This window comes from Enterococcus sp. JM9B (assembly GCF_009933265.1).
In the GTDB taxonomy this organism is placed as follows: domain Bacteria; phylum Bacillota; class Bacilli; order Lactobacillales; family Enterococcaceae; genus Enterococcus_C; species Enterococcus_C songbeiensis.
In genome coordinates, this window is the sequence record NZ_MAEK01000010.1 from 1 (window position 1) to 57,671 (window position 57,671).

The window sequence follows — 57,671 nt, forward strand, 5'->3', positions numbered from 1 at the left end:
AACACTAAATATTATAGAACCGCAAAAAACGGCTCGTTTTAGCCGTTTTTTTGTTTTGAAAAACAATGGGCTGTACCTCTTTTTGATTTGTGGTAAAATATGATGGTGTTTAAAGGAAGGGTGCAAAAATGAAAATTTTAGCCATTGATACATCGAATCAATCCTTAGCAATCGGATTGATGGAAGAAGATCAGGTTGTTGGGCAGTTGCAGACAACTGTAAATAAAAATCATAGTGTTACCTTGATGCCGGCAATTGCTGGACTTGTGGAAATGGTGCATTGGAAACCAAAAGAGATTACGCGAATCGTGGTTGCACAAGGTCCGGGTTCCTACACCGGTTTGAGGATAGGTGTTACGACCGGGAAAACCTTGGCAGATACGTTGTCTGCGGAGCTTGTGGGCGTATCAAGTTTAGCCGTGATTGCTGCAAATTGTCGCAATATCGATGGGTGGATTTTACCAATTTTTGATGCACGGCGGGGAAATGTCTACGCAGGTGCCTACCAATGGCAAAAAGAGCAATTGATAAATGTGTGGCCGGATCAGCATATCTCCTTTGAAGAACTGAGTGAAAAAGTTCGTGAGCAAAAAGTTTTTTTTGTCGGAGCAGATGTGTCAAAATTTACGGAACAGATTCAGCAGAATTTACCTGATGCTACAATCAATCAAATTCCTGAATGGAACTATCCATCAGGTGTTGTCCTTGCTGAATTGGGGGCAAAAAAACCGGTGACAGCTGTAGATACTTTTTTACCGAATTATTTAAAACGTGTGGAGGCAGAAGAAAAATGGCTGGCGTCTCACGAACCCGGAGATGAAGCGTATGTTGAAAAAATTTAGTCTGTTTATCCAACAATGGACCTTCAAAAAAAGGACAAACTATCCGACGCGGGTGAAATCAATTCAGGGAACAGACTATCTGGTTCGAGCAATGAAGCGGGAAGATATTAAAGCTCTTTTGCAGGTAGAACGGCACGTTTATGCAGGGGAGGTACCGTGGACACGAGCCGCTTTTCTTTCTGAGTTGTTATCGTCTGTGCCTCATCTGTATCTTTGTCTTGAGTATGGCGGCGAATTAGTCGGATTTATTGGCTGCCGAGTCACTGGAAACGATGGACATATTACCAATATTGCTATTTTGCCTACTTATCAAGGAAGAGGACTGGGTACTTTTTTACTGGAGGAAATCGAGAGCTATGCGCGGAAACAGCGGTGTGAGATTTTATCTTTAGAGGTCCGTCTTGGGAATCGCGATGCCCAACGTTTGTACCGAAAATTTGGCTTTGTGTCACGAACGATTAAAAATGGCTATTATGATGAAACAAATGAGGATGCATTAGATATGGTGAAATACATAAATGAATAAGTTGCAAATTATAAAAGCACAAAAAGAAGAAAGTGAAAAATGGGCAGCATCTGTTTATCATTTGGCAAATGAAGCCTACACCTATCATTCCCCTTGGACACAAGAACAGTTTCTTGAAGATATGAAGACACCGTATAACAATTACTTACTTCTGAAACAAGAAGAAAGACTGATTGGATTTCTTGGGTATCAACACTTGTTATCAGAAGTGGAAATTTCAAATCTTGTAGTTTCGGTGAGGGAGCAAGGAAAGGGACACGGTAAAAAATTATTGCAGCATTTGATTCAACAGCTGGGAATGACTCCAGCAACTATTTTTTTAGAAGTGCGAGTCTCTAACCATGCAGCACAAAATTTGTATCTGACTTGTGGGTTTGAAATTATCAGTCGGCGAAAAGAGTATTATTCGGCACCTGTGGAAGATGCGTTAGTGATGCGTAAGAAAGTAAGGGAAAATGAATGAATGAATTGATTTTAGCAATTGAGAGCAGTTGCGATGAAACAAGTGTGGCGGTCGTAAAAGATGGGGCGATAATTTGTAGCAATATCGTGGCTTCTCAGATTAAAAGTCACCAACGTTTTGGTGGTGTTGTGCCGGAAGTTGCCAGCCGACACCATGTTGAACAAATTACCAGATGTATCGATGATGCGTTGCAAGAAGCCAAAGTAACTCCTGAAGATTTGACGGCAGTGGCAGTAACCTATGGACCGGGTTTAGTCGGTGCGTTGCTGATTGGTATTTCTGCAGCAAAAGCTTTTGCCTGGGCAAATAGTCTGCCGTTGATTCCTGTTAGTCATATGGCAGGTCATATTTATGCGGCCCGTTTTGTCAAACCGTTGGAATTTCCATTAATGGCGCTGTTGGTCAGTGGCGGGCATACGGAGCTTGTTTATATGGCAGAAGATGGTTCTTATGAAATTATTGGAGAAACGCGGGATGACGCGGCTGGTGAAGCATATGATAAGGTTGGTCGGGTCTTGGGGTTGCCTTATCCCAGCGGCAAAGAAATTGACCGCATGGCTCATGAGGGACAAGATACCTATCATTTTCCAAGGGCAATGATTCATGAAGACAATTTTGATTTTAGTTTCAGTGGTTTAAAAAGTGCCTTTATCAATCTGGTTCATAATGCAGAACAACGGGGAGAAAAACTGGTGCCCAATGATTTAGCTGCAAGTTTTCAGGCAAGTGTGGTTGATGTCTTAACGACAAAGACGATTAAAGCCTGCCAAAAATATCCGGTCAAACAAGTAGTTGTCGCTGGTGGAGTAGCAGCGAATCAAGGGTTGCGAGAAAGTTTGCAGCAGCAGGTGGCATCAACACTGCCTAATGTCGAATTGATTATTCCGCCGTTGAAATTATGTGGCGACAATGCCGCAATGATCGGTGCAGCAGCTCATATTGAATTAAAAAAACGACATTTTGCTGATTGGCAGTTAAATGCTGTCCCAAGTTTATCCTTTTAATAAAATACAAAAAAATCCGGAAAATAGGAACCTGACACGTCACAGTCTTCTGACAAAGACCACTGGACAATAGGCATTTCCTATTCTTCGGATTTTTTGCATAGAATCGAAGCTTTTCTCAATCATAAAAGGTAAACATTTTTTTGTCGTAATCCAACAAGCCTTTTTTCTTCATTTTTTTAATGACCTGACCAGCCGTTTCGCGAGTCGTTCCACTGTTGACAGCTAATTCTTTCAGGGTAATAGGAAAAGGAATCACCGTTTTGGTTGCTTCTTTTTTTCCTAATTCTTTTTTTAAAATGTAAAGATTTTGTGTCACACGATCATGGGCATTTGAGGTCAATCCAGTTTGCAATCGTAATTGGTGGGAGGCAATAATGCCGTTTAATTTTTTTATTAAGTAAATCAGCTGCTTTGGATTATTCTGACAGATCTGTTCAAAAATCTGTGCCGGAAAATAAAAAGTATCAATATCGGTCAACGCTTGAGCACTGTGGGAATATAACTCTTCACGGAAAATGCCCCCCATTGGAAAAACACTGCAATTTGATACATAGTCATAGTAATAGTAAGTGGCGCTTTCATCGTAGCGTTCTAAACGGACAAGCCCTTCAGTGACGAAGTACAGACGATCACGAGGATCGCCCTCATCAAAAAGAATCTGTCCTTTTTTGTACGAGCGTAGCAGGACATTGGCCTTTAAAAGATTAAATTCTTCTTCTGTCAAATGTTCGAAGTCATCCTGATAGCGTAAACGAGAAAATTGAAAATCGGTTTTATCGGTATACATTCATAGCCCTCATCTCTTGGTTATTTCTCTCATATCAATTGTTGCTTTTTTTTTAATGTTTGTAAAGATAAAAATGCAAAGAATATGGCAAAAATTCCCTTTGAAAGGAGCATTAAATAATCAATTCATTCATAATAAATAAAAGATACATAATAGTTGTAAAAATGAATAAAATCTGTTTATGTATAAAAAAATATACATAAAAAAGGAAACGCCGACATCGGAAAGCGATAACAATATTATTTAAAAAGAAAAATAAAAATATACAATAAATTTTTCTGAATGAATAAATATTTTTTTGTTTCTTATTTTGCATAAAAACAACGGATTTTTTTGACAATAAAGAATAAATGCGGTTAAATATAAATAACAGAACTATTAACGTGAAATATTTGGCATTTCCAATGACGAATATTTTTGAAAGGGCTTTCTGTAACGCGTTAAGCTATTCATGTAATCAAGAAAGAGGAGGCAGCAAAATGGATAAACCGATTCACGTATTTTCTGAAATAGGAAAATTGAAAACCGTCTTATTGAAAAGACCGGGACAAGAGGTAGAAAATTTAACCCCAGATATTATGGAACGTCTATTGTTTGATGATATTCCGTATCTTCCAGTCGCTCAGGACGAACATGATGAGTTCGCCAAAGTATTGCAAGACAACGGAACTGAAACCTTGTACTTAGAAAAGCTAGTTGCTGAAGCAATTGATGCGGGCAATGTCAAAGAAGAATTCTTAAATCGAATGTTGGATGAATCCTTTATTGACTCTGCCACGGTTCGTCAAGGATTGTTTGAATACTTATTGTCAATGGAAACCCAAGACATGGTTAATAAAATCATGGCGGGTGTTCGGACGAAAGAAATCGATGTCAAACCACACTCTTTATTTGATCTTTCAAAAGATGATGACTACCCATTCTTTATGGACCCAATGCCAAATCTATATTTCACACGAGATCCGTCCGCCTCAATCGGAAACGGAATGACAGTTAACAAGATGGCATTTGAAGCACGACGTCGGGAATCCATGTTTACAACCTATATCCTAAATCATCACCCACGCTTCGCAAATAAAGGTGTTGAAGTTTGGTTGGATCGTGATGTCGATGGGCATATTGAAGGTGGCGACGAACTAGTTCTTAGCGATGAAGTAGTAGCTATCGGAATTTCCCAACGGACGCATGCGCGTTCACTAGAAAAATTAGCCCGCAATTTGTTCGCAAAAAATGCTGGCTTTAAAAAAGTCTTGGCAATCAAAATCCCGCATAATCGCGCGATGATGCACTTAGATACTGTTTTTACAATGGTTGATTACGATAAATTTACGATTCATCCAGAAATTCAAGATGCTGACGGAAAAATCGACGTTTACACAATTGAACCAGATGGTGACGACATCAAAATTTCACATAGCCAAGATTTACATGGTACATTAAAAGCAGCATTGCATTTAGACGATTTGGTTTTGATTCCAACTGGAAACGGGGATGCTATTGTTGCACCTCGGGAACAATGGAATGACGGATCAAATACATTGGCAATCGCACCGGGTGTGGTAGTCACTTATAATCGTAACTATGTTTCCAATGAATTGTTGCGCAGCTATGGCATCAAAGTGTTGGAAATCCATTCAGGGGAATTGTCCCGCGGTCGTGGTGGCCCACGTTGCATGAGTCAACCTCTCGTTCGTGAAGATTTGAAAAAATAATTCGTTGACTTTTCCGAGGCGGTGATCTCATTGCCTTCGGATTCATTTAATGACCAAACTAAAGGAGAGTACTAATATGAAAGAATCTGTATTTCAAGGAAGAAGTTTATTAGCTGAGAAAGATTTCACCAAAGAAGAACTACAATACCTAATCGATTTTTCAGAACATTTAAAGGATCTAAAAAAACGCGGCATTCCTCATCACTATTTAGAAGGAAAAAATATCGCACTGCTTTTTGAAAAAACATCGACTCGGACACGGGCAGCCTTTACTACTGCTGCAGTGGATTTAGGTGCACATCCAGAATATTTGGGTGCGAATGATATCCAATTAGGAAAAAAAGAATCGACGGAAGATACAGCCAAAGTTCTTGGTCGGATGTTTGATGGAATTGAATTCCGCGGATTCAGCCAAAAAATGGTCGAAGAACTAGCAGAATTCTCCGGTGTACCTGTTTGGAACGGTTTGACAGATGAATGGCATCCAACGCAAATGATTGCTGACTTCTTAACAATCCAAGAAAACTTTGGAACGGTGGAAGGTATTACAGTTGCTTATTGTGGCGATGGTCGGAACAACATGGCAAATTCTTTATTGGTAACTGGTGCGATTTTAGGAACACATATGCGTATCGTGGCACCGAAAGATTTACAACCGGACGAAGAAGTTGTGAAATTAGCAGAAGGTTTTGCAGCGAAGACAGGTGCGAAATTAATGATCACAGATGACGTAGATAAAGGCGTTGACGGTGCAGATGTTCTTTATTCTGATGTATGGGTTTCAATGGGAGAAGAAGACAAATTTGAAGAACGCATCAAATTACTGAAACCTTATCAAATCAATATGGAAATGATTGAAAAAACCCACAACACAGACAGACTGATTTTCTTGCACTGCTTGCCAGCATTCCATGATACAAAAACGGTTTACGGGGAACAAATGAAAGAAAAATTCGGTATCACGGAAATGGAAGTGACGGACGAAGTTTTCAACAGCAAATATGCCCGTCAATTTGATCAAGCGGAAAATCGGATGCACTCCATTAAAGCCATCATGGCAGCAACTTTGGGTAATCTGTTTATTCCCCGAGTATAAATAAAAACTACTTACTTTAACAAAAGCGGGTCAGAACGTTGTAGGTTTGAAAAAACAGGCGACAGGCGCTGGCCCGCTTTGTCATTCTTAAAAATGTCGAAAAGGAGCGTGCCATTATGGCAAATCGTAAAGTTGTTGTCGCATTAGGGGGAAATGCTATTCTTTCTGATGACGCAACTGCCCAAGCACAACAAAGCGCGTTACGTGAAACTGCAAAATATTTAGTGAAATTTATTGAGCAAGGCGATGAGTTGATTATCTCTCACGGAAACGGTCCACAAGTGGGAAACTTATTGATCCAGCAAGCAGCAGCCGATTCTGAAAAAACACCAGCAATGCCACTTGATACCTGTGTCGCTATGACAGAAGGATCTATTGGGTATTGGCTGCAAAATGAAATGGGCAGTATTCTAAAAGAAAAAGGAATCGATAAAGATGTCGTTTCTTTAGTTACGCAAGTTATCGTCGATGAAAATGATCCTTCTTTCCAAAATCCATCGAAACCAGTTGGTCCATTTTTTACTGAAACAGAAGCACAGCAACAAATGAAAGAGACCGGCGCAACCTTTAAAGAAGATGCTGGTCGTGGCTGGCGAAAAGTAGTTGCTTCACCGAAACCAATTTCAATTAAGGAAGCACGAGTAATTGAAAGTTTGGTCAATCAAGGAGTGATTACTGTCTCAGTTGGAGGCGGTGGGATTCCCGTTGTTGAAACAGCTAACGGTTTAGAAGGTCGCGAAGCAGTGATCGATAAAGATTTTGCTTCAGAAAAATTGGCAGAAATCATTGAAGCAGATTTGCTGATTATTTTGACCGGAGTGGATAATGTTTATGTGAATTATCAAAAACCTGATCAAAAAAAATTAGAGACAGTTACTGTGGCTGAAATGAAGCAATACATCGAAGAGAACCAGTTCGCACCAGGCAGTATGCTGCCAAAAGTTCAAGCAGCAATCGAATTTGCTGAAGCTCGTCCAGAGGGCAAAGCAATCATCACTTCATTGGAAAACATCGAAAACCTATTAGCCAATGAAGAAGGAACGATTGTTGTCGCAAAATAAGTGAATCTATCGCGTAGGCGATTGGTTTATAGAAAACCTTGAAGTGTGTGATTTTCTCCTTTAGTGCATACTTCAAGGCTTTTAAAGAAACGTGAAAAGAAATTTTGATTAAAAATCTTTAAAAATTAATTCGCAAACAGGAAAATACTAGCCATTCACAAAAACCTTTGCTATAATCAATGCAGTTTAATAAACGATTTGATGAACAAGAGAGTATCTTTTGATGAACGTATAGCGAGTTCGGGTAGGTGAGAGCCGAATGGGAAAACAAGAGAGAACCGCACTTGGGAAAATCTGCCTAGCAGACGGCTATCTACCGTTATTAGAGAAGCAGGTTCTTTTTAGAACAATTAGAGTGGTACCGCGGGTAATCTCGTCTCTGGTGAAGGATTCACTGGGGGCTTTTTTTGTTGCTTCAAATCATCTCTCAAAAAATCAAGGAGGAAGTAAAATGAATAATAAAGATGTCGTTGCAAAAGCTATTTATGAGGTAGTCAAGGATGATCTATCCTTAGAACAAGTAGAAAAATTATTGGAAAACCCAAAATCGGCAGATCACGGAGACGTGGCTTTTCCGGCTTTTGCATTAGCAAAAGCCTATCGTAAAGCACCACAACAAATCGCACCGGAATTAGCAGAAAAAATCGATGGAACAGATTTTGAAAAAATCGAAGTAGTTGGACCTTATTTGAACTTTTTTATGAATAAAGCCAGCATCAGCGAAAAAGTATTGGCAACCGTCGTAAAAGAAAAGAATCATTACGGGGATGCTTCCATCGGCGAAAACAAAAATGTACCGATTGACTTGTCTTCACCAAACATTGCCAAACCAATTTCAATGGGACATTTACGTTCTACTGTAATCGGAAATTCCATTGGGTTTATTATGGAAAAAATCGGCTACAATCCGATTCGTATCAATCACTTGGGCGACTGGGGTACTCAATTTGGAAAATTGATTGTAGGTTACAAAAAATGGGGCTCTGAAGAAGCTGTTAAAGCTGAACCAATCAATGAATTATTACGTTTGTATGTTCAATTCCATGAAGTTGTTGAAACAGAACCAGAATTGGATGATGAAGCACGGGCTTGGTTCAAAAAATTAGAAGACGGCGACGAAGAAGCTGTTAGCTTATGGCAATGGTTCCGTGATGAATCCATGAAAGAGTTCAATAAAATCTATGACATGTTGGGTGTCGAGTTTGATTCTTTAAATGGGGAAGCTTTTTACAATGATAAAATGGATGAAGTCATCGAATTACTTGAAGAAAAACATCTGTTGAAAGAAGACAAGGGCGCAGAAATCGTTGACCTTTCTGCCTATGATCTAAACCCTGCTTTGATCCGTAAGTCAGACGGAGCCACTTTATATATCACTCGTGACTTGGCGGCTGCCTTGTATCGTAAACGGACGTATGACTTTGCCCAATCTATTTATGTTGTTGGGAATGAACAAAGCTATCACTTTAAACAATTAAAAGCTGTATTGAAGGAAATGGGCTTTGATTGGTCAGATGACATGCATCATATTGCATTTGGTTTGATTACCCAAGGCGGAAAGAAATTATCCACCCGTAAAGGAAAAATCGTTTTACTTGAAGAAGTTTTGAATCAAGCCATCGATTCTGCCAAGGAGCAAATTACAGAGAAGAATCCTGATTTGGAAAACAAAGATGAAGTAGCAAAACAAGTCGGCGTTGGAGCTGTGATTTTCCATGATTTAAAAAATGATCGTTTGAATACCTTTGACTTTACTTTGGAAGAAGTGGTGCGCTTTGAAGGAGAAACCGGTCCTTACGTACAATATACCCACGCACGAGCAATGAGTATTCTTGCCAAAGCCGGCTTTGTTCCACAAGCCGATCAAAGTTACGCATTAGCTGATGAAGGAAGCTGGGAAGTCATCAAGCTGGTTCAAAAATATCCTGAAACAATCATGCAAGCAGCAGAAAAATTTGAACCATCTGTTATTGCAAAACACGCGATTAAATTGGCACAAGCTTTCAATAAATACTATGCTCAAACTAAAATTTTGGCAGATGACGGACAAAAAGATGCTCGTTTGGCATTAGTTTATGCCGTTACAGTCTTGTTGAAAGAAGATTTACGTCTCTTGGGACTTCATGCGCCAGACAAAATGTAAGAAAATAGCCAAAAAAAGACTGACATCAACCGATGTCAGTCTTTTCACTATGCTAATATGTGGGTTTTGAAATAGCGTTCCATTTTTTTTGCATCTTCTTCTGTTCGGGAGATAATAATGACCGTGTCAAAACCGGCGATAGTCGTTACTTTTTCAGGAATGTGGACTTCATCAATGACCGCTGTAATCAATTGGGCATTGTCCGGCAAAGTATTGACGATGGTCAAAAATTGAACCCGATCGACTTTCGTCACAACATCTTCGATCATGTGGATCAATCGTTGTTCTTCTTCCTGTCCGTCTTGTCCAAAACGTTCTCCTTGGAAAATTTCAAACCGTGCTTGACCGGTTTCGTCAGGGGCTTTGATGATTTTTAAATCGCGAATATCGCGGGAAATCGTTGCTTGCGTCGCAGTGACGCCTTTTTCTTCCAATAATCGAAGCAATTCTTCTTGAGTGCGGACTGTTTGGCTGCTAATGATCTGTTTAATTAGTAAGTGTCGGTCAGCTTTGCGCATAGTAGAATCTCCTTTATTCGTTTTGTTCCTTTCATCATAGCAAATCATTTTCCTTCTGCCCACTTTGATGAGTGAATTTTTATCCGTAAAAGCTGAATTTTCATCTTAATTGGTCAATAAGATTATGATTTTTATATTGAGAGAAGCGTTTAAAGTAACGTATTTTTTTGAATTGGAGTATACTTTACTTAGAAATAACTCGTTGCTTTCTTTTAGCAATGAAATTCTAAAGGAGTGAATCTTAATGGAAACTGGACAAGAAAAATTTTTGCATTTCTTTTTAGATCGCGTAGAAGCGGCCCATGTGGATGAGGCAAAAAAGCTATTAGTAAAGTCATTTGCAGATCAACAAGTAGAAAACTTTACCTATGCAGATTTTGAGAAACTGCAAGCAAAGCTTTTACCATTGGTTAAAGAAGATAAAGTAGATGAAGTCAAACAAGCAATGACTCATTTTTCACAAGGTTTAGCAAAATAAGTACTGAATTTAAAAAACGCGTTCTCGATGAAAATCAGAAGAATGTGTTTTTTTTAACGGGAAAAATCGTTGCATTTTAGTTTTGCCTACTGTATACTGTTCTAGGTGTGAGCGAGTCTTACACAAATCCACATTAAAGGTCTATTTACAGTCAGGGTGCTTTGCTTGCGAAGTCTGCTGTGGAGTTTACGGCTTTTAAGAGGAAAACAAAAACCAATTGGAGGAAACAAATCATGGCAGTAATCAGTATGAAACAATTGCTAGAAGCCGGCGTACACTTTGGACACCAAACACGTCGCTGGAACCCAAAAATGAAGAAATATATCTTCACTGAAAGAAACGGAATCTACATCATCGACTTGCAAAAAACAGTTAAATTAGTCGATGCAGCTTACGACTACATGAGAAACGTTGCAGAAGAAGGCGGCGTTGCATTGTTCGTAGGAACAAAAAAACAAGCACAAGAAGCGATTAAAGAAGAAGCTACCCGCGCAGGTCAATACTTTGTAAACCATCGTTGGTTAGGTGGAACTTTAACTAACTGGGAAACAATCCAAAAACGTGTTGCACGTTTGAAACAAATCAGCAAAATGGAAGAAGACGGCACATTTGATGTCCTTCCTAAAAAAGAAGTTGTTGGTTTGAACAAAGAACGTGAACGTCTCGAAAAATTCTTAGGCGGTATCGCTGATATGCCAAGAATTCCTGATGTAATGTACATCGTTGACCCACGTAAAGAACGCATTGCTGTTCAAGAAGCACACAAACTAAATATCCCAATCGTCGCTATGGTTGACACGAACTGTGATCCAGATGAAATCGACGTAGTTATCCCTTCAAATGATGATGCAATCCGTGCGGTAAAATTGATTACTGCTAAAATGGCTGATGCCTTCATCGAAGGAAATCAAGGGGAAGATCAAGTTGTAGAAGAAGATTTTGCAGCAGAAACTACTGAAAATGCAACTTCAATCGAAGAAATCGTTGATGTAGTAGAAGGCGACAATACTTCTGCTGATTCAGCTGAATAATTTTGAATGACGGAGCTGTTTCAAAGGCCAGGCGGTCAAGCCTCACTCTCCTTTGAAACAGCTTTTTTTAAGAAAATAATTATAAATCAACCAATTCAGGAGGGAATTTTTAAAATGGCAGACGTTACAGCTAAAATGGTAAAAGAACTGCGCGACATGACCGGCGTAGGAATGATGGATGCGAAACGCGCATTAGTAGAAGTAGAAGGCGATATGGAAAAAGCAGTGGATCTTTTACGTGAAAAAGGAATGGCTAAAGCTGCGAAGAAAAGCGATCGTATCGCTGCTGAAGGATTAGCAGCTGTTGCAGTAAAAGGCAACGTAGCTTCTATTGTTGAAATCAACTCAGAAACAGACTTTGTTTCTAAAAATGAAATGTTCCAAGACCTAGTTAAAGAAGTTGCGGAATTGATTGCTGAACATAAACCTGCTGACATGGAAGCTGCAATGAAGCTTGAAACAGCAAAAGGTACGATTGAAGCAACGATGATCGAAGCAACACAAGTAATTGGTGAAAAAATCAGCTTCCGTCGTTTTGAAGTTGTTGAAAAAGAGGATAACGCAGCATTTGGCGGTTACTTGCACATGGGCGGACGTATTGCTGTGTTGACTGTTTTAGAAGGAACAACAGACGATTCAGTAGCAAAAGATGTAGCAATGCACGTCGCAGCTATCAATCCTCGTTATGTAAACGAAAAAGAAATCCCAGCAGCAGAATTAGAACATGAAAAAGCTGTGTTGACAGAACAAGCATTAAATGAAGGCAAACCAGCTAAAATCGTTGAAAAAATGGTTGAAGGTCGTTTGAGCAAATTCAAAGCAGAAATCGCTTTGGTTGACCAACCATTTGTTAAAGATCCAGATATGACGGTTGAAAAATATGTGGCATCAAAAGGTGCAACGGTGAAATCATTCGTCCGCTTTGAAGTTGGCGAAGGAATCGAAAAACGCGAAGATAACTTTGTTGAAGAAGTTATGAGCCAAGTGAAAAAATAATTACTATTCAGTTGAATAGATGGGGACGCATGAATTGTGCGCTCCCTTTTTTTAAGCAAGTCTGTCAAGTTATTACTGGCATAACTTTAGCGATATGCTACAATAACAGTAGAGAAATACGGAGGAATCATAATGGCTAAAACAAAATATCAACGAGTTGTCCTAAAATTAAGTGGTGAAGCATTAGCGGGTGAAGACGGCTTTGGAATCAAACCACCAACCATCAAAGAAATCGTGAAACAAATCAAAGAAGTCCATGAGTTGGGCGTTGAGATGGCGATTGTAGTTGGCGGAGGCAATATCTGGCGAGGACAAATCGGCGCACAAATGGGAATGGAACGTGCCCAAGCAGATTATATGGGCATGTTGGCAACTGTCATGAACGCGTTGGCGTTGCAGGATACTCTTGAAAATGAAGGAGTACCGACACGAGTGCAAACATCTATCGAGATGCGTCAAATCGCTGAACCATACATTCGACGCCGTGCTGAACGACACTTGGAAAAAGGACGAATTGTTATTTTTGCAGGCGGAACCGGCAATCCTTATTTCTCAACCGATACGACCGCAGCGTTGCGTGCGGCTGAAATCAATGCTGACGTTATTTTGATGGCAAAAAACAATGTGGATGGCGTATACTCTGCAGATCCAAAATTAGATGCCAATGCAGTGAAATTTGATGAATTGACTCATTTAGATGTGATTGCAAAAGGATTACAAGTAATGGATTCCACCGCAAGCTCATTAAGTATGGACAACGATATTCCGTTGGTTGTTTTCAATCTGAATGAAGCAGGTAATATCCGCCGTGCGGTTATGGGAGAAAATATCGGAACAACAGTTAGGGGGAAATAGTAATGGCAGATGCAATAATGGCAGAAGCAAAAGAAAAAATGAAAAAAGCTGCAGAAAGTTTGCAGCGTGATCTTGGTCAAATTCGTGCAGGTCGTGCGAATGCCAGCTTGATGGATCGTGTTTCAGTGATCTACTATGGCGCACCAACACCAATCAATCAATTGGCTTCAATCACCATTCCAGAGGCGAGAGTTTTGATGGTAACACCATTTGACAAATCGATCATTCAAGATATTGAAAAAGCGATTTTAACAAGTGATATCGGAATCACACCAGCAAATGACGGCAATGTGATTCGTTTAGTTATTCCACAACTGACGGAAGAACGCCGAAAAGAATTAGCAAAAGAAGTAAAAAAAGAAGCTGAAAATGCAAAAATTGCGATTCGTAACATTCGTCGTGATGCAATGGACAGCTACAAAAAACAACAAAAAGACGGTGATATCACTGAGGACGATTTGCGTGGAATGGAAAAAGATGTGCAAACGTTGACGGATGATAGCATCAAAGCAATCGATAAAATTGCTGCCGATAAAGAAAAAGAACTATTGGAAGTATAATTCGTAAGTACAAAAGAAATCTGGCGTGTTCGCCAGATTTCTTTTTTTTCAGTAAAATCACTGCAACAAAGGTGATTTTTCATAGGAAACTTATGAAATTATTGTTATAATAGGGAAGATGAAATTGTAAATTCGTTAGGAGCCGAGCTTATGTTACGTTTTTTTCCACAAAAAAATAAATATATCCAGGAAACAGGCGACTTTGCGTTTGCACAAGATGGACCGATTCCTAAACATATAGCGATTATTATGGACGGAAATGGTCGCTGGGCACAAAATCGGCGCTTGCCACGGGTCGCGGGTCATAAAGAAGGAATGGAAACAGTCAAAACGGTTACCAAGCATGCGTCAAAACTTGGTGTCAAAGTGTTGACTCTTTATGCGTTTTCTACAGAGAACTGGAAACGACCGACAGATGAAGTCAATTTTTTGATGCAGCTGCCTGTCGATTTTTTTGATACCTTCGTTCCTGAATTGATCAAAGAAAATGTGCGGGTCCATGTGATGGGGTATACGGACTTGTTGCCGGCCCATACCCAAGGGGCGGTTGAAAGAGCCATGGAGCAAACCAAAGAAAATACGGGGATGATTCTAAATTTTGCGTTGAATTATGGCAGTCGTGCAGAAATCGTGACGGCTGTTCAAAATATTACGAAAAAAATAGAAAAAGAGACAATTTCTTCAGATGACATCACAGAAGAAATGATTGCAGATCATCTAATGACCGGTTTTTTACCTGTGGATTTGCGAGATCCGGAGCTGGTGATTCGAACAAGTGGAGAAGAACGAATCAGCAACTTTTTGTTATGGCAGATAGCATATAGTGAATTCTTTTTTACAAAAGCACTTTGGCCAGACTTTAACGGAGAGCTGTTAGAAATGGCAATTGCGTCCTTCCAAAATCGTGATCGACGATTTGGCGGACTGAAAAGCAAAGAGGAGGATAAATAGTGAAGCAACGTGTGATTACAGCGGTTGTTGCCTTGGCATTATTTTTGCCGATTATTTATGTGGGTGGCATCGCTATTGAAATTACGGCGGCCTTGTTGGCAATCGTTGGGGTTTATGAGCTTTTTAGAATGAAAGGATTGAATATTGTTAGTTTTGAAGGAATCATTTCAGCAATCGGTGCCGTTTTTCTGGTGTTGCCGATCAATCGCTGGTTGATTTTGCCGGAACAGACAAATCCTTATTTACTTTTTTATTTGACAGTGATGATTTTGCTGGGAGTCTCCGTTGTTTCTAAAAATACGTATACGATTGATGAAGCGGGTTTTCCAGTAATCGTTAGTTTGTATGTTGGTGTTGGGTTCCAAAACTTCGTCGCAGCGCGAAGTGAAAGTTTGACGGTATTGGTTTTTGGTTTGTTTGTTGTTTGGGCGACGGATATCGGTGCCTATATGGTTGGTCGCAGATACGGCAGAAAAAAATTATGGCCGGAAATTTCACCTAATAAAACGGTAGAAGGCGCTCTGGGCGGAATTTTAAGTGCAGTGATAGTGGCTGCAATTTATTTACTGCTATTTCCAGGGAAACAATTTTTTGGACACAGTACACCGATTATGTTGATTTTGACCATTGTTTTTTCCGTTGTTGGTCAATTTGGTGATTTAGTAGAGTCAGCGATCAAACGGCATTACGGAGTCAAAGATTCAGGAAATATTCTACCGGGACACGGCGGAATTTTAGATCGCTTTGACAGTTTATTATTCGTTTTCCCTATCATGCATTTATTAGGAGTTTTTTAAAAGAAACCGTACTGTAGTTGCTTTGAGCGGCTACAGTTTTTTTCTAATCAATCCAAAAAGGGATGATTGGTTATTCATTTCCGGTATGATAGAATAGAAAAGAGTTTTAATTTGATTTTAATACACTTTGAAAGTGAGGAAACAAGATGAAAACAGCTTTGACATTTATCATTGTCTTTGGTGTTATCGTAATCATACATGAATTTGGTCACTTCTTTTTTGCAAAACGTGCGGGAATCTTAGTGCGGGAATTTGCTATCGGAATGGGACCAAAAATTTATGGTCATCAAGGAAAAGACGGTACAACGTATACATTACGATTATTGCCAATTGGTGGATATGTCCGCATGGCAGGGATGGGGGAAGATGAAACGGAGCTTTCACCGGGCATGCCCATTGCGCTTTTACAAAATGAGCAAGGAGATATCACCAAAATCAATACCAGTAAAAAAATCCAGTTACCAAATGGATTTCCAATGGAGTTGGCAGAAGCTGATTTGGAAGATAAGCTGACGATTTCCGGGTACATCAATGGCGATGAGAGCCAGTTAGTGACCTATTCTGTTTTGCATGATGCGACGATTATTGAGCAGGATGGCACCGAGGTTCGTATTGCACCACGGGATGTCCAATTCCAATCAGCAAAACTATGGCAACGGATGTTGACAAATTTTGCCGGACCTATGAATAATTTTATTTTAGCGATTTTACTTTTTATTTTTATTACCTTCATGCAAGGTGGCGTTACTATCACCAATACAAATGCAATTGGTGAAGTTCTTCCCGATGGGGTGGCGGCACAAGCCGGACTGGAGGAGAAGGATAAAATTGTCAGTATCGACGGAGAAAAGATCAATAATTGGAATGAATTAACAACGATTATTACTGAAAATCCTGATAAGGAACTGACCTTTGAAGTACAAAGAGGATCGGAAAAATTTGAAAAGACAATCACACCTGAAGCTGAGAAAAGCGGCAATCAAACAGTGGGAAAACTAGGTATTCATGTACCGATGGATACTGGATTTTCTGCTAAAATCACTGGCGGATTTCGACAAGCAATCGACAGTTCACTAGCAATTTTTACCGCATTAGGGAGTTTGATTGTGCAACCGGATATTAATAAATTAGGCGGACCAGTAGCAATGTTTCAAATGTCCTCTCAGGCAGCTGAGCAGGGTCCAATGACGGTGTTATTACTGATGGCAGTTTTATCGATGAATCTGGGAATCTTTAATTTATTGCCGATTCCTGCATTGGATGGTGGGAAATTAGTTTTAAATATTTTTGAAGGCGTTAGAGGCAAACCTTTGAGTCAAGAAAAGGAAGGCATACTGACACTTGTCGGCTTTGGGTTGCTGATGGTGTTGATGGTCTTTGTTACGTGGAATGATATCCAACGTTTCTTTTTCTAAAATAGTTGGTAGCTAAGTTCAAAGGTAAAGGAGAAAAAAATGAAGCAATCAAAGATGTTGATTCCAACTTTGCGGGAAGTACCAAACGAAGCAGAAGCATTGAGCCATAAAATACTGATTCGAGCGGGGTATATCCGACAGTTTTCATCCGGCAGTTATTGTTATCTGCCCCTTGCATACCGAGTGTTAGAAAAAATCAAACAAATCATACGCGAAGAGTTGACAGCAATCGATGCGCAGGAAATGCAAATGCCGCTGTTGCTGTCAACTGAATTGTGGGAAGAATCTGGTCGTTTGGAGACGTATGGTTCTAGTCTTTATCGGCTGAATGATCACAGTGAACGCACCTATCTTTTAGCGCCAACTCATGAGGAAGCGTTTACGGCATTGATTCGGGATGAAGTCAGTTCGTATAAACGCTTGCCAATCAATCTTTTTCAGATTCAAACAAAATTTCGTGATGAAAAAAGACCCCGTTTTGGACTGTTACGTAGCAAAGAATTTATAATGAAAGACGGCTATTCTTTTCATGGAACAAAAGAAAGTTTGGAGAAAACCTATCAACAATACGATCAGGCGTATCGTCGAATCTTTTCTCGCTGCGGTTTAGCAGTCCGTGGCATCATCGGAAACGGCGGGGCAATGGGTGGCAAAGATTCAAAAGAATATATGCTAGTTTCTGAAATTGGAGAGGATACGGTTTGCTTTTCAACGGAAAGTGAATATGCGGCCAACCTCGAAATGGCAACAAGTCAATATGTTGCTAAACGATCCCATGAAACTTTGAAGGAACGTCAAAAACTAGCAACACCCGGTGTCAAAACCATTGCAGAAGTTGCAGACTTTTTGAACGTTGAACCACAAAAAATCATTAAATCCGTGCTTTTTTTAGCTGATGACGCGCCAATCATGGTTTTGGTCCGGGGAGATCATGAAGTAAATGAAGTGAAAATTAAAAACTATCTTCAAGTGGAACGATTGATTCCAGCGACTAATGAAGAAGCTGTTGCTCTGCTTGCGGCAGATTTTGGATCGATTGGACCCGTTGAGCTGCCTCAAGGAATTGAAATTTATAGTGATTTTTATGTAAAGGACCTGACGAATGCGGTCACAGGGGCAAATAGCACGGACTATCATTTTGTTAACGTGAATCCTGGCCGTGATTTTCAACCGGCAGCTTACGGTGATTTTCGTTTTGTTAGAGAAGGAGAACCATCACCAGACGGTCACGGCGTGTTGACCTTTGCTAAAGGGATTGAATTGGGTCACATTTTTAAACTAGGTACACGATACAGTCAGGCAATGGGGGCGATGGTCCTTGATGAAAACGGACAGAAAATTCCCGTTGAAATGGGCAGTTATGGGATCGGTGTCAGCCGCTTGTTGGCAGCAATTGTTGAACAACATGCAGATGAAGAAGGAATCAACTGGCCCAAGGGAATCGCGCCTTTTGATTTGCATGTCATCCAAGTAAATATGGAGGATAACTTCCAAACAGAACTTATCGAGGAATTAGCAACGACTTTGACTGCGGCAGATTACGAAGTGTTGGTGGATGATCGCGAGGAACGAGCTGGTGTCAAATTTGCAGATGCGGATTTAATCGGCTGTCCTTTGCGAATCACCGTTGGGAAAAAAGCCAGAGACGGGGTTGTAGAAGTTAAAATCAAGAATACCGGTGCAATGGTTGAGGTTCGTAAAGAAGAACTGGTAGACACAATCGCCATTTTACTTGATACATTGGATGAACCGTACTGAGTGACGAAAAAAATGAGGAGGTCGAAAGCGACTCCTTATTTTTTTTAATGAAAAATCAATCAAAGCACGTTATACTAGAAACTGTTGAATGAAAAAGGGAGGAAAATAAACTTGTCAAAAAATAGAGAAACCTTTGAAATACTTTTGGATCAAATTCAGCTTGAGCCACAAGAACGACAACATCCCTTAATTTCTACCGGTGAAATCAAAGAAGTCATTGTCCATCGGCAATCTAAGGTTTGGTCATTCGTCTTTTCTTTTGATCAAATATTGCCGGTTTTTTTGTATCAATCTTTTCGCCAGCATTTAGAAATGGCGTTTAAGGAAATTGCTCAGGTCGCAGTAACCATCGAAACGAAGGATTCAGGATTTGATGAAGTTCTACTTCAAGAATATTGGGGAGTAGCTATTGCAAACAATGCGTGTGATACGCAACTGGTTCAGCAAACCATCAAGTCTCAACTTCCACTTTTGAAAGAAAAGAAAATTCTTTTGCCTATTTCTAATGAAGCAGTTATTCCGTATATGGTTCAGCAATACTTGCCAATTGTCGAACAAAGTTATCGGCAAATGGGTTTTCCCGCATTTCGCATTGAACCGCAAGTAGATGAACAACAAGCAAAAGCGGCTTTGCAGGAATTGGAAACAAAAAAAGAAGAACAAGCACAGGCCTTTATGCAACAAGCAGCCGAAAATTTGGCAGCCCACGAACAACGGAAAAAAGAAAAGAAAGAGCGGGGACCTGTGCTTGAAGGACCGATTCAGCTGGGAAGAAATATTCCAACGGATGAACCAATTACACCGATGGGAAATATTTTGGAAGAAGAACGGCGAATCACGATTGAAGGGTATGTTTTTGACAAAGAAGTGCGGGAATTGCGTTCTAAACGAAAAATTCTCACGCTGAAAATTACAGATTATACCTCTTCTTTCATTGTTAAGAAATTTTCCAATAATGAAACCGATGAGCAAATTTTTGATGCGATCGCAAAGGGAAGCTGGCTAAAAGTTCGCGGAAGTATTCAAGAAGATACCTTCATGCGGGATTTAGTAATGAATGCGCAGGATTTGATAGAAGTGAAGCATCCTGAACGGAAAGATTATGCACCAGAAGGAGAAAAACGAGTCGAATTGCATCTGCATTCAAATATGAGTACGATGGATGCGACAAATAATGTGGCAGACCTTGTTGCTCAAGCCGGACGCTGGGGTCATAAAGCCATTGCCATCACTGATCACGGTGGGGCTCAATCGTTTCCTGATGCCCATCAAGCAGGTCAAAAAGCTGGCGTGAAGATTTTGTACGGGGTTGAAGCTAATGTCGTCGATGATGGGGTATTGATTGCTTACAATGATCAACATATTTCCTTGACCGATGCGACTTATGTGGTGTTTGACGTGGAAACGACTGGACTTTCTGCAGTATATGACACAATCATCGAACTCGCTGCTGTCAAAATGCATAAGGGGAATGTGATCGATACTTTTGACGAATTCATTGATCCTGGGCATCCATTATCAAATACCACGGTGAATTTAACAGGGATCACGGATGAAATGGTTCGCGGATCTAAGTCAGAAAGAGAAGTACTAGAAGCTTTTCGTGCATTTTCGGAAAATACGATATTAGTGGCTCACAATGCGTCCTTTGATATGGGCTTTCTTAATACAACCTATCGGCGATTGTCCTTGCCAGAAACGCAGGCTCCTGTCATCGATACCTTAGAATTGGCCCGCTATCTTTATCCGGAATTCAAACGATTTGGACTGGGTGTGCTGTCTAAAAAATTCGGTGTTGGTTTGGAACAACATCACCGGGCAATCTATGACTCGGAAGCTACTGGACATTTGGCGTGGATTTTTGTTAAAGAGGCCATGGAAAAGCACGACATGTTTTACCACGATGACTTGAATCGGCATGTCGGCGGAGAAAATTCTTTTAAAGCGGCCCGACCGTTCCATGCAACGATATTAGCGCAGACACAAGATGGACTAAAAAATCTGTTCAAGCTGATTTCTATGTCGAATATTACTTATTTCCACGGAAAAGTTCCACGGATTCCTCGGTCAGAGTTGGTTAAGCTGCGTTCAGGATTACTGGTTGGAACAGCCTGCGACAAAGGTGAAGTTTTCGTAGCGATGATGCAAAAAGGTGTTGAAGCAGCACGAGGATTGGCAAAATTTTATGATTATATTGAAGTTATGCCAAAAGAAGTCTATGCACCCCTGATTGAACAAGAACTGATCAAAAATGAGAAAGATTTGGAAGAAATCATCCGAAATTTAGTTGAGATCGGACATGAATTGAATAAACCGGTCGTAGCTACAGGAAATGTCCATTATCTAAATGAAGAGGATGCAATTTATCGAAAAATTTTGATTAATTCAATGGGAGGCGCCAATCCATTGAATCGTCACAGTTTGCCGGATGTTCATTTTCGAACGACAGATGAAATGCTGACTGCTTTTCAATTTTTAGGTGCGGAAACAGCAAAAGAAATCGTGGTCGAAAATCCCAATAAAATTGTTGATTTGTGTGAAACAATTATTCCTGTGAAGGATAAATTGTACACGCCGAAAATTCCTGGATCAGAACAAGAAATCACGGATCTAAGTTACAAACGAGCAAAAGAATTGTACGGTGATCCATTACCTGAGATTGTAGAAAAACGATTGGAAAAAGAATTGCATTCAATTATCGGAAATGGCTTTTCGGTTATCTACTTGATTGCCCAAAAACTGGTGCATAAAAGTAATGCGGATGGGTATTTGGTTGGTTCCCGAGGATCAGTGGGCTCAAGTTTCGTGGCAACTATGACAGGGATTACAGAGGTAAATCCTTTAGCACCACATTATCATTGTCCAAATTGTCAGTACTCTGAATTTTATGAAGATGGTTCTTACGGTTCGGGATTTGACATGCCGGAGAAAGCCTGTCCTAATTGCGGCACCCGCTTGAAAAAAGATGGACATGATATTCCTTTTGAAACCTTCCTTGGCTTCCATGGCGATAAGGTACCGGATATTGATTTGAATTTCTCAGGGGAATATCAACCAGAAGCCCATAATTACACGAAAGTACTTTTTGGTGAAGACTATGTTTATCGGGCAGGGACGATTGGTACCGTGGCAGATAAAACTGCTTATGGTTTTGTTAAGGGATATGAACGCGACCACAACCTGCATTTCCGCGGGGCAGAAGTAGATCGCTTGGCAAAAGGTGCCACAGGCGTAAAACGAACCACAGGTCAACATCCCGGCGGTATTATTGTTATTCCAGATTATATGGATGTATATGATTTTACACCGATTCAGTATCCAGCAGATGATCTGAATTCAGAATGGCGGACGACTCACTTTGATTTCCACTCGATCCATGACAATATTTTGAAGCTTGATATTTTAGGGCATGATGATCCGACCGTGATTCGGATGCTGCAGGATCTTTCAGGAATCGATCCCAAAACAATTCCCACAGATGATCCAGAGGTAATGCGGATCTTTGATGGTCCAGAGGTATTGAATGTGGAAGAAAATCAAATTTATTCCAAAACGGGTACTTTGGGAATTCCAGAATTTGGGACACGTTTTGTTCGAGGAATGTTGGAAGAAACCCACCCTTCGACCTTTGCTGAATTGCTGCAAATTTCGGGTCTGTCTCATGGGACGGATGTTTGGTTGGGGAATGCCGAAGAACTGATCCGTCGAGGAGAAGCTACATTGGCAAACGTAATCGGTTGTCGGGATGATATCATGGTTTATTTGATGCACGCCGGTTTGGACAGCGGGATGGCCTTTAAAATTATGGAAACAGTTCGTAAAGGACAATGGAATAAAATTCCAGAAGATTTGCGGGAAACGTACCTGAAAGCCATGAGAGAAAATAACGTCCCTGAATGGTACATTGACTCCTGTTCAAAAATAAAATATATGTTTCCAAAAGCCCATGCAGCAGCCTATGTGTTGATGGCGTTACGGGTAGCATACTTTAAAGTGTATTTTCCAATTCTTTATTACTGTGCTTATTTTTCCGTTCGGGCAGATGACTTTGATTTGATATCAATGGCAAAAGGGAAAGATGCCGTTAAAGCAAGCATGAAAGAAATCATGGATAAAGGTATGGATGCTTCTACGAAAGAAAAAAATATGTTGACGGTTTTAGAACTGGCGAATGAAATGATCGAACGAGGATTTGAGTTCGGCATGATTGACTTGTATAAATCGGATGCAGAAAACTTTGTCATTGAAGGAAATAAATTGATTGCACCATTTCGAGCAGTCCCAAGTTTGGGAACCAACGTGGCAAAACAAATCGTTGAAGCACGAAAAGACGGACCATTCTTATCTAAAGAAGATCTTGCCAATCGAGGAAAAGTTTCAAAAACCTTGATTGAATACATGACGGAAAATGGTGTATTGAAGGATCTGCCGGATGAAAATCAATTATCCTTGTTTGATATGTTATAAAAAAAGCCTGAGAAGCGAAAGCTTCTCGGCTTTTTTTTCAAGCATTAGTTGGAAGGTGTTATTAGAATGTGTGGTACACTGGCTTCGAGGTGAAGAAAATGCGTAATACTTGGTTGGCGGAGCAGTTGAACTTGTTGAAGAAGGAAAATCCCCTCGTGATTGAGGAAACGATCCGTTATATTGAGCAGCTAGAAGATGACAATGAAAGTCTGCAGGTCTCTCTTGAAGTAACGATCTGGAGTCCTCGCTTGTGGAACCAACCATCCACAGCACAGCAAAAAAATAAGCCGGAATAGCTCCGACTTATTTTTTTGTTAATTTGACAACGACTTCGCAACGCGCAGTTTGGGGGAACATGTCTACCGATTGTAAGTAATGAATGTCGTAGATTTTTGCTAGTTGAACAAGGTCACGTGCTAAAGTAGAAACATTACAGGAAATATAAACTAATTTTTCAGGTGGATAAGCAACCAGTGTTTTTAGTAATTGATTGTCCAGCCCGGTTCGTGGAGGATCAACAATGATTGCATCCGGCTCAAAGCCCTCGTGAAACCATTTTGGAATCAATTCTTCTGCTGCACCGGTTTCATAGTGGGTATTTGTCATGCCCATTGCTTGCGCATTGTGTTGGGCATCAGTGATTGCTTGCGGAATGATATCCATTCCTCGGACCTCTTTTGCTAAAGAAGCTAAACTTAATCCAATCGTCCCTACACCACAATAAGCATCTACCAGTGTTTCATTTTTTTGCAGTGCCAATGCTTTGCGAGCCTCATCATAGAGAGTAGCGGTTTGTTCAGGATTTAATTGAAAAAAAGCTCGGGCAGATAGATCAAATGTTAAGTCGTTCAGTCGTTCTTGAATGCTTTCTTTTCCCCATAAATGGATGGTTTCATCTCCCATGATGACAGAAGTTTTTTGATTTTGAACATTTTGCATAATGGAAACAACTTCTGGTAGTTGCGCGTTGATTTCCCGAATCAGGGCATTTTTTTTCGGTAATTTAGGTGTACTAGTGACAAAAACAATCTGGAGCTCACCAGTTTCGACACCTTCTCTAACCATTAAGGTTCGCAAAATTCCGGCATTTTTTCGTTCATCATAAATAGGCAGATGGTACTCATTAATCAGTTGCACTAGTAGGTTGATTACTTTTTGTGTTGCGGGATGCTGGACGATGCAGTCGTCAATTGCTACTAATCGATGAGAATTGGTTTCGTATAAGCCGGCTTCTGCAAGCTGGGTCTTTTCATTGAAACGCAACTGGAATTGTGCCTTGTTCCGATAGCGCCAAGGATCATCCATGCCGATGGTTTCCTTTAGTTGATACTTTTTATAGCCTTCTGGTTTGAATTTTTCTAAAGCCTGTTTTAATAAATCTTTTTTGAAATCCAATTGTTTTGGATAGGCAAGGTGCTGCAGCTGACATCCTCCGCAACGATCATAAAAAACACAGGGAGGTGTCATACGGTCTGGACTGCTTTTAATGATCTTAGTCAGTTCAGCTTCTGCAAATCGGGGATTAACCTGAGTAATGGTCGCCAGTATCTCCTCGGTCGGCAGAGCTTTTGGAACAAAAACAATCAGACGTTTATAATAGCCGATTCCTTCGCCATTAATTCCCAGACGTTTGATTTTTAATTTTATTGTTTGCCCATTTTTTACTATTGTTTCAGCCATAATTGCTCCTCATGTAAATAAATTTCTGTTTTTATTTTACCATAGAATTGTCGGAGAAAGTTCTTTTTTGTGGTAAACTAGAATATATGTTCGTAAGGAGGACACTATGATCACGATCGTACGAATCAGTAAAGGTAAAGGAAATTTTTATAAAGTAGAGTTTTCAAACGGAGAAGCATTGCGGGTTTCGGAAGATTTATTGGTTCGCTACCGTTTATTAAAGGGAATGGAGCTTTCAGAAGAAGAATTTCAAAAGGTCAAAAAGAGTACTGGATATGATTTGGGCCTACAATTGGCGATGAACTATATTAGTTATCAGTTACGTTCAGAAAAAGAAGTTCGAAGTTATCTTAAAGAAAAAGAAATTGAAGCGCATGACCGTGATACAATCCTTCAACGATTAAAAGAATTAAAGGTTGTTGATGATCGGGTCTATGGGGAGAGTTATGTTCGTACGCAGATGCGTACTTCGGATAAAGGCCCCACTGTTGTTAAGCAGCAATTACGATTAAAGGGGCTGTCTGAGGATTTGATTGAAGAAGTTCTTCATTTGTACACCTTTGATCAGCAACTAGAGGTAGCTAAGCATGTGGCTGAAAAAAGTTTACGGCGAATTCATGGAAAGAGTCACAAAGAAACGATCCAAAAAATTCGTACTGCATTAATGCAAAAAGGTTTTTCTGGCGACAGTATCTCTCTTACAATGGAGGATTTAGCGTTAGAAAAGGAATCGGATGAAGAATATGATGCCCTTGTAAAAGAAGGAGAACGGCTATGGCGACGGCACCAACGTAAAGCGCAACGTGAGCGGGAAAATAAGGTCAAACAAGGCCTGTTTCAAAAAGGGTTTCAGCTAGATGAAATCCAGCGATTTTTAGAAGAAAAAGGATTAGAAGATGACTAAGAAAACGGAACTATCCGCAGCTGAAATCAGTCAGCTGCGACAAGAATTTTTGACATGGTATCATGATAAAAAACGAAATCTTCCTTGGCGGGCGACAACGGATCCTTATGCTATCTGGATATCGGAGATTATGCTTCAGCAAACCCGTGTGGATACGGTAATCGATTATTATTATCGTTTCATGGAATTATTTCCTACTATTCAGGATTTAGCAGAGGCTGAGGAACAAAAACTTTTAAAAGTCTGGGAAGGACTGGGCTATTATTCACGGGCACGAAATTTAAAAATTGCTGCCCAACAGATTGTTGAATTATATGATGGAAAAATGCCGACGACCATTGATGAGATTCGTACATTGAAGGGAATTGGACCGTACACAGCCGGTGCGATTGCCAGCATTGCCTTTGGGTTACCGGAACCGGCAATCGACGGTAATGTGATGCGGGTGGTCAGTCGTTTATTTGAAATCGATGCGGATATCGCAAAGGCCAGCAGTCGTCATTTCTTTGAGGATGCTATGAGAAAAATCATTGATCCTGATGAACCGGGAGAATTCAATCAAGCCTTGATGGATTTAGGCTCGAGCATCTGTACACCAACGTCTCCTGATTGCGCTGCATGTCCGTTGAAGGATTTTTGTTTGGCTTACCAAGAGAATCGTCAAACTGATTTTCCAGTTAAAACCAAAAAGGCTAAGCCTAAGGATGTTTATTATATTGCGACGGCCCTAGAAAATCCTACTGGAAAATATTTATTGCAACAACGACCAGCAACCGGTCTATTGGCTTCCATGTGGACTTTTCCGATGATGGAAGTGACGGAAAAAGAATACCGGCAGCTTGAAGCTACCTGGTCAAAAAAATCAATGAATCAACTTTCTCTTTTTGTGGCAGAAGATCAATTGTTACCGGATATTTTTGAAGAAGAGGTGGTTTGGCAAAAGCGGCATTTAGGCGAAATTACACATATTTTTAGTCATTTAAAATGGCATGTCTTACTGTTTTATGGGCGAACAGGAAAAAAGGAAGTCAATGAAAATCAGCGTTTTGCTGCAATGAGCGACTTTGAGAAATACGTTTTTCCTAAGCCACAGCAAAAATTAGTAGAACAATTGAAGAAAAATCATTTATCAGATAAAGATTTCTAGGCAAACCATTGATTTATTGCTATAATGTTTACGATGTCGGTGTAATGAACACCCAAACAAATGCAGTGTGTCTGCTGAGGGAAGGGTAGCTATGCGAATTCCTAAAGAAGGAGAGTTTGTTTCCATACAAAGTTACAAACATGATGGCAATTTGCATCGAACGTGGCGCGATACAATGGTATTGAAAACTAGTGAATACTCAATGATTGGTGTGAATGATCACACGTTAGTGACTGAATCCGATGGTCGTCGTTGGGTAACACGCGAACCAGCAATTGTTTATTTTCATAAAAAATACTGGTTTAATGTAATAGCAATGATTAGAGAAAAGGGGGTTTCCTATTATTGCAATCTAGCTTCACCTTATTTGATGGATGAAGAAGCCTTGAAATATATCGATTATGATTTGGATATCAAGGTCTTTCCAGATGGTGAAAAACGTTTATTGGATGTGGATGAGTATGAGCTTCACAGTAAAATCATGCATTATCCGGATGATATTGACTATGTATTAAAAGAAAATGTCAAAATTCTAGTAGACTGGATCAATAATGGCAAAGGACCATTCTCAGAAGGCTATATTGATATTTGGTATAACCGCTACAAGCAATTGTCACGTAAATAAAAAACAGCAGATCTTTAAGGTCTGCTGTTTTTTATTGCTTTTTTCTCATAATTAACTTTGAAAGTGAAATAGTTTGTTTAAGACAAAGTTAAGGTAGTTAAGGTACAATAAATGTATTAAGGAAAAGCAGGTTGGTATATGGAAGAACATAAAAATAATAAGAAAAAATATTATTTATTCATTATTTTTTTACTTTTAGTGGCTGTAGTCTTTAGTTTGGGATGGCAAAAAATAGAAGCACCGACTACTGACTCCAGTGTTTATGAAACGAACACCAGTGAATCTGTTACGGAGATTCCTGAAGAAAAGGTGACTGAAAATTTGGTTCAAGTATATGTTGCGCCAGAATTATACGACACGACGACGGTTACGGAAAATGATTTTGTTCCATTACAGGAGGAACCTAACAGTCAAAGCAACGTCTTGGAAAAAATCCATCGTGGTGAATGGACCAATTATTTAGGAACCGAGGGAGATAGGATCTATATTCAGACGAATAAGGGAAATAAAGGGTATATCCCGAAAGAGAACAGCAAAGAAAAAGAAGTGACTCGTACAGAAAGTAAAGAATTAACAGTAGTACTGGATGCTGGTCATGGTGGTTCCGATACGGGAGCGACTAGCTCAGATGGCGTATTGAATGAAAAAGATTTGACACTTAAAACTGTACAAACAGTGGGAAAAGTTTTAGAAGCTGCCGGAATTAACGTGGTTTATACACGTACAAAAGATACGTACCTTGAATTAACAGATATCACTCAAATCAGTTTGGAAAAAAATGCTGACTTATTTCTGAGTCTTCATTATGATAACTATGATTATGCAAATGTGATGTCTGGTTTTACGACCTACTATTATTATGAAAAAATGAAATCTTTTGCGGAAACAATCAATCAAGAATTGGCAAAACAGATTGATTTGACAAATAATGGGATTCGTCAAGGAAATTATCTGGTGATTCGTGAATCCTATGTTCCCAGTTTGTTGCTGGAACTCGGCTATATGAATTCTGATCAGGATCTGGCTCAAATCAATACCGAGGAATACCGGGAAAAAGTTGCGGCAGCGATTCTTTCTGGTGTTGAAAAATTTGGACAGAACTATTTTCCATTTGGAATGGGAGAATAGAAAAATGAGAAAAACTATTTGCGGTTTTTCTCATTTTTTTATAGGTTTTTTTTCATTGCGATATGCTCCATACCTGCATCAAGAAAAACTTCCCCATATTTGTGATACCCCATTTTTTCATAGAAGGGCTCTGCGGGCAGTTGTGCCCCCAATTGAATCATAGAAAATCCCTGTTGCTTAGCAAATTTTTCTGCTTCTGTGATCACCTGCTTGCCTAAATTTTTTTTACGGGCATCTTTGCGAACGGCCATGCGTTGCAGTTTCAAGGTTGTTTCATTTAGCGGCAATAAACGGACGGTTGCTAACGCCTGACCTTCCTCATAAAGCACGAAATGGATTGCATAGGCTTCATCTTTATCGATTTCTCTTTCTAATGGTACGCCTTGTTCTTTTACAAAGACTTGATGACGAATTTTAACAGCATCAAGATAAATTTGACTCATGGTATCTTTTGTTTGGACAACGGTCACTCCACTCACCTCGATAGTAGTATACCCAAAGTTTAACAATCTGCAAAATAACTTGTCTAAATCGAGAGAAAAAGAAGCTGTTTTTTGCAAGTTAGGTTATAATATGAAAATGAGGGAGGGATGGCCTTGTTTGATAAATTAAAAAATTCAAAATTAATGTTTTGGTCGCTTGAGTTGCTGATTTTAGCGACGTTGGTTTTTGTTTCAACAAAAATAAATTTTTTGTTTCAACCAATTGGTACATTTTTTAGAACCTTGTTTGTACCGATTCTGGTGGGGGGATTTCTCTACTATGTCTTAAATCCGATTGTCAACTTCTTGATAAAGTATACGAAAATAAAGCGGATTTTTGCCATTATCCTCGTTTTTATTTTGTTGGTTGGGGTTATCGTCTGGATGATTTTAAGTGTGATTCCAAATTTGGTAAGTCAAATTTCTTCCTTGGCATCAAATATCCCAAATTTTGTGGAAAACATGCAGACTTGGGGTATGAAGCTCGCAGATAATCCAATTTTCAGTCAGATAAATATCGTAGAACAAATCGAAAAAATGGATATTTCTTATTCATCCATCATTCAAAAATTCTTGAGTGGTCTTTCAACAAGTTTAGGTTCAATCGTAGGAACGATTGCATCTGCGACGGTAACGATTGTGACGGTACCGTTTATTCTTTTCTATATGTTAAAAGATGGAGATCGTTTAGTACCGAATATTCAACGGTTCTTTCCTGAAACACGTCGGGCACAAATCGTTGACTTATTGGGTCAACTGCACCAAACGCTGTCTAATTATATCAGCGGTCAAGCAATTGAATGTGTTTTTGTCGGCACCTTCACGTTTATCGGATATTTGATTGTCGGTGTTGATTATGCCTTTCTGTTCGGTGTGATTGCGGGAATCACGAATCTGATTCCTTATCTTGGTCCTTACTTAGGATTATTGCCTGCGGTACTGGCAACCGTCTTTGATGATCCATTAAGAGCTGTTTTGTGTGCGGTGGTTGTAATCATTGTTCAACAAATCGACGGGAATGTGATATATCCAAATGTTATCGGCAAATCTTTGGCAATTCATCCGTTGACAATCATCTTAGTCTTATTGGTAGCAGGGAATATTGCTGGATTGTTGGGAATATTCTTAGGAATTCCTTTTTATGCGATTTGCCGTACGATTATTATTTTTATCATTCGATTGGTAAAAGCAGACCGTATCAAAGAAAATCATGACAAAATCACTGATAGCAGTGATTTACAGCTATAGGGTTTTTATTGCAAAGAAAATCGCTTTGTGATACGATTTTAGCGTGGCACTTGCCACGCTTTTTTTCTAGAAAATTGTTTAAAAATAAGGAGAGATTGCTATTATGAATGCTGACCCGGAGAGTCAGTCGCTTTTAGCGCAAATTTTACTACTAATTGTTCTTACGTTGATCAATGCCTTTCTTGCAGCATCGGAGATATCACTGATTTCCGTTAACAAAAATCGGGTGGAGCAAAAAGCCGAAGAAGGAAATATCAAGTCACAAAAACTACTGAAGATATTAGAAGATCCAACCAATTTTCTTTCAACTATTCAGGTAGGAATTACATTGGTAACTATTTTGTCAGGGGCTTCATTAGCAGATACATTGGCGACACGCTTGGCGCCGGTATTAGGAGATATCCCTGGGGCAAAAAATATTGCTAGTATCATCGTTCTTGCGATATTGACCTATATTTCAATCGTTTTTGGCGAGCTATATCCGAAACGAATTGCATTGAATAAATCAGAAGAAGTTGCCTCGTTTACTTCAGGCGTCATTCGTTTTCTGGGAAAAGTCACAAAACCGTTCGTTTGGTTGCTTTCAGCTTCAACAAGTTTGTTAGCACGAATCACGCCAATGGAATTTGATGACGAAGATGGAAAAATGACCCGTGACGAGATGCGTTATATGTTGGAAACAGAAGGCGTACTGAAAGATGAAGAACGGGAAATGCTTCAAGGCGTTTTTTCATTAGACACAAAAGTTGCTAGAGAAGTGATGGTTCCGCGAACGGATGCATTTATGGTGGATATTGATGATTCTGTGAACGAAATCGTCTCAGAAATTTTAGCTGAGAGTTATTCACGAATTCCTGTTTATGAAGAAGATAAAGATAAAGTAATCGGGGTGCTGCACACGAAAAACTTGTTAAAGGCAGCCTATGAAGTTGGGTTTGAAGCATTGGATCTGCATAAGATTTTGCAAGAGCCGCTTTTCATGCCGGAAACTGTTTTTATCGATGATTTGCTTTATGAACTGAAGCGTACTCAAAACCAAATGGCGATTTTGCTGGACGAATACGGTGGCGTTGTCGGTGTCGTGACTTTAGAGGACTTGTTGGAAGAAATTGTTGGCGAGATTGATGATGAATCCGATGAAGTTGAAAATCTTTATGAACGAATTGATGAAAATGAATATATGATCCAAGGTCGTATGCTGATTGATGAATTCAATGAACTTTTTGGAACAAATCTGCATATGAGCGATGTGGATACAATGGCAGGATATTTGATCACTGCGTTAGGAACGATTCCTGATGAAGGAGAAAAATTATCCTTCAACGTAGATAATGTCACTTTAATTTCTGAAGAAATGGAAGGTTCACGAGTTCTTAAAATTCGAGCAATCTTTCATCCAGAGGAAACCGACGTAGATCCAGAGGAAGAACGCCGGCATTTTCGTAAAGATTTTGAAGAAGATGAACCCCGCAGATGAAAGAAAGTTTACAGAAGACTAAATAGGTAAAATGGAGGAGCGAGCCACTTGGTCTTGCTCCTTTTATTCGGAAAAAATAGTAGGAGAAAGAAAACAGTTTTGGAAATCCCCTGCTATCCATGCTATACTATCCTAGTTGAAAAAATGCGACGCAGGAATGATAGATAAAGATCAGTGAAAAGGAATGAAAAAAATGGACAATCCTAAATTAAAAGAACAAGTCGATAGTCGCCGCACCTTTGCGATTATTTCCCACCCGGATGCGGGGAAAACGACAATTACGGAACAATTGCTTTTATTTGGCGGAGCGATTCGTCAAGCTGGAACGGTCAAAGGAAAAAAGACCGGGAATTTTGCAAAATCTGACTGGATGGAAATTGAAAAACAACGGGGGATTTCTGTAACCAGCTCGGTGATGCAATTTGATTACAATGGAAAACGCGTCAATATTCTGGATACTCCAGGACATGAGGACTTTTCAGAAGATACCTATCGTACGCTGATGGCTGTGGATAGTGCTGTGATGGTGATTGACAGCGCCAAAGGGATCGAAGCCCAAACAAAAAAATTATTTCAAGTTGTAAAAAAACGCGGAATCCCGATTTTTACTTTTATCAATAAACTGGATCGTGACGGTCGTGAACCTTTAGATTTATTGGAAGAATTAGAAGAATTGCTGAATATCGAATCCTATCCGATGAATTGGCCAATCGGTATGGGAAAAGGATTAGCCGGTCTCTATGATATCCATAATCAGCGGGTAGAATTGTACCGACCAGAAACTCCTGAAAAGCGGTTTGTTCCTCTGGATGAAGCAGGAGCGATTCCTGAAGATCATCCCTTGCAACAAAGTGGCGTTTTCCAACAGGTATTGGAAGAAGTTGAGTTGTTGAAGGAAGCAGGAGATGAATTCAATCCAGAAAAAGTTGCAACAGGAAAACAAACACCGGTTTTCTTTGGCTCTGCATTGACTAATTTTGGTGTACAAACTTTCTTGGAAACCTTCTTGCAATTTGCGCCATCTCCATACGGGCATCAAACGATGGATGGCGAAGAAATCAGTCCTTATGAAGCTGATTTTTCAGGTTTTGTTTTTAAAATCCAAGCCAATATGAATCCAGCTCACCGAGATCGGATCGCTTTTGTTCGTATTTGTTCAGGAACATTTGAACGGGGAATGGATGTCTTTTTAGAACGAACAGATAAAAAAATGAAGTTAAGCAACGTGACGCAATTTATGGCAGACACACGAGAAAATATCGAAGAAGCGGTTGCCGGTGATATCATTGGGGTTTACGATACAGGAAACTATCAAATCGGGGATACTCTCTACGAAGGCAAATTGAAGGTCGCGTATGAAGAATTACCGTCGTTTACACCGGAATTATTTATGCGGGTCTCTGCAAAAAATGTGATGAAGCAAAAATCCTTCCACAAAGGAATCTACCAACTGGTGCAAGAAGGCGCCATTCAGCTGTATAAAACTTACTTGACGGAAGAATACATCATTGGGGCAGTCGGACAATTGCAGTTTGAAGTCTTCCAATATCGGATGAAAAATGAATACAACGCTGAAGTAATCATGACACCAATGGGGCATAAAATCGCTCGCTGGATCGATCCAGCCGATTTGGATGAACGCATGAGCTCTAGCCGGAATATTCTGGCGAAGGATCGCTTTGACCAACCACTGTTCTTGTTTGAAAATCAATTTGCGGAACGCTGGTTTGCGGATAAGTATCCAAAAGTTAAGTTAAAGAGTTTGATGTAAAAAATGAAATGTCAAAATTAGTATGAGGTGTTTTAAGTGCGAAGAGGTCCTTTCCTATCTGAAAATGGTGGGAAGGGGCTTTTTTTGACGATGCAATGATTGATAGCCTTTTTAAAGGAAATAGGATATAATGATGTAAAAAAATAAGCTAAGGGAACTATAATGGAAAACGAAAAAAAAAATACCACTATCAGCATTTTGATTTTTATTAGCTTTGCGGGACTCTTTTTGATTCAAAAATTTCAACATATGGATTTGACGCTGGTGTTTATAGCTATTTTAATGGTTAATGCTTTTTATTATACAATTAGGGCGTATCAGGAAAAATCAGTTCTTCGTTTATTTTTGTTTGGAATCTCGGCATTTGTTTCAGCCTATATTCTATGGACAAGTATTTTTTAGGAGTAGGGGGCGTCAAATTTGGAAAAAACAAAGAAACAATGGATTTCAAACGGAGTTTTTATCTTTAGCTTTATATCGATTTTGGTTGTTCAAGAGTCTAAAAATATGGACCTTAGTTGGATTTTTACCGGAATTTTTTCTGTTTATTTTTTTTATCAAACATTGAAAGCTCAAAAAGAAGAATCGATGTTTCGTCTGGTTGGATTTGCCATTCTAAGTTTGTCATTTGCTTATTTAACGTTTGAAGAAAAGGTGCTTTAGAAATGGAGGGATTGGAGTGAAAAGGACGAAAATAGATAACGGTGTAATGATTTTATTTGCTTTTATCGTGGGATTGATTATAATTGTCGAGTATTTTACAGAATTAAACCTGGACACTATGTTTCCTGGGAGTTTTGCTTTATTCTTTCTTTATTTTTCAGTAAGAGCCTATCAGGAAAAACAATTTTCAAGACTAATAATATGGGGATCATTAGCAATTCTTTTTTCTTATTTAGTTGTTACTAGTTTAGCTTATAAATAAAAAAATAAATGGATGGTGAAATTTTTTATTTTTAATTTGGATAGTCTCGGGAGAAAACAAATAAAAGGGCTTTAAAAAAGAGCTTTTGGACTGAAAAGGATGAAGAGAGATAATCATCAGTTTAAGCTCTGTATTTAAAAAAGATTATGCCGTCAAAGACTTCTTATATTTTTTGATTTTTTTACTTGCCCAATTGTAATGACTTGAAGTGGCCGATACAAAATAACTACCTAAAGTGCTGCCGCCAACCCATTTGAAGGCTCCTTTAGAAAATAATTCGTCCTCTGAGAAAGTTTCTATCTGGTTCATTACCTGTGAATGGCTGTCTGTCAGTAAGTTTAGAGAATCTTCATAGGAGGTTTCCTGATGATTTTCCCAAAATACCTGATTCATTGCTCCATAAGTTTTCCAGTTATAGCCTTCTTTTAAAAACTGCATTTCTACACCTTTCTGGTTCGCAGATACCCAGTCTATAAGTAATTTATGCCACTCATACAGATGAACGAGTACATCTCGAATATTTTTGTCTCTTTTCCAGTGGGCTCCTTTTTCTTTTTCAATATCAAAACGAAATACACCGTCTACATCTTTTTCTGGAATAGAATTGATTAGTGCGAGTAATTTCTCGTATTCTTCAGTTCCTGTTTGGATTAGCTCCGCTTTTGTTTTTGGTCTTGCCATAGGTATGTCCTCCCGTTTTTATTTTTATTATAACGTAGATGGATTATACTTCTAGCAATCATCCTCATTTTGAGTGAAGTATCTATCAGGAAGAAGGGTACACCTATTTCTTCCTACTCATCCATATTAGAACCATTCTCACCAACAAAGCCAGTCCGACGGAAAGTAAGAGAGACAAAAATAAATATGCTGTGCCGTAGTAAAAAGTATTGCTGAAGATGTGTTTGCCTAATGGAGGAATAAGCAAGAAAAAGAGTATACCAAAAGCAACACTAATCAGCCAAAAACCCAATCCATTTGTTTGCCAACTTTTTGGATTAAAGGAAAGTAAAGAATTTCCTTTTTGAATTGGATTGCTGCCTTGTGTTCCGTTCGTGTTGATACGATTGTATTCGCTGGAACGAATGGTGGATTTTTCCGCAAACTTTTTTTGTCCCTCTAAACGATTCATGTTGTTCCTCTCCCAATCTAAAAAATTTAATAAATCAGTTAAAAAAACATGCTCAATGTAAAAAAACACTTCAATAAAAAAGTTCTCTATGCTAAACTTAGCATAGATTCTTCCCTAAACAGGAGCAAGGTTTCAGCGAAGAAAAGAGGGGAAACGTGCTTTTAGTCAGGCGTTTCTTCTTGTTTTCTTTAAAGGCAACTTTTTAGAGAATAGGGTATAAAAAAAGCTGATCTTTAAATCAGCTTTTAGACGAATGGACAAATTACAGACTGGCAGTTTTTTCGGTGAGCACTGGTTTTTTAATAGAAATTTCAACCAAGCCGGGCATCTCGATGACTTGAATCGAATCTTTATAATAAGAGCCGGTGGGCATTTTTTTCAAGAAATACTCCTTTACTTCATGGATTTCTGAAGAACGCAGATTACGCTTTTTGTTAATTAAAAGAATTTCATTATGTGATGGGGCAACGGTGTACACAACGGTAGTATTTCCATCGGTATAAACTTTAACTAACTCAGCATCTGTATTTTCAAGTTGGTTTTTGACCATGCGAGAATGGCTGTTGGTTACATTGATTAATTTCATTTTTTTCACCCCTCGTAGTGTACCTTTGATTAAGTCTATTATATATTTTTTTTTGAGAAATTGGAAAGGGATAATCCTTATTCTGAAAAAAAACATCAAAAAAACAGTAGAATAGTTTCCTATTTATACATCCTTCTATTTTAAGTAAAAAAAGGCAAGCACTTGATGAAAAGTGGCTTGCCTTTTTACTTATTCTTTTGTTTCTGGTTCCGTAGTTTTTTCTTTAGGAACGTTTTTAGCAACTACTTCGATTTTGCCATCCTTGGTCAATTTTGCTTTTAAGTTTTTGATTTTTGGATGATCCAAATAGTATTCCGCTACACCATCTTCGATTTGTTCTTGAATCGTTCGGCGAAGAGGGCGGGCACCCATTGCTGGATTGTAACCTAAGTCAACTAATTTTTCTTGAACAGTTTTTGGTACATCAATATGGATTCCTTGAGCACTCAACATTTTGTTTACATCGTTAAGCATCAAATTGACAATCGTCAACAAGTCTTCTTTTGAAAGTGTCTTGAATTCCACGATGCCATCGAAACGGTTCAAGAATTCTGGTGTGAAGTAATTATTTAATTGTCCTAAAACGGATCGAGTAATTCCTTCACGGGCTGCTCCGAAGCCAACATTGGCTTCCACTTTTCCGGTACCGGCATTACTTGTCATAATAATCAAGGTATCTTTAAAGCTGACAGTGCGACCTTGTGCATCCGTCAAACGACCGTCATCCAAAATTTGCAGGAACATATGCAATACATCTGGGTGAGCTTTTTCGATTTCATCTAATAAAATCAAACTGTAAGGATTACGACGAACTTTTTCGGTCAATTGTCCAGCTTCTTCATAACCAACATAGCCAGGAGGAGAACCAATCAATTTAGAAACACTGTGTTTTTCCATATATTCAGACATATCGAAACGAATCATGGATTCTTCTGAGCCGAATAATTCATATGCCAATTGTTTGGCCAATTCTGTTTTTCCGACGCCAGTCGGTCCGACAAATAAGAAGGAACCGATTGGTCGAGTTTGTTTCCCAAGTCCTACACGATTTCGACGAATGGCTTTTGCCACACGATCGATCGCATCTTCTTGTCCAATGACATGAGCTTTTAGGTCAGTAGCCAAATTTTTCAATTGTGTTTGTTCTTTTTCTTTCAGCTCACCGACTGGAATACCCGTTCGAGCTTCTACTATTTGTTCCATGTCTTTTTCGGTGATGACTGGTATTTCTTCGTCACTGATTTGTTTTTCTTTCATTTTTTGAAGTTTGTTGATTTGGTCGCGATAATACGCGGCTTTTTCAAAATCTTCTTCTTGTGAGGCTTGTTGTTTTTGGGTTTGGGCATCGGCTAATTTCTTTTCGATAACTTTTGGATCGATCATTTGAATCGTCAAATTCTTTTTCGAGCCGGTTTCATCCAACAAGTCAATGGCCTTATCCGGCAAGAAACGATCTTGAACATACCGATTAGATAAAACAGCAGCAGCTTCGATTGCTTCATCCGTATATTTAACATGGTGATAGTCTTCATAACGAGGTTGCAATCCTTTTAAGATTGTGATGGTTTCTTCTACAGAAGGTTCCTCCACACGAACGGGTTGAAGCCGACGTTCTAGGGCTGCATCTTTTTCAATAATTCGATATTCGTTTAACGTTGTAGCACCTACCATTTGCAATTCGCCACGAGCTAAAGCAGGTTTTAAAATATTTCCTGCATCCATATTTCCGTCGCCGGCAGAACCAGCACCAACGATTTCGTGTACTTCATCAATAAATAGGATAACATTTTTTGCCTGTTTGACTTCTTCAATCAATTTTTGAACCCGTTCTTCAAATTGCCCACGGATACCTGTTCCTTGAACAAGTGAGGCGACATCTAAACGAATCACTTCTTTGTCCATTAATTTTTGTGGGACATCACCATTGACAATCTTTTGAGCGAAACCTTCAACAACTGCCGTTTTACCGACACCGGGTTCGCCAATCAAAACGGGATTGTTTTTGGTTCTGCGGTTAAGGATCTCAATCACTCGTTGAATTTCTTCATCCCGTCCAACGACTGGATCAATGTCTCCTTGACGAGCTTGTTCTGTAATGTTGATTCCATATTCTCCCAGCAGTCCATTGGCTTGCCGATTTCCTTGTGGAGGTTGTCCACCGTTAAAGTTATTGCCACCGCCGAATTGAGTGGGGGGTGTTTGTTCGGGAGCACCGTTTTGTTGCATTTGCCGAGACATTTGTCGGAACAAATCATCAAGACTGCCAAACCCGAATGGATCTTGTTGCATCATATTTTGTTGGCTTCCTTTTTGATTTTTTAATTTTTGATAACAGCTTTGACAATAATCAAGCTGTTTTCTCTGACCATTTACATTTGCGTATAAATGGATCGTTGCTTCATTTTTGCCGCAATTTTGACAAAGCATAGAATAGTCACGACCTTTCATACCGTTTTTACTACGAATTAATTTTAACGCGAATCCTGCGTTTCGTAAAAAGATAAACTCAATAGAAGATCAAAAAATGGAAATACTTTCACTGACCATCTTTGACCTTTGATTTTTATTATACCAAGTTTTGCTTAAGATGCAACTATTTGCTCTTTGACAATTGTCGAAAAATGAAAAACAAGTATACTATATAAATAGTGACAGGTGAGGAGGTGCGTCAATGGTTGAAAATCCATATGAAGGCCAGTTGCAGCAGCTTCGCAGCGGCGACCTTTCAGAAATTATCGTTGAGCAAGCAGAATTTTTAATTTTTCGAGAAGCATGGTTAAAATGCGAAGACCGTACCGCTTTTGTCGGGGAAGCCGGCTTAAATGGCAGGATTATTTACCGTTATCAGAAAAATCAAGGCTAGACCAATGAATAAACAATGTAAATTGGTAGAAAACGGTTGTAAGATTGGCAAAAAAATGGTAATCTTTACAATTGAAAGGGAATTTTTTAGATGTCTTTTTTTACGTTGTAGAAAGCAGAAAAAACCCTAACAAAAAACTTTGTTTAATAAAGGAGATCAATCAATTATGGAAAAGAAAGACTTTCATGTAGTAGCAGAAACTGGAATCCACGCACGTCCAGCTACCTTATTAGTTCAAACAGCTAGCAAATTCAACTCTGATATCAACCTTGAATACAAAGGCAAATCAGTGAACCTAAAATCAATCATGGGCGTTATGTCTTTAGGCGTTGGCCAAGGATCAGACGTTACCATCACTGCTGAAGGTGCTGACGAAGCTGACGCAATGGCAGCAATCGTTGACACAATGAAGAAAGAAGGATTATCTGAATAATGGTTGAAATGCTAAAAGGGATCGCCGCAAGTGACGGAGTTGCCGTTGCAAAAGCTTACCTGCTAGTTCAACCGGATTTATCCTTCAATAAAGTTTCAGTAGAAGATACTGACGCTGAGGAAAAACGATTAGACGACGCTTTGGCAAAGTCTACCGATGAATTGACTCAAATTCGGGAAAAAGCAGCGCAAAGTCTCGGTGAAGAAGAAGCGCAAGTATTTGATGCCCATTTGATGGTTCTTAGTGATCCAGAAATGGTTGGTCAAATCAAGCAAAACGTGAAAGATAACAAAGTCAATGCTGAATCAGCATTGAAAGATGTTACCGACATGTATATCGGTATGTTCGAAGCGATGGATGACAATGCTTACATGCAAGAACGCGCAGCAGATATTCGTGACGTTGCAAAACGGATCTTGGCGAATTTGTTAGGAGTTTCTCTACCAAATCCTTCAATGATCAACGAACAAGTTGTTGTCGTGGCGCATGACTTGACTCCAAGTGATACGGCACAATTAGACCGTAACTTTGTTAAAGCATTCGTAACGGATATCGGCGGACGTACTTCGCACTCTGCGATTATGGCTCGTTCTTTAGAAATTCCTGCAATCGTGGGAACAAAAGAAATTACTGCCAAAGTCAAAGCTGGCGATATTTTAGCTGTGAATGGGATCGAAGGGGACGTTATCATTGACCCTACTGAAGATCAAAAAGCAGAATTTATTAAAATTGGTGAAGACTATGCTGCTCAAAAAGCAGAATGGGAAAAACTAAAAAATTCAAAAACAGTCACTGCTGATGGCAAACATTTTGAATTAGCTGCTAATATTGGTACGCCAAAAGATTTAGAAGGCGTACGTAATAACGGCGCAGAAGCAATCGGTTTGTATCGTACAGAATTCTTATACATGGATTCTGCTGATTTTCCTACTGAAGACGACCAATACAAAGCGTATAAAGCTGTATTGGAAGGCATGGGAGACAAACCTGTTGTTGTTCGTACGATGGATATCGGTGGGGATAAGGAGCTTCCTTATCTGCAATTGCCTCATGAAATGAATCCATTCTTGGGTTATCGTGCGTTGCGTATCAGTTTATCCGACTTAGGAGACGATATGTTCCGTACACAAATGCGTGCGTTGTTGCGTGCTTCTGCGCACGGCAATTTACGGATTATGTTCCCAATGGTGGCAACATTGAAAGAGTTCCGCGCTGCGAAAAAAATCTACAATGAAGAACGTCAAAAATTGATTAGCGAAGGTGTAACTGTTTCGGATACGATCCAAGTTGGGATTATGATCGAAATTCCTGCGGCTGCTGTTTTAGCAGATAAATTCGCAAAAGAAGTTGATTTCTTCAGTATTGGAACCAATGATTTGATTCAATACACAATGGCGGCTGACCGGATGAACGAACGCGTTTCGTACCTATACCAACCTTATAATCCTTCAATTTTACGTTTAATCAAAAATGTAATTGATGCAGCACATGCAGAAGGTAAATGGGCTGGAATGTGTGGCGAAATGGCAGGAGATCAAACAGCGGTACCATTGTTAGTAGGAATGGGCTTAGATGAATTTTCAATGAGTGCGACTTCAGTCTTGAAGACTCGTAGCTTGATGAAACGTTTGACAACTACTGATATGCAAGAGCTTGCTGATCGTGCGTTGAAAGAATGTGACACACTTGAAGAAGTTGTTGCTTTAGTTGAACAATACGTAAAATAGATTTTTCAAAAAGAGGAAGAGCACTTTGTAAATTCGCAAAGTTGCTCTTCTTTTTGTTTTTTTAAAGGGCACCCAATCTATCAAATTTGTAAGGTGTTTTCCAGCAAATCTAGGTCTATAGTTGGAGATACATTTGCCCTTGCTGTGCTATAATGTTTGTAACGCCAGATGGAAAAGCTTGTTTTTACCGTTTTCAGTATTTCAATGAAATGCTGGTATGACATGACGACTGGTTGAAATTTTGAAAAAAATGTCAATCGGAAAAAGAACAAGGATGTCAATTCCACTTATTTCAAGAATCCTAGTGGAATGATATACGGTGTGAAAATCGGAAGAAATTTTGAAAAAAATTTCAACCAGAAAAAGAACAAGGATGTCAGTTCCACTTATTTCAAGAATCCTAGTGGAATGATATACGGCGTGAAAATCGGAAGAAATTTTGAAAAAAATTTCAACCAGAAAAAGAACAAGGAGGATATTCTCTTTGAAGGTATTACTTTATTTCGAAGGAGAAAAGATGCTTGAAAAATCAGGGATTGGTCGAGCATTATCCCACCAAAAGCGAGCATTAAGTGAGGTTGGGGTGGAATATACCTGTGACCCTCATGATGAAGATTATGATATTTTGCACATCAACACATACGGTGTCAATAGTTATAATATGGTAAGCAAAGCTCGTCGTGCAGGTAAAAAAGTTATTTACCATGCCCATTCAACCGAAGAGGATTTTCGAAACTCTTTCATCGGTTCCAATCAAGTATCACCTATTTATAAAAAATATTTAGTCAGCTTATATTCAAAAGCCGATCAATTGATTACACCAACACCCTATTCCAAAGAATTACTGGAAGGATACGGGTTGACCGTGCCAATTGCTGCGATTTCAAACGGTATTGATTTAGAAAAATATGCACCTGATCCAGAGAAAGAACAAAAATTCCGCGAATATTTTCATTTATCACCAGAGCAAAAAGTTATTATTTCAGTGGGCTTGTTCTTTGAGCGAAAAGGAATCGTTGATTTTGTCGAGTTAGCCAAACAATTTCCTGAGTACCTTTTCATCTGGTTTGGTCATGTGCCAATGTACACGATTCCGAAAAATATTCGAAATATCGTAAAGGAAGATCATCCTGATAACGTTCTTTTCCCTGGTTATATTCAGGGAGAGATTATCCAAGGCGCATATTCTGGTGCAGATCTCTTTTTCTTTCCTTCCTATGAAGAAACGGAAGGTATCGTGGTTTTAGAAGCACTGGCAAGTAAGCAGAAGGTTTTAGTTCGGGATATTCCCGTCTACAAAGGCTGGCTGCAAAATGAACAAAACTGTTACATGGCAAAAGATAATCAGGAATTTGCTAATCGAATTGAAGAAATCGTTGAACAGAAAGTACCGGATCTTTCTTTGGCAGGGTATGAAACAGCTAAAGGTAAGAGTATTCGAAAAATCGGTGAGGAATTGAAAGCTGTTTATGAACAGGTTTTGGAAAATGAAACTGTTATGTAGTTTGGAGGAAGTAAAGTGAAAATTGGATTTTTTACGGATACCTATTTTCCGCAGGTCAGTGGTGTTGCGACATCGATCAAAACATTGAAGGATGAACTGGAGCATAAAGGGCATGAAGTATATATTTTTACAACAACTGACCCGAATGCGAAGGAAATGGAAGAAGATATTATCCGAATGCCAAGTGTACCGTTTGTTTCGTTCAAGGATCGACGAATCGTTGTTCGTGGCATGTGGTATGCCTATCTTATCGCTAAGGAATTAGAACTGGACTTGATTCATACCCACACAGAATTTGGTGCAGGAATGTTGGGAAAAATGGTTGGAAAAAAATTGAAGATTCCTGTGATCCATACCTACCACACCATGTACGAAGATTATTTGCATTATGTAGCAAAAGGCAAAGTATTGCGCCCTTCCCATGTAAAATATTTCTCTCGGATTTTTGCCAACCACACAACAGGTGTCGTCTGCCCAAGTGAACGGGTGATTGATACGTTGCGTTCATATGGTGTGACCTCGCCAATGCGGGTGATTCCCACCGGCATTGAAATTGAAAAATTTGAACGTCCTGATATTACGGAAGACATGCGGAAAACTGTCCGAGAACATTTGGGAATTGCTCAAGACCAACTGATGATTTTATCTTTAAGCCGAATTTCTTATGAAAAAAATATTCAAGCTATTATTCATGGCTTTCCAGAAGTCATTCGTCAGTTACCGCAAGCCCGTTTAGTTGTAGTTGGGAAAGGTCCTTATTTAGAAAAATTACGGGAATTGGTTGAAACATTGGGATTAAGTGAAGTGGTTCAATTTACCGGAGAAGTACCGAATGAAGAAACTGCCTTGTTTTATCATGCGGCAGATTACTTTGTCAGCACATCTACGTCGGAAACACAAGGTCTGACCTATACAGAGGCGATGGCAGCGGGAACGCCTCTTGTCGTGGAAGGTAACGATTATTTGAACAATCTGATCGATGATCCTTCGCTGGGTATGACCTTTGTTTCAGAGGAAGACTTTGCGGATTCTTTGATCGATTATATCAATCAAAAAATTCCCGGCAACGATCAAGTGCTGGAAACAAAACTTTACGAAATTTCGGCTACTCATTTTGGTGAATCGATGCTTGATTTTTATAACGACATGATTGCCTATTATCATTCCCGTGAATTGGAGAAGGAAACGGAGCCTTCAATCCAAAAAATCAAGGTTAAACTTCGTGCTTTTAGAAAGTCATCGATGTAAACATTCTGCGACACATCTTCACACTTTTAGCGTATACTAAGAGTGTGAATTTTTTTGATTGGAGGAATGGATATGAAGATTGGTTTTATTGGAACGGGCGTCATGGGGCATGCGATCGTTGAACATTTGCTGGCAGCCGGCCATGAATTAGCAGTATTTAATCGAACAAAAAGCAAGACGGATGATTTGGTTGCAAAAGGTGCAGTATGGAAAGATACACCGAAAGAAATTGCAGCAGCAAGCGACTTTGTTTTTTCCATGGTAGGTTATCCAAAAGATGTGGAAGAAATTTATTATGGTGAAAAAGGTATTTTTCAAACAGATGTTGCGGGAAAAGTTCTGGTGGATCTTACTACCAGCACTCCGACTTTAGCAGAAAGAATTGCAAAGACCGCAATTGAAAACGGAGCAGAAAGCTTGGATGCGCCAGTTTCGGGTGGAGATCTGGGCGCTAAAAATGCGACGTTGACAATTATGGTAGGGGGTAGCTCGGAAACGTTTGAAAAAGTATTGCCTCTTTTTGAAGTAATCGGAAAAACCTATAGTCTGCATGGAGGTCCCGGTAAAGGACAGCACACTAAAATGGCAAATCAAATCATGATTGCCGGTACTATGACAGGAATGACAGAAATGTTGGTTTATGCGAAAAATGCCGGTCTGGATTTACCTAAAGTCATCGATACTTTAGCCGGCGGCAGTGCAGCCAATTGGTCTATGAGCAATTATGGTCCTCGCATTTTAAAAGCAGATTATTCTCCCGGATTTTTTGTTAAACATTTTATCAAAGATTTAAAAATTGCATTGGATGAGGCGAAGAAAATGAAGTTGGAACTGCCAAGTACCAAATTGGCAACGAAACTCTATGAAGAGCTTGCAGACAAGGGCTTTGAAAATGACGGAACCCAAGCGCTGATTAAACTATGGTGGAACGATTAGAAAATTTAAAAAAATCATGTTTTTTTTCCAAAAAACAATGCAAGCATAGGTCTGTTTTGATACAATGTAACAGAAATGGAGAAAGGGAGGCTTTCGGATGAAAAGTTCACAATTAGTTGCCATCATCAAACGCCTTGAAGCGATGACAGAAGCAACCGACAATGAGGTACAAGTGCGCCGTTTTGAAAAAGAAGGCGTTGAGAAGTGTACAGTGACATACGATAAAGCAACAGAAACCTTTGAATTGACTGAGGCAGATACACATCAAAGCTATCAATTTGATAACATTGATATCGTTGCAATGGAGATTTACGACCTGATTCAATAGTGTCACCAATCTGCATTTATTCAACTAGAAAAACCGAGATTTTCAGAATCCAACAGATACCTGTTTGGCGCTGAAAATGTCGGTTTTTTTTATTCATTAATTAGGATCGCTTGGTTGTGAGGTTCGATAAAGCGGCGATAATAGCTGATCAAAATATCGGTGGGATCGACTTCGGATTTTTCTAATTGTTTCTTCTCTTTAGTAATTGGCGGAAACGTTGGTGGTTCAGTTGCAATGATTGCTTGATCGATTCGACCATAAGAGATTTGATAATATTTTCTTTTTTCCGCAGCAATCGGCAAGGAAAATTCAATTTGTGGTTGCTTTAAAAATTGATTTCTCCGTAGCAAAGAGTCATAAAAACGTTGGCTCTGATTGGCTTCCTCCTGCAATCGTTGCGCCTGTTCAAAATTCAGATGTTCACTGGCATGCAGCATCCGCTGGTGAAGCAGATGAAAGTAACTCGTTGGTTCGCCAGTAAAAAAATGTTTCACCTCTGTTAGCCGTTCGCTCAATGGAGTGTCAGTGATTTGAGGAATTTGTTTTTCTACCGCCAAACGAGTGAGGGGATTAGTTTTTGGCAACAGAAAAGTATCGTTCAAGCTGACGAGGATATCCGGCAGATGTTTGTATTGGCGGAATGGTCCCAAAAAATTCGGCTGATACTCTGTTGAAAGAAGGATCTCATGACCGACAATTCCAACATAAAGATAATTTTGATAAAAGTTCATTTGGCGATTATAGAGAGGATGGTATTGTTGGATGTATCGACATTCCAATAACAGTGCATCAAGCTCAGTCGCTACATCAATCGTTTCAAAAGAAGCAATATTATAAATCATCCGCAAAACCTTATTGGAATGATTTGGGTTGTGTCGAAAATAGGACTGTACCCGTTTTTTTAGATTTTTTGCTTTTCCAACATAAATGATTCCGCCGTGCTGATCTTTCATCAAATAAATTCCCGGCGTTGTCGGCAATGCCGCTGCTTGTTGTTTTAGATTTTTCATAGGAAGAAGATAACAGAAAAAAGGAAAAAGAACAAGGAAAGCTCCGTCTTTTTTTTACGAATAATGTTTTGAATATCAAACTAATTTTCTAGGAAACGATTGAGGAAACAAAAATTTTTTCAATTAAAAATCCATGATTATTCTTGAAAATTAATGTGATATTGCAAAAAATTCTAAAAAGGACTTGCAATTTGTAAAAACATATAATATATTTTGATAGTCAAATGATTTGATAATCAAAGTATTTTGGATGGTGAAACCGTGGAACCTAATTTAGAAACAGTCAACGATTATTTAGTAAGTGTCTTCAATGATATTCTTACGATCGAAGAATCAGAATTACAAAAATCACAATTTAATGATTTATCCATTACGGAGATGCACACGATCGAAGCAATTGGAATGTATAAGAAGAAAACGACCTCGGAAGTAGCCAAGGAATTATCCATTACTGTGGGAACGCTGACGACAGCAATTAATCGTTTGGTAAAAAAAGGATACGTTGATCGGATTCGCAGTGAAGATGATCGCCGAGTGGTAAAGCTGGGACTAACGAAAAAAGGAAAGCTGCTTTTTCGGGTTCATCAGTATTTTCATCGACAAATGATCAAAGGAGTATTGCAGGATATGAGTAGTGAGGAAGAAGCAGCACTTTTAAAAGCGCTAAAAAATCTGCATGATTTCTTGCAGGAATACAAATGAGCGAGGTAAAGAAGTGTTACGGAAAAATTACTGCCACCGCAAGCTATGTTCCAGAAAAAATCATTTCCAACCAGCAGCTTTCAGAAATCATGGATACATCGGATGAATGGATTTTTTCCCGAACTGGTATCAAAGAGCGACATGTAGTCACTACAGAAAATACGTCAGATCTTTGTACCGAGGTAGCAAAAAGAATTTTAAGAAAAGCCGATTGCTTGCCGGAAGAGCTTGATTTTATTTTAGTTGCTACCATGACTCCAGATTTTGCTACACCATCTGTTGCCTGTCAGGTTCAAGGAAATATTCAAGCCGTCAATGCCTTTGCTTTTGATATCAGTGCCGCTTGTTCTGGTTTCGTTTATGCGATGGCAATGGCAGAAAAATTGATTCGCACCGGTGGAAAAAAAGGACTGGTAATCGGGGGCGAGGTTTTATCAAAAGTTTTAGATTGGCAGGATCGATCAACAGCGGTGCTATTTGGTGACGCTGCTGCCGGAATCTTATTGGAAGCAACAGAGCAACCAAGGATTTTGCAGGAAAAATTACAAGCAGATGGTCAAAAAGCCGATTGCCTGACTTCAGGTTTTGTAGCTAACGAAAGTCCTTATTCAGAAAAAAAAGCTTCTTCGCCTTATCTTACAATGATTGGCAGAGAAATCTTTGATTTTGCAACTCGGACCGTTGTGGCACAAATTGCAGACGTGATTGGAGAAAGAGAGATTGATTATTTCTTGCTCCATCAAGCGAATGCCCGAATTTTAGACAAGGTTGCCAGAAAACTAAAACAACCTCGTGAAAAATTTTTGCAAAATATGGAAAAATACGGCAACACTTCAGCAGCAAGTATTCCTTTATTGTTGGATGAAGCTGTGACAAATGGCACTTTGATTATAGGTAGTAAACAAACAGTGGTGTTTTCAGGTTTTGGTGGCGGTCTGACATACGGAGCCATCCTTCTAAAGCTTTAGAGACCTGTTTACAATAAAAATGACGAATAATTAATTATTGGAGGAACTATACACATGATATTTGAAAAAATTCAAGAAATCGTAGCAGAAGAACTAGGGAAAGAAACAGCAGAAATCAAATTGAACACCAACATCCAAGAAGATTTAGAAGCAGACAGCTTGGATTTGTTCCAAATCATCAACGAAATCGAAGATGAATTTGATGTAAAAATTGAAACAGAAGAAGGCATCACAACCGTAGAAGATTTAGTGAAATACGTAGAGAAACAACAAGCGTAAGGTGAGACTGGCTAGGCCCATAGCCTAGCTTTTCTTATAATGGGAAGAAGTCTTTCTTCCTATTATAAGGAAATCAGTTCGTTGATTTTCGTAAAGGTAGCTAAAGGAGAAGAATATGCAAACAGCTTTTTTATTTAGTGGGCAAGGAGCACAATATCCAGGGATGGGTAAAGAGCTTTATCAACAAGAAAAAATCGTTCGGCAGACTTTCTCACAAGCGAGTGAGGTTTTAGGCTATGACATGGCTGAATTATGTTTTGAAAGTGATCGAATCCACCAGACAGAATACACACAGCCGGCCATTTTGACGGTTAGCATTGCTTTTTGGCGGATCTTAAATGAAAAAGGATTCCAAGCAGATGCTGTAGCCGGTTTGAGTCTTGGAGAATATTCCGCTCTAGTTGCCAGTGGCGCACTGGATTTCGAAATAGCGGTTGACCTTGTCGCAAAACGAGGCAAGTTCATGACAAAAGCGGCACCTAAAGGAACAGGAAAAATGGTGGCAGTTTTGAATACGCCAATTGAAACGATTGAGGCAAGTTGCCAACAAGCAGCAAATGTAGGAATTGTTGTACCGGCAAACTATAATACACCGCAGCAAATTGTTATCGGTGGAGAAGTAGAAGCTGTTGACGCTGCTGTAAATTTTCTAAAAGAAGTCGGAGTTAAGCGGATGATTCCGTTAAACGTCAGTGGTCCATTTCATACCCCCTTGCTGAAGCCGGCAGCTGATGAGTTAAAAAAAGAGCTGGAAAGAATTCGTTTTTCTGCGATGCAGATTCCAGTAATTAGTAACACAACGGCAAAAGTGATGAAACAAGAAGAAATTAAGTCGTTGTTGGAACAGCAGGTTATGTCATCTGTTCGTTTTTATGAAAGTATTGAGACATTGAAGCAAATAGGAATTACCCAAACAGTAGAAATCGGTCCGGGAAAAGTACTGACTGGATTTATTAAAAAAATCGATCCTTCGATCAATCTATTGCGAGTTGAGGATAGTGAAACCTTGGCAGCGACGATTGCGCAGTTGGACTAGGAGGAAGTAATGGATATACAGGGAAAAAATATATTTGTGACCGGTAGTACCCGCGGCATTGGCTTAGGTATTGCGAAAGCTTTCGCACAAGCAGGTGGGAACATTATTTTAAATGGACGGGGAGATATTTCATCCGAGTTGATTCAAGAAATCGAAGCGTACGGCGTTCGTTGTATTGGTGTATCGGGAGACATTGCTGATTTTGATACTGCCGGTGAAATGATCGACAATGCGATTGAAGCGCTAGGACCGATCCATATCTTGATCAATAACGCTGGTATCACTAATGATAAGCTAGTGATGCGTATGACAGCAGAGGATTTTGAAAAGGTCATCCGTATCAATCTGACGGGGACCTTCAATATGACGCAACATGTCATCAAAAAGATGATGAAGCAACGAGAAGGAAGAATCATTAATATGGCTTCTGTTTCGGGCTTGATTGGAAATCTAGGGCAGGCAAATTATGCGGCAAGCAAAGCCGGCGTCGTTGGATTTACCAAATCAGTTGCCAGAGAGGCGGCAGCTAGAGGGATTACCTGCAACGCGATAGCTCCCGGGTTCATTGCTACGGATATGACAGAGGTTCTTTCTGCTAAAGTAAAAGAGCAGGTTGCAGAAAATATTCCGCTACAAAAATTCGGCGGTGTCGAGGATGTGGCAAACACGGCACTTTTCTTAGCCCGAAGCCCATATATTACCGGACAGGTCATCAATGTTGATGGCGGACTAGTCATGCACGGTTAACAGGAGGAGAAACGAATGAATCGAGTAGTAATCACAGGATATGGTGTTGCTTCACCTATCGGCAACGATCCAGAGACCTTTTTAACAAGTCTAAAAGAAGGAAAAAACGGTATTGGGGAAATCACCCACTTTGATGCAACAGATACGGGTATTCGCTTAGCAGCAGAAGTGAAGGAATTTCCTTTTGATAAATATTTTATAAAAAAAGATGCAAAACGAATGGATATGTTTTCCGTATACGGTGTGTATGCAGCTTTAGAAGCAATGACAATGGCAGATTTCACCAAAGAAGATGTTGATGCGGATCGTTTTGGTGTCATTGTAGGATCGGGAATCGGTGGTTTACAAACGATCCAAGATCAAGTGATTCGAATGTCTGAAAAAGGCTCACAACGAGTATCACCAATGTTTGTTCCTATGTCAATCGTCAATATGGTGGCTGGAAACATCGCTTTGCGAGTGGGGGCAAAAGGAATTTGTACGAGCATCGTAACCGCTTGTGCTTCAGGAACTCATTCGATTGGTGAAGCTTTCCGCAACATTAAACATGGCTATGCGGATGTCATACTGGCTGGAGGAGCAGAAGCATCCATCAATCAAATCGGTATTGCCGGTTTTGCTTCTTTGACAGCTTTGACAAAAGAAACGGATCCTTCAAAGGCCTCAGTTCCTTTTGATACGAATCGCAGCGGTTTTGTCATGGGGGAAGGTGCAGGAGTCATGGTGTTAGAATCTTACGAGCATGCCAAACAACGAGGAGCCAACATACTAGCCGAGATTGTTGGGTATGGAGCAAATTGTGATGCGTATCATATGACAGCGCCAAATCCTGATGGTTCGGGAGCAGGTAAAGCGATTCAGTTGGCAATGGCAGAAGCAGGAATCACCGGAGCAGATGTTGACTATGTAAATGCACACGGAACAAGCACACCGGCAAATGATGTTGCTGAAGCAAAAGCGATTCAATATGGACTAGGTGAAACCTACCGTCAAACCTATGTCAGCAGTACAAAATCGATGACCGGTCATTTGTTGGGAGCCGCTGGAGGAATTGAAGCTATTGCTAGTCTGCTTGCTTTGGAGCATCAATTTATTCCACCAACAATCAATGTTTCTCAACAAGATCCCGAAATTGATTTAAACGTTGTAAAAAATCAAAGTCAACCGGCAGATGTGACCTATGCTTTAAGTAATTCGTTAGGTTTTGGTGGTCATAATGCAGTTATTTGTTTGAAACGTTGGGAGGCTGACGAATGAATATTCAAGAAATCAAAGGGTTATTAGATCAGTTCGATCAATCCTCTTTAACAGAATTTGATTTAAAAGAAGGCAATTTTGAACTTTATTTTAATAAAAATACGTCATCTGGAAAAGAACGACTCTATGCAACGCCAGCTGCGGAAACACCAGCAATTGGAGGCACACAACTTCAAACAACATCTACTCATGAAGAAACTACCGAAACAATTGTGACCGAAGAGGCAAAAGCTGAGGGAACATCAATCGTGTCACCGTTAGTAGGTGTGGTCTATCTGCAACCAACACCAGAAAAACCGGCATTTAAAAAACTGGGTGATCAGGTGAAAAAAGGCGAAGTTCTATGCATTATCGAAGCCATGAAAGTAATGAATGAAATTACCAGTGAAGTATCTGGAGAAATTACCGCGATACTCGTTGAGAATGAACAGACAGTGGAATACAATCAACCGTTGTTTGTGGTGAAAGAAGGCTAAAAAATGTCATTAATGACTGTAGAAGAAATCAAAAAAATCATTCCCCATCGTTATCCGTTTCTATTGCTGGATCGCGTAGAGGAAATGGAAATTGGCAAAAAAATCATCGCAAAGAAGAATGTATCCGTCAATGAACCTTTCTTTCAAGGACACTTTCCTCACGAACCGGTAATGCCGGGCGTACTGATTCTAGAAGCAATGGCGCAAGCTGGCGCAGTTGCGTTGCTTTCTCTTGAAGAATTTCAAGGGAAAACTGCTTATTTCGGTGGAATTGATAAAGCAAAATTTAGAAAAAAAGTAACGCCAGGAGATACCCTGATGTTGGAAGTAGAATTATTGAAAGTGAAATCTTCTGCTGGAATCGGCAAAGGGATCGCATATGTTGATGGAAAAAAAGTTGCTGAGGCGGAACTGACGTTTATGATTGGATAGGTGAGTTATGTTTTCAAAAGTATTGATTGCAAATCGTGGAGAAATCGCTGTACGAATCATTCGCGCCTGTCGTGAACTAGGAATTGCCACTGTTGCGGTTTATTCAGAAGCAGACCGGGAAGCTCTGCATACGGAAATGGCAGATGAGGCGATTTGTATCGGACCGGCAAAAGCAGCAGATTCTTATTTAAACGTGCAGCAGATTCTAAGTGCTGCAGTGGTGACAAAGGCAGAAGCCATTCATCCGGGGTTTGGTTTTTTATCAGAAAATAGCCGCTTTGCTGCCATGTGCGAAGAAATCAATGTTACGTTTATCGGTCCTAAAAGTGAAACGATTGAAGCAATGGGCAATAAAATCAATGCCCGTCAATTAATGATCCAAGCAGAAGTTCCCGTCATTCCTGGTAGCGATGGAGAAGTGGTTGATGTTGAAGAAGCATTAGCCGTAGCCGAACGCATCGGGTATCCTGTGATGCTGAAAGCTGCAGCTGGCGGTGGCGGAAAAGGGATTCGAAAAGTTGCTTCAAAAGATGAACTGCCACAGCATTTTTCTTCTGCCCAGCAGGAAGCAAAAGCAGCCTTTGGAAATGACGCCATGTATTTGGAAAAAATCGTTTATCCTGCTCGTCATATTGAAGTACAAATTTTAGGTGACGCATTTGGTCATATTATCCATCTGGGAGAAAGAGACTGTTCTTTACAGCGAAACAACCAAAAAGTGATGGAAGAATCTCCATCGGTGGTGATTTCAGAAGAAAAACGCCAAGAACTTGGTGAAGCTGCCCTGCGAGCGGCAAGAGCAGTCGGTTACCAAAATGCTGGTACAATTGAATTTTTAATGGATCAAGCTGGCTCGTTTTATTTTATGGAAATGAATACCCGAATTCAAGTGGAACATCCAATCACTGAGATGGTCACTGGAATTGATCTTGTAAAAAAACAAATTCAGATTGCAGCAAATGAACCTTTGGATATTCAGCAAACGGACATTAAGTTGAAGGGACATGCAATTGAATGTCGAATCAATGCAGAAAATCCTGCCTTTCATTTTGCTCCTTCGCCAGGGAAGATCACCAATCTTTTCTTACCCAGTGGTGGATTAGGTGTGCGGGTGGATAGCGGTATGTACTCTGGGTACACGATTCCTCCTTATTATGATTCCATGATTGCAAAAGTAATCGTTCATGGAGATACCCGTTTTGAAGCATTGATGAAAATGCAACGTGCACTAGGAGAGCTAGTGACAGATGGTGTATTGACAAATTCAGAATTTCAAATGGATTTGATTAGTCATCCACAAGTTGTTGCTGGAGATTACGACACCGCCTTTTTACAAGAAATCTTTTTACCGAATTGGGAACAATAGGAGGGTGAAACATGGCCTTATTCAAAAAGAAAAATTACATTCGCATCAATCCAAATCGGGATGCGACGCCAGCAAATACTCCTTTCGTTCCAGATAACATGTGGGCGAAATGTCCAAGTTGCAAACACACGCTTTATACGAAAGAAATGGGAGCAGAAAAGGTCTGCCCCCATTGTGGTTACAACTTTCGAATCAGTGCTTGGGAAAGAATCGCTCTTACTATCGATGAAAAAAGTTTTGAAGAATGGGATAATGATTGTCGGACGAGCGACCCGCTTGATTTTCCCGGCTATCTGGAAAAGATTCGCATAACACAAGAAAAAACGGGACTGAGTGAAGCCGTATTGACGGGAAACGCTACAATCAATGGCGTCCCTTTGGCAATCGGTGTCATGGATTCTCATTTCATCATGGGAAGCATGGGCACGGTTGTAGGAGAAAAAATCACCCGCTTGTTTGAACGGGCTACAATCAAAGGATTGCCAGTAGTGATTTTTACCGCTTCCGGAGGCGCCCGAATGCAAGAAGGAATTTTTTCTTTGATGCAGATGGCAAAAATTTCTGCGGCAGTCAAGCGACATAGTGAAGCAGGATTGTTTTATTTGACGGTTTTAACTGATCCAACTACCGGCGGCGTCACGGCAAGTTTTGCAATGGAAGGGGACATTATTTTAGCAGAGCCCCAAAGCCTGATTGGGTTTGCCGGACGGCGAGTGATTGAAGAAACTATCAAGCAGGAGTTGCCAGAGGACTTTCAAAAGGCGGAATTTTTGAAAAAACACGGCTTCGTTGACCAAATTGTTCCAAGAAAAGAAATGAAGGAACGTATTTATCAATTATTGACACTTCATACGATGGAAGGGTGGTCGCTGGGATGAAAAAAACTGCGGCAGAAATTCTGCAACAAGCGCGGGGGAAAGATCGCTTGACGGCTCTTGATTATTTTGAGTTGATTTTTGAGAATTTCCAAGAGCTACACGGGGATCGACTTTTTGGAGATGACGAGGCGGTAGTTGGTGGTATTGCATGTTTAGACGAAAAGCCAGTGACAGTCATCGGCATTCAAAAAGGCAAAAATCTGCAGGAGAATCTACGAAGAAATTTTGGTTCTCCTCATCCAGAAGGATATCGAAAAGCCTTGCGTTTAATGAAGCAAGCTGAAAAATTTGGCCGGCCGGTGATTACCTTTATCAATACCGCAGGCGCTTTTTGCGGTGTTGGGGCAGAAGAAAGAGGCGAAGGCGAGGCGATTGCCCGTAATCTTTTGGAAATGTCTGATTTGAAGGTGCCAATCATCGCCATCATTATTGGTGAAGGCGGTAGCGGTGGTGCGCTTGCCTTAGCTCTTGGCGACGAAGTATGGATGATGGAGCAATCAATTTATGCTATTTTGTCACCAGAAGGCTTTGCCTCAATCCTATGGAAAGATGGCAGCCGTGCAAAAGAAGCCGCGGAATTGATGAAAATCACTGCAAAAGAATTGTTTGATTTAAAGGTAATTGATAAAGTCATTCCCGAAACTTTAAATGGCGAACCAATTGAAATGGAAAAAATCAATCACATGCTTCGCAAAGCATTGATCGACAAATTACAAGAACTTTGCCAACTGACGGAATCCGAAAGGTTAGAAGCACGTTATCAGCGTTTTCGTAAATTTTAATCGTAAAAGTAGAAGGACCAAAGCATCCAGCTTTTGGTCTTTTTTTGTTTCTTATAGCCGTTTTTGCTGGGAATATTCAATAAACTAGCGATTTTCACGAGAAAAGTAAATAAAATTTCAAAAAACTTTCAAAAAATGGATGAAAAGTCAAAAAAACTGTGGTAATATGTATACAATCTCATAAAAAAGAAATATATTGTATAAAAAATGAATAATGAGGAGCGGATTTTATGAAAAAGATTTTAACAGGGGTTGCGTCATTAGCATTAGTTTTCTTACTGGGTGCTTGTGGTGGCGGAAATAACGAAAAAGCATCAAAGGATTCAGGTACACAAGACAAAGCAGTTGCTGCAATCAAAGATGCGGGAGTACTGAAAGTTGGATTATCTGCAGATTTTGCTCCTTTTGAATTTCATACGATGTCTGACGGCAAAGATAAAATTGTCGGGGCAGATATTGATTTAGCTAATGCAATCGCCGAAAAATTAGATGTTGATGTTGAGTTTATGGATATGGAATTCAATGCAGTATTAAGTTCTCTGCAACAGGGAAAAGTGGATATTGCGATTTCGGGAATTTCTGCTACACCGGAACGTAAGGAATCCTTCGACTTTTCAGATAATTACTACAATCCACCACAAAAAATTGTTATTAACAAGAAAAATGCCGCAACCTTTACTTCGATTGAAAGTTTGAGTGGCAAAAAAATCGGTGCACAAAAAGGCTCTGTTCAAGAAGATGTAGCCAAGACACAGATTGCTGATGCACAAATCGTTTCTGTTGCGAAAGTTCCTAATCTAATCATTGAATTAAACCAAGGATCGATCGATGCGCTCGTCGTTGAAGAAACAGTTGGTGCTTCTTATATTGACCAAAACCCGGATTTGCAGTTTGCAGAAGTTGACTTGAAATCCAGCGAAGACGAAGCGTATGCAATCGCCTTGCCAAAAGACAGCGGCGAATTAAAATCAGAAATTAACGATGTAATCAAAGAATTGAACGATTCTGGCAAAATGGAAGAATTTGTTCAAAAAAATATCGAGCTAGCAAATAAAAATGCCGAAAAATAGATTGAGGTTAGACAAATGAATTTTTCCTTTTTACCAGATTTTTTCCCTTATTTTCTTTCAGGAACAGTCGTTACCATTATCATTTCAGTGGTTACCATCATTTTTGGAACGATTATCGGAGTCGTAATGGCTTTGCTGAAACTTTCCAGCGTGTCTCCTTTGCGTTGGTTTGCCAATATTTATATTGAAATTATTCGTTGTACACCGATGTTGATCCAAATTTTGATTGGTTTTGGACTTTTGCAAGGAATCATCAGTGCGCCAACGGTAGCTATCGGTGTTTTAGATGTCGATTTTAGTCGGTTGATTCCCGGAATTATTGTGATTTCAATGAACTCTGGCGCCTATGTAGCAGAAATCGTTCGGGGTGGGATTATTTCCGTTGAAGCAGGGCAAAAAGAAGCAGCAGAATCTCTGGGTTTGCGTCCAATGCAGGCGATGCGTTACGTGATTTTACCGCAAGCATTGCGAAATATTCTTCCTTCAATGGGAAATGAATTTATCACCCTGATCAAAGATTCTTCCCTACTTTCAACAATTGGAATTTATGAATTATTGAGCAGTGCGCAAATCGTTATCACCAATTCGTATATTCCGTTAGAACCATTGTATATTGCCGCTATCATTTACTTTATCCTGACTTTCTTCACGGGACGTTTACTGGCTTTATGGGAAGAAAAAATGGGTAAAGGATACCAAAGATAGGGGGGAATATAAGATGTCGGAAGCATTGATTAAAGTAGAAAATCTGCATAAATCATTTAAGAAAAATCAAGTATTAAAAGGAATCAATTCAGAGATTAAAAAAGGGGAAGTCGTGGTAATCATCGGACCATCTGGCTCAGGAAAAAGTACCTTTCTCCGCTGTCTAAATCTTTTAGAGGTACCAACTCAAGGTAATATTTATTTTGAAGGTACAGATATTACCGATAAGAAAAATGACATTTACAAAATGCGAGAGAAAATGGGAATGGTTTTTCAAAACTTTAATCTTTTTCCTAATATGACAGTCATGGATAACTTGATTTTATCTCCTGTTAAAGTAAAAAAAGAAACCAAAG

Annotated in this window: 59 protein-coding genes and 1 other annotated feature (1 of these 60 running past the window's edge); of the genes, 50 read left to right on the forward strand and 9 right to left on the reverse strand. The window is 39.6% G+C overall.

Annotated elements, in window-relative coordinates; genetic code table 11:
- Positions 1–128 precede the first annotated feature (128 nt).
- From tsaB to tsaD, 4 genes are read left to right on the forward strand one after another with little or no spacing between them, the layout of a single operon-like run.
- Entirely contained in the window at positions 129–842 is a 714-nt protein-coding gene (gene tsaB / locus BAU16_RS03110) for a tRNA (adenosine(37)-N6)-threonylcarbamoyltransferase complex dimerization subunit type 1 TsaB (protein WP_137605762.1), read from the forward strand.
- A complete protein-coding gene (gene rimI, locus BAU16_RS03115) occupies positions 826–1,368 on the forward strand; it encodes a ribosomal protein S18-alanine N-acetyltransferase (protein ID WP_137605761.1) in 543 nt (180 codons plus the stop codon). Before tsaB ends, rimI (BAU16_RS03115) begins: the two co-directional genes overlap by 17 nt.
- Positions 1,361–1,831 carry a ribosomal protein S18-alanine N-acetyltransferase gene (rimI, locus tag BAU16_RS03120; protein ID WP_048603095.1) on the forward strand — a complete coding sequence of 157 codons (471 nt, stop codon included), beginning with the start codon at positions 1,361–1,363 and terminating at the stop codon, positions 1,829–1,831. Before rimI (BAU16_RS03115) ends, rimI (BAU16_RS03120) begins: the two co-directional genes overlap by 8 nt.
- The gene (gene tsaD / locus BAU16_RS03125) at positions 1,828–2,835 is read left to right on the forward strand and encodes a tRNA (adenosine(37)-N6)-threonylcarbamoyltransferase complex transferase subunit TsaD (protein ID WP_137605760.1); all 1,008 of its coding nucleotides are present in this window, start codon (positions 1,828–1,830) and stop codon (positions 2,833–2,835) included. Before rimI (BAU16_RS03120) ends, tsaD begins: the two co-directional genes overlap by 4 nt.
- 118 nt (positions 2,836–2,953) lie before the next feature.
- Here tsaD and BAU16_RS03130 read toward each other — a convergent pair whose 3' ends face one another.
- Positions 2,954–3,625, reverse strand: a complete 672-nt coding sequence (locus tag BAU16_RS03130; RefSeq protein ID WP_048603093.1) for a Crp/Fnr family transcriptional regulator — start codon at positions 3,623–3,625, stop codon at positions 2,954–2,956.
- A gap of 479 nt (positions 3,626–4,104) precedes the next feature.
- Here BAU16_RS03130 and arcA point away from each other — a divergent pair, with 479 nt between their 5' ends.
- From arcA to argS, 4 genes are all read left to right on the forward strand, one after another.
- Complete coding sequence (gene arcA, locus BAU16_RS03135) at positions 4,105–5,337, forward strand: arginine deiminase (RefSeq protein WP_048603092.1); 1,233 nt, start codon at positions 4,105–4,107, stop codon at positions 5,335–5,337.
- A 76-nt stretch (positions 5,338–5,413) separates the two neighbouring features.
- Positions 5,414–6,433: an ornithine carbamoyltransferase gene (gene argF, locus BAU16_RS03140; protein ID WP_137605759.1), complete on the forward strand. Its 1,020-nt coding sequence runs from the start codon at positions 5,414–5,416 to the stop codon at positions 6,431–6,433.
- Positions 6,434–6,549: 116 nt separating this feature from the next.
- Entirely contained in the window at positions 6,550–7,494 is a 945-nt protein-coding gene (gene arcC / locus BAU16_RS03145; protein WP_161526411.1) for a carbamate kinase, read from the forward strand.
- 192 nt (positions 7,495–7,686) lie between these two features.
- Positions 7,687–7,878, forward strand: a binding site (T-box leader).
- A gap of 67 nt (positions 7,879–7,945) precedes the next feature.
- Positions 7,946–9,637, forward strand: coding sequence for an arginine--tRNA ligase (argS, locus tag BAU16_RS03150; RefSeq protein WP_137605757.1), 1,692 nt, complete (start codon positions 7,946–7,948; stop codon positions 9,635–9,637).
- Positions 9,638–9,684: 47 nt separating this feature from the next.
- Here argS and BAU16_RS03155 read toward each other — a convergent pair whose 3' ends face one another.
- Complete coding sequence (locus BAU16_RS03155) at positions 9,685–10,155, reverse strand: arginine repressor (protein ID WP_137605756.1); 471 nt, start codon at positions 10,153–10,155, stop codon at positions 9,685–9,687.
- Positions 10,156–10,399: 244 nt separating this feature from the next.
- Between BAU16_RS03155 and BAU16_RS03160 the strand changes: the two genes are divergently transcribed.
- The 11 genes from BAU16_RS03160 to BAU16_RS03210 all read left to right on the forward strand — a co-directional run bounded on the left by BAU16_RS03160 (position 10,400) and on the right by BAU16_RS03210 (position 23,759).
- On the forward strand, positions 10,400–10,633 hold the full coding sequence (locus BAU16_RS03160; protein ID WP_048603087.1) for a hypothetical protein: 234 nt from the start codon (positions 10,400–10,402) through the stop codon (positions 10,631–10,633).
- A 233-nt stretch (positions 10,634–10,866) separates the two neighbouring features.
- On the forward strand, positions 10,867–11,664 hold the full coding sequence (rpsB, locus tag BAU16_RS03165) for a 30S ribosomal protein S2 (protein ID WP_048603086.1): 798 nt from the start codon (positions 10,867–10,869) through the stop codon (positions 11,662–11,664).
- Positions 11,665–11,778: 114 nt separating this feature from the next.
- Positions 11,779–12,660 carry a translation elongation factor Ts gene (gene tsf / locus BAU16_RS03170; protein WP_048603085.1) on the forward strand — a complete coding sequence of 294 codons (882 nt, stop codon included), beginning with the start codon at positions 11,779–11,781 and terminating at the stop codon, positions 12,658–12,660.
- Between the two features lie 132 nt (positions 12,661–12,792).
- Entirely contained in the window at positions 12,793–13,515 is a 723-nt protein-coding gene (pyrH, locus tag BAU16_RS03175; protein ID WP_048603084.1) for a UMP kinase, read from the forward strand.
- A 2-nt stretch (positions 13,516–13,517) separates the two neighbouring features.
- Positions 13,518–14,075, forward strand: coding sequence for a ribosome recycling factor (frr, locus tag BAU16_RS03180; RefSeq protein WP_048603083.1), 558 nt, complete (start codon positions 13,518–13,520; stop codon positions 14,073–14,075).
- A 150-nt stretch (positions 14,076–14,225) separates the two neighbouring features.
- On the forward strand, positions 14,226–15,026 hold the full coding sequence (locus BAU16_RS03185) for an isoprenyl transferase (RefSeq protein ID WP_048603082.1): 801 nt from the start codon (positions 14,226–14,228) through the stop codon (positions 15,024–15,026).
- The gene (locus tag BAU16_RS03190) at positions 15,026–15,823 is read left to right on the forward strand and encodes a phosphatidate cytidylyltransferase (protein WP_048603081.1); all 798 of its coding nucleotides are present in this window, start codon (positions 15,026–15,028) and stop codon (positions 15,821–15,823) included. The genes BAU16_RS03185 and BAU16_RS03190 overlap by 1 nt, the downstream gene beginning before the upstream one ends.
- A 146-nt stretch (positions 15,824–15,969) precedes the next feature.
- A complete protein-coding gene (gene rseP, locus BAU16_RS03195; RefSeq protein ID WP_048603080.1) occupies positions 15,970–17,238 on the forward strand; it encodes an RIP metalloprotease RseP in 1,269 nt (422 codons plus the stop codon).
- 39 nt (positions 17,239–17,277) lie between these two features.
- Positions 17,278–18,996 (forward strand): proline--tRNA ligase, encoded by a 1,719-nt coding sequence (locus BAU16_RS03200; RefSeq protein ID WP_137605741.1) that lies wholly within the window; start codon positions 17,278–17,280, stop codon positions 18,994–18,996.
- Positions 18,997–19,107: 111 nt separating this feature from the next.
- Positions 19,108–23,463 carry a PolC-type DNA polymerase III gene (locus BAU16_RS03205; protein ID WP_137605740.1) on the forward strand — a complete coding sequence of 1,452 codons (4,356 nt, stop codon included), beginning with the start codon at positions 19,108–19,110 and terminating at the stop codon, positions 23,461–23,463.
- A 98-nt stretch (positions 23,464–23,561) separates the two neighbouring features.
- Complete coding sequence (locus tag BAU16_RS03210) at positions 23,562–23,759, forward strand: hypothetical protein (protein WP_161526412.1); 198 nt, start codon at positions 23,562–23,564, stop codon at positions 23,757–23,759.
- Positions 23,760–23,766: 7 nt separating this feature from the next.
- Here the strand turns inward: BAU16_RS03210 and rlmD are convergent, their stop codons facing one another.
- On the reverse strand, positions 23,767–25,143 hold the full coding sequence (gene rlmD, locus BAU16_RS03215) for a 23S rRNA (uracil(1939)-C(5))-methyltransferase RlmD (protein WP_048603075.1): 1,377 nt from the start codon (positions 25,141–25,143) through the stop codon (positions 23,767–23,769).
- Positions 25,144–25,249: 106 nt separating this feature from the next.
- Here rlmD and recX point away from each other — a divergent pair, with 106 nt between their 5' ends.
- The 4 genes from recX to BAU16_RS03235 all read left to right on the forward strand — a co-directional run bounded on the left by recX (position 25,250) and on the right by BAU16_RS03235 (position 28,947).
- Positions 25,250–26,047 carry a recombination regulator RecX gene (gene recX, locus BAU16_RS03220; protein ID WP_137605739.1) on the forward strand — a complete coding sequence of 266 codons (798 nt, stop codon included), beginning with the start codon at positions 25,250–25,252 and terminating at the stop codon, positions 26,045–26,047.
- Positions 26,040–27,194, forward strand: coding sequence for an A/G-specific adenine glycosylase (gene mutY / locus BAU16_RS03225; RefSeq protein ID WP_137605738.1), 1,155 nt, complete (start codon positions 26,040–26,042; stop codon positions 27,192–27,194). The genes recX and mutY overlap by 8 nt, the downstream gene beginning before the upstream one ends.
- 91 nt (positions 27,195–27,285) lie before the next feature.
- Positions 27,286–27,819: a nucleoside tri-diphosphate phosphatase gene (gene ntdP, locus BAU16_RS03230; RefSeq protein ID WP_048603072.1), complete on the forward strand. Its 534-nt coding sequence runs from the start codon at positions 27,286–27,288 to the stop codon at positions 27,817–27,819.
- A gap of 138 nt (positions 27,820–27,957) precedes the next feature.
- A complete protein-coding gene (locus tag BAU16_RS03235) occupies positions 27,958–28,947 on the forward strand; it encodes an N-acetylmuramoyl-L-alanine amidase (RefSeq protein ID WP_161526413.1) in 990 nt (329 codons plus the stop codon).
- 38 nt (positions 28,948–28,985) lie between these two features.
- Here the strand turns inward: BAU16_RS03235 and BAU16_RS03240 are convergent, their stop codons facing one another.
- Entirely contained in the window at positions 28,986–29,417 is a 432-nt protein-coding gene (locus BAU16_RS03240) for a GNAT family N-acetyltransferase (RefSeq protein ID WP_048603070.1), read from the reverse strand.
- Positions 29,418–29,543: 126 nt separating this feature from the next.
- Here BAU16_RS03240 and BAU16_RS03245 point away from each other — a divergent pair, with 126 nt between their 5' ends.
- From BAU16_RS03245 to BAU16_RS03270, 6 genes are all read left to right on the forward strand, one after another.
- Complete coding sequence (locus BAU16_RS03245) at positions 29,544–30,677, forward strand: AI-2E family transporter (protein WP_048603159.1); 1,134 nt, start codon at positions 29,544–29,546, stop codon at positions 30,675–30,677.
- A 103-nt stretch (positions 30,678–30,780) separates the two neighbouring features.
- Entirely contained in the window at positions 30,781–32,154 is a 1,374-nt protein-coding gene (locus BAU16_RS03250; RefSeq protein ID WP_048603069.1) for a hemolysin family protein, read from the forward strand.
- 193 nt (positions 32,155–32,347) lie between these two features.
- On the forward strand, positions 32,348–33,925 hold the full coding sequence (locus tag BAU16_RS03255) for a peptide chain release factor 3 (protein WP_161526414.1): 1,578 nt from the start codon (positions 32,348–32,350) through the stop codon (positions 33,923–33,925).
- A gap of 162 nt (positions 33,926–34,087) precedes the next feature.
- The gene (locus BAU16_RS03260; RefSeq protein ID WP_048603067.1) at positions 34,088–34,327 is read left to right on the forward strand and encodes a hypothetical protein; all 240 of its coding nucleotides are present in this window, start codon (positions 34,088–34,090) and stop codon (positions 34,325–34,327) included.
- An 18-nt stretch (positions 34,328–34,345) separates the two neighbouring features.
- Positions 34,346–34,588 (forward strand): hypothetical protein, encoded by a 243-nt coding sequence (locus BAU16_RS03265; RefSeq protein ID WP_048603066.1) that lies wholly within the window; start codon positions 34,346–34,348, stop codon positions 34,586–34,588.
- Between the two features lie 16 nt (positions 34,589–34,604).
- Positions 34,605–34,850, forward strand: coding sequence for a hypothetical protein (locus BAU16_RS03270; protein ID WP_048603065.1), 246 nt, complete (start codon positions 34,605–34,607; stop codon positions 34,848–34,850).
- A 144-nt stretch (positions 34,851–34,994) separates the two neighbouring features.
- Here BAU16_RS03270 and BAU16_RS03275 read toward each other — a convergent pair whose 3' ends face one another.
- The 4 genes from BAU16_RS03275 to BAU16_RS03290 form a co-directional block, all read right to left on the reverse strand.
- Positions 34,995–35,531: a ClbS/DfsB family four-helix bundle protein gene (locus BAU16_RS03275; protein WP_048603064.1), complete on the reverse strand. Its 537-nt coding sequence runs from the start codon at positions 35,529–35,531 to the stop codon at positions 34,995–34,997.
- Positions 35,532–35,634: 103 nt separating this feature from the next.
- Positions 35,635–35,982, reverse strand: coding sequence for a hypothetical protein (locus tag BAU16_RS03280; protein WP_048603063.1), 348 nt, complete (start codon positions 35,980–35,982; stop codon positions 35,635–35,637).
- Between the two features lie 262 nt (positions 35,983–36,244).
- Positions 36,245–36,568, reverse strand: coding sequence for a DUF1827 family protein (locus tag BAU16_RS03285; RefSeq protein ID WP_048603062.1), 324 nt, complete (start codon positions 36,566–36,568; stop codon positions 36,245–36,247).
- A 189-nt stretch (positions 36,569–36,757) separates the two neighbouring features.
- Complete coding sequence (locus BAU16_RS03290; RefSeq protein WP_202621232.1) at positions 36,758–38,995, reverse strand: ATP-dependent Clp protease ATP-binding subunit; 2,238 nt, start codon at positions 38,993–38,995, stop codon at positions 36,758–36,760.
- Between the two features lie 244 nt (positions 38,996–39,239).
- Between BAU16_RS03290 and BAU16_RS03295 the strand changes: the two genes are divergently transcribed.
- The 7 genes from BAU16_RS03295 (at position 39,240) to BAU16_RS03325 (ending at position 45,607) form a co-directional block, all read left to right on the forward strand.
- The gene (locus tag BAU16_RS03295; protein ID WP_048603059.1) at positions 39,240–39,431 is read left to right on the forward strand and encodes a hypothetical protein; all 192 of its coding nucleotides are present in this window, start codon (positions 39,240–39,242) and stop codon (positions 39,429–39,431) included.
- A gap of 166 nt (positions 39,432–39,597) precedes the next feature.
- Positions 39,598–39,864: a phosphocarrier protein HPr gene (locus BAU16_RS03300; RefSeq protein ID WP_048603058.1), complete on the forward strand. Its 267-nt coding sequence runs from the start codon at positions 39,598–39,600 to the stop codon at positions 39,862–39,864.
- Entirely contained in the window at positions 39,864–41,591 is a 1,728-nt protein-coding gene (gene ptsP, locus BAU16_RS03305; RefSeq protein WP_137605904.1) for a phosphoenolpyruvate--protein phosphotransferase, read from the forward strand. The genes BAU16_RS03300 and ptsP overlap by 1 nt, the downstream gene beginning before the upstream one ends.
- Before the next feature lie 484 nt (positions 41,592–42,075).
- Positions 42,076–43,095: a glycosyltransferase family 4 protein gene (locus tag BAU16_RS03310; RefSeq protein ID WP_048603055.1), complete on the forward strand. Its 1,020-nt coding sequence runs from the start codon at positions 42,076–42,078 to the stop codon at positions 43,093–43,095.
- Between the two features lie 15 nt (positions 43,096–43,110).
- A complete protein-coding gene (locus tag BAU16_RS03315; protein WP_137605903.1) occupies positions 43,111–44,343 on the forward strand; it encodes a glycosyltransferase family 4 protein in 1,233 nt (410 codons plus the stop codon).
- 72 nt (positions 44,344–44,415) lie between these two features.
- Positions 44,416–45,279 carry an NAD(P)-dependent oxidoreductase gene (locus BAU16_RS03320; protein WP_048603053.1) on the forward strand — a complete coding sequence of 288 codons (864 nt, stop codon included), beginning with the start codon at positions 44,416–44,418 and terminating at the stop codon, positions 45,277–45,279.
- Between the two features lie 97 nt (positions 45,280–45,376).
- Positions 45,377–45,607 (forward strand): YkuJ family protein, encoded by a 231-nt coding sequence (locus tag BAU16_RS03325; protein ID WP_048603052.1) that lies wholly within the window; start codon positions 45,377–45,379, stop codon positions 45,605–45,607.
- Between the two features lie 89 nt (positions 45,608–45,696).
- Here the strand turns inward: BAU16_RS03325 and BAU16_RS03330 are convergent, their stop codons facing one another.
- Complete coding sequence (locus BAU16_RS03330; protein WP_137605902.1) at positions 45,697–46,617, reverse strand: GIY-YIG nuclease family protein; 921 nt, start codon at positions 46,615–46,617, stop codon at positions 45,697–45,699.
- Between the two features lie 261 nt (positions 46,618–46,878).
- On the opposite strand from BAU16_RS03330, the gene fabT reads away from it, so the two are divergent.
- The 14 genes from fabT to BAU16_RS03400 form a co-directional block, all read left to right on the forward strand.
- Positions 46,879–47,319: a fatty acid biosynthesis transcriptional regulator FabT gene (fabT, locus tag BAU16_RS03335; protein ID WP_048603050.1), complete on the forward strand. Its 441-nt coding sequence runs from the start codon at positions 46,879–46,881 to the stop codon at positions 47,317–47,319.
- The gene (locus tag BAU16_RS03340; RefSeq protein ID WP_048603049.1) at positions 47,316–48,287 is read left to right on the forward strand and encodes a beta-ketoacyl-ACP synthase III; all 972 of its coding nucleotides are present in this window, start codon (positions 47,316–47,318) and stop codon (positions 48,285–48,287) included. The genes fabT and BAU16_RS03340 overlap by 4 nt, the downstream gene beginning before the upstream one ends.
- Before the next feature lie 54 nt (positions 48,288–48,341).
- The gene (locus BAU16_RS03345) at positions 48,342–48,566 is read left to right on the forward strand and encodes an acyl carrier protein (protein ID WP_048603048.1); all 225 of its coding nucleotides are present in this window, start codon (positions 48,342–48,344) and stop codon (positions 48,564–48,566) included.
- A gap of 115 nt (positions 48,567–48,681) precedes the next feature.
- Positions 48,682–49,602, forward strand: a complete 921-nt coding sequence (gene fabD, locus BAU16_RS03350) for an ACP S-malonyltransferase (RefSeq protein ID WP_137605901.1) — start codon at positions 48,682–48,684, stop codon at positions 49,600–49,602.
- 9 nt (positions 49,603–49,611) lie between these two features.
- Positions 49,612–50,349 (forward strand): 3-oxoacyl-[acyl-carrier-protein] reductase, encoded by a 738-nt coding sequence (gene fabG, locus BAU16_RS03355; RefSeq protein WP_048603046.1) that lies wholly within the window; start codon positions 49,612–49,614, stop codon positions 50,347–50,349.
- Positions 50,350–50,364: 15 nt separating this feature from the next.
- Positions 50,365–51,606 (forward strand): beta-ketoacyl-ACP synthase II, encoded by a 1,242-nt coding sequence (gene fabF, locus BAU16_RS03360; protein WP_048603045.1) that lies wholly within the window; start codon positions 50,365–50,367, stop codon positions 51,604–51,606.
- Positions 51,603–52,082: an acetyl-CoA carboxylase biotin carboxyl carrier protein gene (accB, locus tag BAU16_RS03365; protein WP_048603044.1), complete on the forward strand. Its 480-nt coding sequence runs from the start codon at positions 51,603–51,605 to the stop codon at positions 52,080–52,082. The genes fabF and accB overlap by 4 nt, the downstream gene beginning before the upstream one ends.
- 3 nt (positions 52,083–52,085) lie before the next feature.
- Positions 52,086–52,514 carry a 3-hydroxyacyl-ACP dehydratase FabZ gene (gene fabZ / locus BAU16_RS03370; protein ID WP_137605900.1) on the forward strand — a complete coding sequence of 143 codons (429 nt, stop codon included), beginning with the start codon at positions 52,086–52,088 and terminating at the stop codon, positions 52,512–52,514.
- Positions 52,515–52,521: 7 nt separating this feature from the next.
- On the forward strand, positions 52,522–53,880 hold the full coding sequence (locus tag BAU16_RS03375) for an acetyl-CoA carboxylase biotin carboxylase subunit (protein ID WP_048603042.1): 1,359 nt from the start codon (positions 52,522–52,524) through the stop codon (positions 53,878–53,880).
- Positions 53,881–53,891: 11 nt separating this feature from the next.
- Positions 53,892–54,758, forward strand: a complete 867-nt coding sequence (accD, locus tag BAU16_RS03380) for an acetyl-CoA carboxylase, carboxyltransferase subunit beta (RefSeq protein ID WP_161526416.1) — start codon at positions 53,892–53,894, stop codon at positions 54,756–54,758.
- A complete protein-coding gene (locus tag BAU16_RS03385; RefSeq protein WP_048603040.1) occupies positions 54,755–55,540 on the forward strand; it encodes an acetyl-CoA carboxylase carboxyl transferase subunit alpha in 786 nt (261 codons plus the stop codon). Before accD ends, BAU16_RS03385 begins: the two co-directional genes overlap by 4 nt.
- A 230-nt stretch (positions 55,541–55,770) precedes the next feature.
- Positions 55,771–56,610, forward strand: coding sequence for a transporter substrate-binding domain-containing protein (locus BAU16_RS03390; protein ID WP_137605899.1), 840 nt, complete (start codon positions 55,771–55,773; stop codon positions 56,608–56,610).
- Between the two features lie 15 nt (positions 56,611–56,625).
- Positions 56,626–57,315, forward strand: coding sequence for an amino acid ABC transporter permease (locus BAU16_RS03395; protein WP_048603038.1), 690 nt, complete (start codon positions 56,626–56,628; stop codon positions 57,313–57,315).
- 13 nt (positions 57,316–57,328) lie between these two features.
- Positions 57,329–57,671 carry the start of an amino acid ABC transporter ATP-binding protein gene (locus tag BAU16_RS03400; RefSeq protein ID WP_137605898.1) on the forward strand. It continues 392 nt past the right edge of the window, so only the first 343 of its 735 coding nucleotides appear in the window; its start codon is at positions 57,329–57,331; its stop codon lies beyond the right edge, outside the window.

Bases quoted from the DNA above. Each gene is read 5' to 3' on its own strand.
- rimI (WP_048603095.1), top strand. From the start codon at position 1,361: ATGAATAAGTTGCAAATTATAAAAGCACAAAAAGAAGAAAGTGAAAAA.
- recX (WP_137605739.1), top strand. From the start codon at position 25,250: ATGATCACGATCGTACGAATCAGTAAAGGTAAAGGAAATTTTTATAAA.
- BAU16_RS03375 (WP_048603042.1), top strand. From the start codon at position 52,522: ATGTTTTCAAAAGTATTGATTGCAAATCGTGGAGAAATCGCTGTACGA.
- tsaB (WP_137605762.1), top strand. From the start codon at position 129: ATGAAAATTTTAGCCATTGATACATCGAATCAATCCTTAGCAATCGGA.
- ptsP (WP_137605904.1), top strand. From the start codon at position 39,864: ATGGTTGAAATGCTAAAAGGGATCGCCGCAAGTGACGGAGTTGCCGTT.
- BAU16_RS03185 (WP_048603082.1), top strand. From the start codon at position 14,226: ATGTTACGTTTTTTTCCACAAAAAAATAAATATATCCAGGAAACAGGC.
- BAU16_RS03160 (WP_048603087.1), top strand. From the start codon at position 10,400: ATGGAAACTGGACAAGAAAAATTTTTGCATTTCTTTTTAGATCGCGTA.
- BAU16_RS03275 (WP_048603064.1), bottom strand. From the start codon at position 35,531: ATGGCAAGACCAAAAACAAAAGCGGAGCTAATCCAAACAGGAACTGAA.
- BAU16_RS03250 (WP_048603069.1), top strand. From the start codon at position 30,781: ATGAATGCTGACCCGGAGAGTCAGTCGCTTTTAGCGCAAATTTTACTA.
- BAU16_RS03210 (WP_161526412.1), top strand. From the start codon at position 23,562: ATGCGTAATACTTGGTTGGCGGAGCAGTTGAACTTGTTGAAGAAGGAA.
- pyrH (WP_048603084.1), top strand. From the start codon at position 12,793: ATGGCTAAAACAAAATATCAACGAGTTGTCCTAAAATTAAGTGGTGAA.
- BAU16_RS03290 (WP_202621232.1), bottom strand. From the start codon at position 38,995: ATGCTTTGTCAAAATTGCGGCAAAAATGAAGCAACGATCCATTTATAC.
- BAU16_RS03200 (WP_137605741.1), top strand. From the start codon at position 17,278: ATGAAGCAATCAAAGATGTTGATTCCAACTTTGCGGGAAGTACCAAAC.
- argS (WP_137605757.1), top strand. From the start codon at position 7,946: ATGAATAATAAAGATGTCGTTGCAAAAGCTATTTATGAGGTAGTCAAG.
- frr (WP_048603083.1), top strand. From the start codon at position 13,518: ATGGCAGATGCAATAATGGCAGAAGCAAAAGAAAAAATGAAAAAAGCT.
- accB (WP_048603044.1), top strand. From the start codon at position 51,603: ATGAATATTCAAGAAATCAAAGGGTTATTAGATCAGTTCGATCAATCC.
- arcA (WP_048603092.1), top strand. From the start codon at position 4,105: ATGGATAAACCGATTCACGTATTTTCTGAAATAGGAAAATTGAAAACC.
- tsaD (WP_137605760.1), top strand. From the start codon at position 1,828: ATGAATGAATTGATTTTAGCAATTGAGAGCAGTTGCGATGAAACAAGT.
- BAU16_RS03295 (WP_048603059.1), top strand. From the start codon at position 39,240: ATGGTTGAAAATCCATATGAAGGCCAGTTGCAGCAGCTTCGCAGCGGC.
- BAU16_RS03155 (WP_137605756.1), bottom strand. From the start codon at position 10,155: ATGCGCAAAGCTGACCGACACTTACTAATTAAACAGATCATTAGCAGC.
- fabG (WP_048603046.1), top strand. From the start codon at position 49,612: ATGGATATACAGGGAAAAAATATATTTGTGACCGGTAGTACCCGCGGC.
- ntdP (WP_048603072.1), top strand. From the start codon at position 27,286: ATGCGAATTCCTAAAGAAGGAGAGTTTGTTTCCATACAAAGTTACAAA.
- fabF (WP_048603045.1), top strand. From the start codon at position 50,365: ATGAATCGAGTAGTAATCACAGGATATGGTGTTGCTTCACCTATCGGC.
- argF (WP_137605759.1), top strand. From the start codon at position 5,414: ATGAAAGAATCTGTATTTCAAGGAAGAAGTTTATTAGCTGAGAAAGAT.
- BAU16_RS03390 (WP_137605899.1), top strand. From the start codon at position 55,771: ATGAAAAAGATTTTAACAGGGGTTGCGTCATTAGCATTAGTTTTCTTA.
- BAU16_RS03345 (WP_048603048.1), top strand. From the start codon at position 48,342: ATGATATTTGAAAAAATTCAAGAAATCGTAGCAGAAGAACTAGGGAAA.
- fabZ (WP_137605900.1), top strand. From the start codon at position 52,086: ATGTCATTAATGACTGTAGAAGAAATCAAAAAAATCATTCCCCATCGT.
- rpsB (WP_048603086.1), top strand. From the start codon at position 10,867: ATGGCAGTAATCAGTATGAAACAATTGCTAGAAGCCGGCGTACACTTT.
- rlmD (WP_048603075.1), bottom strand. From the start codon at position 25,143: ATGGCTGAAACAATAGTAAAAAATGGGCAAACAATAAAATTAAAAATC.
- BAU16_RS03235 (WP_161526413.1), top strand. From the start codon at position 27,958: ATGGAAGAACATAAAAATAATAAGAAAAAATATTATTTATTCATTATT.
- BAU16_RS03340 (WP_048603049.1), top strand. From the start codon at position 47,316: ATGAGCGAGGTAAAGAAGTGTTACGGAAAAATTACTGCCACCGCAAGC.
- arcC (WP_161526411.1), top strand. From the start codon at position 6,550: ATGGCAAATCGTAAAGTTGTTGTCGCATTAGGGGGAAATGCTATTCTT.
- BAU16_RS03325 (WP_048603052.1), top strand. From the start codon at position 45,377: ATGAAAAGTTCACAATTAGTTGCCATCATCAAACGCCTTGAAGCGATG.
- BAU16_RS03130 (WP_048603093.1), bottom strand. From the start codon at position 3,625: ATGTATACCGATAAAACCGATTTTCAATTTTCTCGTTTACGCTATCAG.
- BAU16_RS03255 (WP_161526414.1), top strand. From the start codon at position 32,348: ATGGACAATCCTAAATTAAAAGAACAAGTCGATAGTCGCCGCACCTTT.
- mutY (WP_137605738.1), top strand. From the start codon at position 26,040: ATGACTAAGAAAACGGAACTATCCGCAGCTGAAATCAGTCAGCTGCGA.
- BAU16_RS03385 (WP_048603040.1), top strand. From the start codon at position 54,755: ATGAAAAAAACTGCGGCAGAAATTCTGCAACAAGCGCGGGGGAAAGAT.
- BAU16_RS03320 (WP_048603053.1), top strand. From the start codon at position 44,416: ATGAAGATTGGTTTTATTGGAACGGGCGTCATGGGGCATGCGATCGTT.
- BAU16_RS03260 (WP_048603067.1), top strand. From the start codon at position 34,088: ATGGAAAACGAAAAAAAAAATACCACTATCAGCATTTTGATTTTTATT.
- BAU16_RS03280 (WP_048603063.1), bottom strand. From the start codon at position 35,982: ATGAATCGTTTAGAGGGACAAAAAAAGTTTGCGGAAAAATCCACCATT.
- fabD (WP_137605901.1), top strand. From the start codon at position 48,682: ATGCAAACAGCTTTTTTATTTAGTGGGCAAGGAGCACAATATCCAGGG.
- BAU16_RS03395 (WP_048603038.1), top strand. From the start codon at position 56,626: ATGAATTTTTCCTTTTTACCAGATTTTTTCCCTTATTTTCTTTCAGGA.
- rseP (WP_048603080.1), top strand. From the start codon at position 15,970: ATGAAAACAGCTTTGACATTTATCATTGTCTTTGGTGTTATCGTAATC.
- rimI (WP_137605761.1), top strand. From the start codon at position 826: ATGTTGAAAAAATTTAGTCTGTTTATCCAACAATGGACCTTCAAAAAA.
- tsf (WP_048603085.1), top strand. From the start codon at position 11,779: ATGGCAGACGTTACAGCTAAAATGGTAAAAGAACTGCGCGACATGACC.
- BAU16_RS03330 (WP_137605902.1), bottom strand. From the start codon at position 46,617: ATGAAAAATCTAAAACAACAAGCAGCGGCATTGCCGACAACGCCGGGA.
- BAU16_RS03300 (WP_048603058.1), top strand. From the start codon at position 39,598: ATGGAAAAGAAAGACTTTCATGTAGTAGCAGAAACTGGAATCCACGCA.
- BAU16_RS03285 (WP_048603062.1), bottom strand. From the start codon at position 36,568: ATGAAATTAATCAATGTAACCAACAGCCATTCTCGCATGGTCAAAAAC.
- accD (WP_161526416.1), top strand. From the start codon at position 53,892: ATGGCCTTATTCAAAAAGAAAAATTACATTCGCATCAATCCAAATCGG.